The 57,671-nt window shown below is 34.4% G+C and carries 57 protein-coding genes, 1 tRNA gene and 3 pseudogenes (2 of these 61 cut by a window edge); 31 read left to right on the top strand and 30 right to left on the bottom strand.

Going from position 1 to position 57,671, the window contains the following annotated elements; genetic code table 11:
* Positions 1-79: the 3' end of a hypothetical protein gene (locus tag LC087_RS01770; protein WP_226538790.1), read on the top strand. 155 nt of this gene lie to the left of the window's left edge; 79 of the gene's 234 nt are visible here — the last part of the coding sequence; its start codon lies beyond the left edge, outside the window; it ends in the stop codon at positions 77-79.
* Between the two features lie 182 nt (positions 80-261).
* Positions 262-519, top strand: a complete 258-nt coding sequence (locus LC087_RS01775; RefSeq protein WP_226538791.1) for a sporulation-specific transcription regulator SpoVIF — start codon at positions 262-264, stop codon at positions 517-519.
* Positions 520-533: 14 nt separating this feature from the next.
* Here the strand turns inward: LC087_RS01775 and LC087_RS01780 are convergent, their stop codons facing one another.
* Positions 534-2,744, bottom strand: coding sequence for a UvrD-helicase domain-containing protein (locus tag LC087_RS01780; protein WP_226538792.1), 2,211 nt, complete (start codon positions 2,742-2,744; stop codon positions 534-536).
* A gap of 185 nt (positions 2,745-2,929) precedes the next feature.
* Here LC087_RS01780 and LC087_RS01785 point away from each other — a divergent pair, with 185 nt between their 5' ends.
* Positions 2,930-3,115 carry a hypothetical protein gene (locus LC087_RS01785; protein ID WP_226538793.1) on the top strand — a complete coding sequence of 62 codons (186 nt, stop codon included), beginning with the start codon at positions 2,930-2,932 and terminating at the stop codon, positions 3,113-3,115.
* 21 nt (positions 3,116-3,136) lie between these two features.
* Here the strand turns inward: LC087_RS01785 and LC087_RS01790 are convergent, their stop codons facing one another.
* The 4 genes from LC087_RS01790 to LC087_RS01805 form a co-directional block, all read right to left on the bottom strand.
* Positions 3,137-3,814, bottom strand: coding sequence for a DUF421 domain-containing protein (locus LC087_RS01790; protein WP_226538794.1), 678 nt, complete (start codon positions 3,812-3,814; stop codon positions 3,137-3,139).
* Between the two features lie 208 nt (positions 3,815-4,022).
* Positions 4,023-4,448, bottom strand: a complete 426-nt coding sequence (locus tag LC087_RS01795; RefSeq protein WP_226538795.1) for a GNAT family N-acetyltransferase — start codon at positions 4,446-4,448, stop codon at positions 4,023-4,025.
* Between the two features lie 4 nt (positions 4,449-4,452).
* A complete protein-coding gene (locus tag LC087_RS01800; protein ID WP_226538796.1) occupies positions 4,453-4,968 on the bottom strand; it encodes a YjcG family protein in 516 nt (171 codons plus the stop codon).
* An 81-nt stretch (positions 4,969-5,049) separates the two neighbouring features.
* A complete protein-coding gene (locus LC087_RS01805) occupies positions 5,050-5,775 on the bottom strand; it encodes an alpha/beta hydrolase (RefSeq protein ID WP_226538797.1) in 726 nt (241 codons plus the stop codon).
* Positions 5,776-6,626: 851 nt separating this feature from the next.
* On the opposite strand from LC087_RS01805, the gene LC087_RS01810 reads away from it, so the two are divergent.
* Together LC087_RS01810 and LC087_RS01815 are read left to right on the top strand one after the other, a co-directional pair.
* Positions 6,627-7,076, top strand: a complete 450-nt coding sequence (locus LC087_RS01810) for a universal stress protein (RefSeq protein WP_226538798.1) — start codon at positions 6,627-6,629, stop codon at positions 7,074-7,076.
* Between the two features lie 369 nt (positions 7,077-7,445).
* Positions 7,446-7,518 (top strand) — tRNA-Val (locus tag LC087_RS01815).
* Positions 7,519-7,568: 50 nt separating this feature from the next.
* On the opposite strand, the gene LC087_RS01820 is transcribed toward LC087_RS01815, so the two are convergent.
* Positions 7,569-8,261 carry a 5'-methylthioadenosine/adenosylhomocysteine nucleosidase gene (locus tag LC087_RS01820; protein WP_226538799.1) on the bottom strand — a complete coding sequence of 231 codons (693 nt, stop codon included), beginning with the start codon at positions 8,259-8,261 and terminating at the stop codon, positions 7,569-7,571.
* A 212-nt stretch (positions 8,262-8,473) separates the two neighbouring features.
* Here LC087_RS01820 and LC087_RS01825 point away from each other — a divergent pair, with 212 nt between their 5' ends.
* The 5 genes from LC087_RS01825 (at position 8,474) to LC087_RS01845 (ending at position 12,366) form a co-directional block, all read left to right on the top strand.
* Complete coding sequence (locus tag LC087_RS01825) at positions 8,474-9,262, top strand: SDR family NAD(P)-dependent oxidoreductase (protein ID WP_226538800.1); 789 nt, start codon at positions 8,474-8,476, stop codon at positions 9,260-9,262.
* Positions 9,263-9,390: 128 nt separating this feature from the next.
* Positions 9,391-10,872, top strand: a complete 1,482-nt coding sequence (locus LC087_RS01830) for an aminotransferase class V-fold PLP-dependent enzyme (RefSeq protein WP_371932642.1) — start codon at positions 9,391-9,393, stop codon at positions 10,870-10,872.
* An 82-nt stretch (positions 10,873-10,954) separates the two neighbouring features.
* Positions 10,955-11,332, top strand: a complete 378-nt coding sequence (locus LC087_RS01835; protein WP_226538802.1) for a MerR family transcriptional regulator — start codon at positions 10,955-10,957, stop codon at positions 11,330-11,332.
* A gap of 49 nt (positions 11,333-11,381) precedes the next feature.
* Positions 11,382-12,026, top strand: a complete 645-nt coding sequence (locus LC087_RS01840; protein ID WP_306019840.1) for an NAD(P)-dependent alcohol dehydrogenase — start codon at positions 11,382-11,384, stop codon at positions 12,024-12,026.
* Entirely contained in the window at positions 12,013-12,366 is a 354-nt protein-coding gene (locus tag LC087_RS01845) for a zinc-binding dehydrogenase (RefSeq protein ID WP_306019841.1), read from the top strand. Before LC087_RS01840 ends, LC087_RS01845 begins: the two co-directional genes overlap by 14 nt.
* Before the next feature lie 234 nt (positions 12,367-12,600).
* Here LC087_RS01845 and LC087_RS01850 read toward each other — a convergent pair whose 3' ends face one another.
* Positions 12,601-13,161 carry an AAA family ATPase gene (locus LC087_RS01850; protein ID WP_226538804.1) on the bottom strand — a complete coding sequence of 187 codons (561 nt, stop codon included), beginning with the start codon at positions 13,159-13,161 and terminating at the stop codon, positions 12,601-12,603.
* A 155-nt stretch (positions 13,162-13,316) separates the two neighbouring features.
* The gene (locus LC087_RS01855; protein ID WP_264189788.1) at positions 13,317-13,436 is read right to left on the bottom strand and encodes a YjcZ family sporulation protein; all 120 of its coding nucleotides are present in this window, start codon (positions 13,434-13,436) and stop codon (positions 13,317-13,319) included.
* 427 nt (positions 13,437-13,863) lie between these two features.
* Here LC087_RS01855 and LC087_RS01860 point away from each other — a divergent pair, with 427 nt between their 5' ends.
* Both LC087_RS01860 and LC087_RS01865 read left to right on the top strand, forming a co-directional pair.
* A complete protein-coding gene (locus tag LC087_RS01860) occupies positions 13,864-14,055 on the top strand; it encodes a hypothetical protein (protein WP_226538806.1) in 192 nt (63 codons plus the stop codon).
* A gap of 109 nt (positions 14,056-14,164) precedes the next feature.
* Positions 14,165-14,677: a hypothetical protein gene (locus LC087_RS01865; RefSeq protein ID WP_226538807.1), complete on the top strand. Its 513-nt coding sequence runs from the start codon at positions 14,165-14,167 to the stop codon at positions 14,675-14,677.
* A gap of 168 nt (positions 14,678-14,845) precedes the next feature.
* Here the strand turns inward: LC087_RS01865 and LC087_RS01870 are convergent, their stop codons facing one another.
* On the bottom strand, positions 14,846-15,913 hold the full coding sequence (locus LC087_RS01870) for a spore coat kinase CotI (RefSeq protein WP_226538808.1): 1,068 nt from the start codon (positions 15,911-15,913) through the stop codon (positions 14,846-14,848).
* 288 nt (positions 15,914-16,201) lie between these two features.
* Between LC087_RS01870 and LC087_RS01875 the strand changes: the two genes are divergently transcribed.
* Genes LC087_RS01875 through LC087_RS01885 form a run of 3 tightly spaced genes read left to right on the top strand, consistent with a single transcriptional unit; the run spans position 16,202 to position 18,875 of the window.
* Positions 16,202-17,332, top strand: coding sequence for a glycosyltransferase family 4 protein (locus LC087_RS01875; RefSeq protein ID WP_226538809.1), 1,131 nt, complete (start codon positions 16,202-16,204; stop codon positions 17,330-17,332).
* Positions 17,329-18,396 (top strand): CotS family spore coat protein, encoded by a 1,068-nt coding sequence (locus LC087_RS01880; protein WP_226538810.1) that lies wholly within the window; start codon positions 17,329-17,331, stop codon positions 18,394-18,396. Before LC087_RS01875 ends, LC087_RS01880 begins: the two co-directional genes overlap by 4 nt.
* Positions 18,393-18,875, top strand: a complete 483-nt coding sequence (locus tag LC087_RS01885; protein WP_306019842.1) for a hypothetical protein — start codon at positions 18,393-18,395, stop codon at positions 18,873-18,875. The genes LC087_RS01880 and LC087_RS01885 overlap by 4 nt, the downstream gene beginning before the upstream one ends.
* A 463-nt stretch (positions 18,876-19,338) precedes the next feature.
* Here LC087_RS01885 and LC087_RS01890 read toward each other — a convergent pair whose 3' ends face one another.
* Both LC087_RS01890 and LC087_RS01895 read right to left on the bottom strand, forming a co-directional pair.
* Positions 19,339-20,478, bottom strand: coding sequence for a glycosyltransferase family 4 protein (locus LC087_RS01890; protein WP_226538812.1), 1,140 nt, complete (start codon positions 20,476-20,478; stop codon positions 19,339-19,341).
* 6 nt (positions 20,479-20,484) lie between these two features.
* Positions 20,485-21,435, bottom strand: a complete 951-nt coding sequence (locus LC087_RS01895; protein WP_226538813.1) for an NAD-dependent epimerase/dehydratase family protein — start codon at positions 21,433-21,435, stop codon at positions 20,485-20,487.
* A gap of 348 nt (positions 21,436-21,783) precedes the next feature.
* Between LC087_RS01895 and LC087_RS01900 the strand changes: the two genes are divergently transcribed.
* Entirely contained in the window at positions 21,784-22,605 is an 822-nt protein-coding gene (locus tag LC087_RS01900; protein WP_226538814.1) for a DUF6612 family protein, read from the top strand.
* Positions 22,606-22,703: 98 nt separating this feature from the next.
* On the opposite strand, the gene LC087_RS01905 is transcribed toward LC087_RS01900, so the two are convergent.
* Entirely contained in the window at positions 22,704-23,888 is a 1,185-nt protein-coding gene (locus LC087_RS01905; protein ID WP_226538815.1) for a DUF5692 family protein, read from the bottom strand.
* A gap of 404 nt (positions 23,889-24,292) precedes the next feature.
* Between LC087_RS01905 and LC087_RS01910 the strand changes: the two genes are divergently transcribed.
* Positions 24,293-25,729 carry a M28 family peptidase gene (locus LC087_RS01910; protein WP_226538816.1) on the top strand — a complete coding sequence of 479 codons (1,437 nt, stop codon included), beginning with the start codon at positions 24,293-24,295 and terminating at the stop codon, positions 25,727-25,729.
* A 116-nt stretch (positions 25,730-25,845) separates the two neighbouring features.
* Here LC087_RS01910 and LC087_RS01915 read toward each other — a convergent pair whose 3' ends face one another.
* The 6 genes from LC087_RS01915 to LC087_RS01935 form a co-directional block, all read right to left on the bottom strand.
* A complete protein-coding gene (locus LC087_RS01915) occupies positions 25,846-27,954 on the bottom strand; it encodes a neutral/alkaline ceramidase (RefSeq protein WP_226538817.1) in 2,109 nt (702 codons plus the stop codon).
* A 331-nt stretch (positions 27,955-28,285) separates the two neighbouring features.
* Positions 28,286-28,369, bottom strand: coding sequence for a putative holin-like toxin (locus tag LC087_RS19535; RefSeq protein ID WP_226539057.1), 84 nt, complete (start codon positions 28,367-28,369; stop codon positions 28,286-28,288).
* Between the two features lie 227 nt (positions 28,370-28,596).
* The gene (locus LC087_RS01920; RefSeq protein ID WP_226538818.1) at positions 28,597-29,058 is read right to left on the bottom strand and encodes a hypothetical protein; all 462 of its coding nucleotides are present in this window, start codon (positions 29,056-29,058) and stop codon (positions 28,597-28,599) included.
* Positions 29,059-29,265: 207 nt separating this feature from the next.
* Positions 29,266-29,460, bottom strand: coding sequence for a hypothetical protein (locus LC087_RS01925; protein ID WP_226538819.1), 195 nt, complete (start codon positions 29,458-29,460; stop codon positions 29,266-29,268).
* A 198-nt stretch (positions 29,461-29,658) separates the two neighbouring features.
* Complete coding sequence (locus LC087_RS01930; RefSeq protein ID WP_226538820.1) at positions 29,659-31,035, bottom strand: cell wall-binding repeat-containing protein; 1,377 nt, start codon at positions 31,033-31,035, stop codon at positions 29,659-29,661.
* Between the two features lie 495 nt (positions 31,036-31,530).
* Positions 31,531-31,956 carry a CHRD domain-containing protein gene (locus LC087_RS01935; RefSeq protein ID WP_226538821.1) on the bottom strand — a complete coding sequence of 142 codons (426 nt, stop codon included), beginning with the start codon at positions 31,954-31,956 and terminating at the stop codon, positions 31,531-31,533.
* A gap of 232 nt (positions 31,957-32,188) precedes the next feature.
* Here LC087_RS01935 and LC087_RS01940 point away from each other — a divergent pair, with 232 nt between their 5' ends.
* On the top strand, positions 32,189-32,743 hold the full coding sequence (locus LC087_RS01940; protein ID WP_226538822.1) for a cysteine hydrolase family protein: 555 nt from the start codon (positions 32,189-32,191) through the stop codon (positions 32,741-32,743).
* Between the two features lie 82 nt (positions 32,744-32,825).
* Here LC087_RS01940 and LC087_RS01945 read toward each other — a convergent pair whose 3' ends face one another.
* Together LC087_RS01945 and LC087_RS01950 are read right to left on the bottom strand one after the other, a co-directional pair.
* Positions 32,826-33,086 carry a hypothetical protein gene (locus tag LC087_RS01945; RefSeq protein WP_226538823.1) on the bottom strand — a complete coding sequence of 87 codons (261 nt, stop codon included), beginning with the start codon at positions 33,084-33,086 and terminating at the stop codon, positions 32,826-32,828.
* Between the two features lie 138 nt (positions 33,087-33,224).
* A complete protein-coding gene (locus LC087_RS01950) occupies positions 33,225-34,874 on the bottom strand; it encodes an FAD-binding dehydrogenase (RefSeq protein ID WP_226538824.1) in 1,650 nt (549 codons plus the stop codon).
* Between the two features lie 129 nt (positions 34,875-35,003).
* On the opposite strand from LC087_RS01950, the gene LC087_RS01955 reads away from it, so the two are divergent.
* A complete protein-coding gene (locus LC087_RS01955) occupies positions 35,004-35,297 on the top strand; it encodes a hypothetical protein (protein WP_226538825.1) in 294 nt (97 codons plus the stop codon).
* Between the two features lie 168 nt (positions 35,298-35,465).
* On the opposite strand, the gene LC087_RS01960 is transcribed toward LC087_RS01955, so the two are convergent.
* The 4 genes and pseudogenes from LC087_RS01960 to LC087_RS01975 all read right to left on the bottom strand — a co-directional run bounded on the left by LC087_RS01960 (position 35,466) and on the right by LC087_RS01975 (position 37,595).
* Complete coding sequence (locus tag LC087_RS01960; protein WP_226538826.1) at positions 35,466-36,038, bottom strand: LOG family protein; 573 nt, start codon at positions 36,036-36,038, stop codon at positions 35,466-35,468.
* An 82-nt stretch (positions 36,039-36,120) separates the two neighbouring features.
* A complete protein-coding gene (locus LC087_RS01965; RefSeq protein WP_226538827.1) occupies positions 36,121-36,600 on the bottom strand; it encodes a DUF4937 domain-containing protein in 480 nt (159 codons plus the stop codon).
* 20 nt (positions 36,601-36,620) lie between these two features.
* A pseudogene (locus LC087_RS01970) lies at positions 36,621-36,902 on the bottom strand (VOC family protein); the annotation flags it as partial.
* Between the two features lie 9 nt (positions 36,903-36,911).
* Complete coding sequence (locus LC087_RS01975; RefSeq protein WP_226538829.1) at positions 36,912-37,595, bottom strand: VOC family protein; 684 nt, start codon at positions 37,593-37,595, stop codon at positions 36,912-36,914.
* Positions 37,596-38,054: 459 nt separating this feature from the next.
* On the opposite strand from LC087_RS01975, the gene queD reads away from it, so the two are divergent.
* The 7 genes and pseudogenes from queD to LC087_RS02010 all read left to right on the top strand — a co-directional run.
* Complete coding sequence (gene queD, locus LC087_RS01980; RefSeq protein WP_371932643.1) at positions 38,055-38,549, top strand: 6-carboxytetrahydropterin synthase QueD; 495 nt, start codon at positions 38,055-38,057, stop codon at positions 38,547-38,549.
* A gap of 174 nt (positions 38,550-38,723) precedes the next feature.
* Entirely contained in the window at positions 38,724-41,351 is a 2,628-nt protein-coding gene (locus LC087_RS01985; RefSeq protein ID WP_264189790.1) for a calcium-translocating P-type ATPase, PMCA-type, read from the top strand.
* A 324-nt stretch (positions 41,352-41,675) separates the two neighbouring features.
* Positions 41,676-41,903, top strand: coding sequence for a FeoA family protein (locus LC087_RS01990; RefSeq protein WP_306019845.1), 228 nt, complete (start codon positions 41,676-41,678; stop codon positions 41,901-41,903).
* Positions 41,903-43,869: pseudogene (gene feoB / locus LC087_RS01995) on the top strand (ferrous iron transport protein B). Before LC087_RS01990 ends, feoB begins: the two are co-directional and overlap by 1 nt.
* Positions 43,870-43,922: 53 nt before the next feature.
* Entirely contained in the window at positions 43,923-44,084 is a 162-nt protein-coding gene (locus LC087_RS02000; RefSeq protein WP_226538833.1) for a FeoB-associated Cys-rich membrane protein, read from the top strand.
* Positions 44,085-44,184: 100 nt separating this feature from the next.
* A complete protein-coding gene (locus LC087_RS02005; protein WP_226538834.1) occupies positions 44,185-45,285 on the top strand; it encodes a GerAB/ArcD/ProY family transporter in 1,101 nt (366 codons plus the stop codon).
* A 35-nt stretch (positions 45,286-45,320) separates the two neighbouring features.
* Positions 45,321-46,412: pseudogene (locus tag LC087_RS02010) on the top strand (Ger(x)C family spore germination protein); the annotation flags it as partial.
* 65 nt (positions 46,413-46,477) lie between these two features.
* Here the strand turns inward: LC087_RS02010 and LC087_RS02015 are convergent.
* Complete coding sequence (locus LC087_RS02015) at positions 46,478-47,326, bottom strand: Cof-type HAD-IIB family hydrolase (RefSeq protein WP_226538836.1); 849 nt, start codon at positions 47,324-47,326, stop codon at positions 46,478-46,480.
* 59 nt (positions 47,327-47,385) lie between these two features.
* Positions 47,386-47,820, bottom strand: a complete 435-nt coding sequence (locus LC087_RS02020; RefSeq protein WP_226538837.1) for a GNAT family N-acetyltransferase — start codon at positions 47,818-47,820, stop codon at positions 47,386-47,388.
* A gap of 179 nt (positions 47,821-47,999) precedes the next feature.
* Between LC087_RS02020 and LC087_RS02025 the strand changes: the two genes are divergently transcribed.
* Both LC087_RS02025 and LC087_RS02030 read left to right on the top strand, forming a co-directional pair.
* The gene (locus LC087_RS02025; protein ID WP_226538838.1) at positions 48,000-49,046 is read left to right on the top strand and encodes a M42 family metallopeptidase; all 1,047 of its coding nucleotides are present in this window, start codon (positions 48,000-48,002) and stop codon (positions 49,044-49,046) included.
* Positions 49,047-49,353: 307 nt separating this feature from the next.
* Positions 49,354-49,551: a hypothetical protein gene (locus tag LC087_RS02030; protein ID WP_226538839.1), complete on the top strand. Its 198-nt coding sequence runs from the start codon at positions 49,354-49,356 to the stop codon at positions 49,549-49,551.
* 140 nt (positions 49,552-49,691) lie between these two features.
* On the opposite strand, the gene kynA is transcribed toward LC087_RS02030, so the two are convergent.
* Both kynA and LC087_RS02040 read right to left on the bottom strand, forming a co-directional pair.
* The gene (gene kynA / locus LC087_RS02035; protein ID WP_226538840.1) at positions 49,692-50,525 is read right to left on the bottom strand and encodes a tryptophan 2,3-dioxygenase; all 834 of its coding nucleotides are present in this window, start codon (positions 50,523-50,525) and stop codon (positions 49,692-49,694) included.
* Positions 50,526-50,807: 282 nt separating this feature from the next.
* A complete protein-coding gene (locus LC087_RS02040) occupies positions 50,808-52,079 on the bottom strand; it encodes a purine/pyrimidine permease (RefSeq protein WP_306019851.1) in 1,272 nt (423 codons plus the stop codon).
* Positions 52,080-53,157: 1,078 nt separating this feature from the next.
* Between LC087_RS02040 and LC087_RS02045 the strand changes: the two genes are divergently transcribed.
* Positions 53,158-53,403: a CotD family spore coat protein gene (locus LC087_RS02045; protein WP_226538842.1), complete on the top strand. Its 246-nt coding sequence runs from the start codon at positions 53,158-53,160 to the stop codon at positions 53,401-53,403.
* Between the two features lie 88 nt (positions 53,404-53,491).
* Here the strand turns inward: LC087_RS02045 and map are convergent, their stop codons facing one another.
* A complete protein-coding gene (gene map, locus LC087_RS02050; protein WP_226538843.1) occupies positions 53,492-54,232 on the bottom strand; it encodes a type I methionyl aminopeptidase in 741 nt (246 codons plus the stop codon).
* A gap of 1,210 nt (positions 54,233-55,442) precedes the next feature.
* Between map and LC087_RS02055 the strand changes: the two genes are divergently transcribed.
* Positions 55,443-55,700: a hypothetical protein gene (locus tag LC087_RS02055; protein WP_226538844.1), complete on the top strand. Its 258-nt coding sequence runs from the start codon at positions 55,443-55,445 to the stop codon at positions 55,698-55,700.
* Between the two features lie 264 nt (positions 55,701-55,964).
* On the opposite strand, the gene LC087_RS02060 is transcribed toward LC087_RS02055, so the two are convergent.
* The gene (locus LC087_RS02060; protein WP_226538845.1) at positions 55,965-56,756 is read right to left on the bottom strand and encodes an N-acetylmuramoyl-L-alanine amidase; all 792 of its coding nucleotides are present in this window, start codon (positions 56,754-56,756) and stop codon (positions 55,965-55,967) included.
* Between the two features lie 173 nt (positions 56,757-56,929).
* Here LC087_RS02060 and kynU point away from each other — a divergent pair, with 173 nt between their 5' ends.
* Positions 56,930-57,671, top strand: partial view of a kynureninase gene (gene kynU / locus LC087_RS02065; RefSeq protein ID WP_226538846.1) — the 5' portion only. 515 nt of this gene lie beyond the right edge of the window; only the first 742 of its 1,257 coding nucleotides appear in the window; its start codon is at positions 56,930-56,932; its stop codon lies beyond the right edge, outside the window.

Raw genomic sequence — 57,671 nt, forward strand, 5'->3', positions numbered from 1 at the left:
GGAGGGTGCGACAGCTATTGAGTCTTGGCTAAAAGAAAATACGCTAAATCTTCCTCATTTGTTTTCATTTAAAGAGTAAAAACAAGTACCGCTTCTTTTTTCGCTTTTTTTAAACACATACTAAAAAGGAACAGTCAAAAACTAGGTCAAACGTCCAATCCGATTCCTTCATGATGCATAGTTTATAGTGTAGCACTTAAAGTGCACCAAATTTTCTCCTTTTCATACTATATAACATCATGTAAGGAGGTTTAGGACTGAATGGATAATAAGTTATTTAAAAATATTGAAAAGAAAACAGGCGTTAAAATGAATGATGTTTTTTCATTAGCAAGCTCTCTTCAAGGAGCTGATTTAAAAGATGAAAAGACCATTCGTAATTTAGTTAAGAGAGTTGCTGAACTTGCAAATAAACCTGTCCCTAAAGAGTTAGAAGATAAGATTGTTCAAACATTAATTAGTAACGATCAAAAGATCGATTTTTCTACAATATCAAAAATGCTAAATTCGAAGAAATAAGAAAGCTGGCTAGATTACCTAGCCAGTGTTTTTATGAAACGAGATATTTTGACAGATTTGGTCCTGCGATTATCTGGTACTGATAAATACAATTGGTCTTTTGCTCTTGTCATTGCGACATATAACAGACGTCTTTCTTCTTCAAGTGGCAGGGTTTCACCCTTTCGCCATGAGTCTAGAGCATAGTCATGAGGTATTGAGCCATCTACTACACCAATCACATAAACGGTCTTAAACTCTAATCCTTTTGAACGATGAATGGTTAATAGTTGGACGCTATCTTGATAAGAGAGACTTTTTTCTTGTGATTTTGCCGTCATATGGTCTACATGATCTAATAGTTCATGAATAGTAGAGAACTTCTTAGCGACAACTTTGAAATCTTGTAGCGCATCTGAACCTTTATCCATCTTATTTCCTTCTTGACCACGTTTTTTTATGAAATCTCCGAAACCAAGTTCTTTTTCAATCACTTCAATCGCTTGAATAGGTGTTTTTTTAGTTAAAGTAGGAATCACTTTAACGAGTGCCTTTAATTTTTTTCTTTGGAAAGGCAATAAATCTGGAAGCTTTGGCAGTGCTTCAATGTATGGGCAATCATGGAGGATGGTCAAGGCTTTCAGTTCGTTTATATGTGATTGTTTTATGAATAAAGCAGTAAATAAATCTTTTAGTGCGCTTGTATCATCTTGATTTAGGCTTATTTTAAAGAAAGAAAGTAAGCTTCTAATAACTCTTTTTTTATAAAAAGAGTCTTGTCCGTTTTCAAATTCAAAAGGAATGCTTGATTCGCAAAATCGTTCAAATATAGCTCTTCCGGCTGTGTGTGTTCGATATAAAATGGCAAAATCATTTGGCGATGCACCATTTTGGATTTTACCTTTTATATCTTCAACGATCATGGTAGCTTCCTCTTCCTCATCATATGGAAAAAATAAAAAAGGGTATTGTGTTGATGGTGAAACGGCTTGTATTTTCTTTTGAAATCGTTCTTTGTTAAATGAAATGACCTTATTGGCGCTGGTTACAATTGGATGACTAGAACGATAGTTATGACTTAATTGAACCATTTTGGCATTAGGATAATCTTTTTTAAAATTCAATATGAAAGAAGGTTCACTTCCTCTGAAACTATAAATAGATTGGTCGTCATCCCCCACTGCACAAATATTATTGGTTTGTTTAGATAATAGTTGCAAGAGCTTATACTGAACAGGATTGATGTCTTGAAATTCATCGACTAAGAAATAGTGAAATCTCTTTTGGTATTTTTTTAATAGTTTCTCGTTTTCTCCGAAAAGTTGTAAGCATTTCAACAACATATCATCAAAATCAAATTTTTGATCATACTCCTTTTGACGTTCATAATGCTCATAAAGGGCCTGAAATTGCTCTTCTAACTCCGTTTGAGGGGTTATTTCATCAGGTCTTTTCATTGTGTTTTTCCAAAGACTAATTTGCTGTAATGCTTGGTCAAAAGGGAAATCTTTTTCATCTATGTTCAGTCTTTTTAGCACAGGTTGAAAATAATAGCTTTTCTGCCAATCCCATTTAATTAATTGGTCGGTTTGTCTATATGTTGGAAGATGGTGTGCTAAAATCCTATAAAAAATACTATGAAATGTACCAATGATCGGTTGTGTTTGTAATTGACTCGTTATCCGATCTTTCATTTCTTTAGCTGCTTTTGTGCTAAAAGTCACGAGCATCATACTTTTAGGATCAATATTTTTCTCTAAGGCCATATATATACATCGAGCAGTTAGTACGCGCGTTTTTCCACTTCCCGCACCTGCAAGAACTAATAATGGTCCATCAATTGTATGTACAGCCTGTTGTTGTTTTGGATCAAGAGGAACAACAAAGGATTGTTCCGAATAATTAGGAGGTGACATAAAAGGCGTATTGTTCTTTATTGGCTTTGGTAATTTCCAATTAAACGTCACTTGTGATGGATTAATAGCTTTATTTTTAGGTAAAAGAATGCCGTTACTATTATGAGCGTCTCTTATTTGATGTTCTTCAATTTCTATGCCATTACATTTAGTATCATGTAGATGGTGAAAATAAGGTTGCTTTTCAATTCCTAAATATAGTTGAACGGGTTTTTTACAATGCTCACATGAAACAATCCCCTTTTTTGTAGCTTCATAAAGTTTTTGAAAAGATTCTCTAGAATAGGTTTGTAAATCGATTACTCGATCTTTCCATATTGCTTTTTTCAACAGGGAATGCCTCCAATTTAATGAGTAATTGATAGAATAATGTAGTTTACTACAAGCCTTATCATATCAAATTGATTAGATGCAGGAAAGGGGAGGCCAATTATCGAAGTATGTCAATAGGCATTGAAATTTCATTACGGATAAACGAAACGGTCTAATTCTTACATGAGAAAGGATGAGTAGTTATGGGATATATCGCACCGGTTAATATGGAAGCGAGAATTCAGTACAGAAATCTGATGTATCGTAAAAAAGTTGACTATGTTCCATTAGCAAAAATATCTTCAGTAAAGTTGAATATAGCTGATAAACAATTAGAGTCTAAAACGGAGCAAGTATATTATCGATCGACCATTGATTTGAAAATATAACTAGTGGTTCGTGTATATAGTTTAGTGTAACTTTTGTATATAAAGACCTTTCTCTTTTGTATATTCTGCGTAAAGTACTTCTTTAATATCATTTATTTTCTGTTTGTTTAACTGATGAAGCAAATATTGTTTGTTAAGGCCTGCGTTTTGTAAATTATCCAAAAGGACTTCCCCGTCAATAATAATCGTGATTGGAAGAGTAAAGGGATCGGACTTTAGGTTTAGATCTGAACGAACAGGGCTCTCAAAGTCTGTTTTTTTTGCTACGCTTATGGATCCATCTGTTTCAAGAATGGCATATTCTACTTCTTGAAGAGAAAATACGCCTTTTGATCTAATTAAATGTTGTAATTGATTTATATCTAGCTTTGATTTTCTTAAGCTTTCTCGGTCGATGTTCCCCTTTTTAATGACGATTGTTGGCTGTCCTTCAAGGAAAGATCTTGTTCGTTTCCATTTTTGTGTGACGATTTCAAGAACATATATAAGAATCCCCCAAACGATGATCGTAAACAATATTTCTTTTATACCTGAGTCTTTATCATAGACGGCATTCCCCACTAATTCTCCTAAAATTAACGCAGAAATGAAATCAAATGCTGAAATTTGGGTAATTTGCGTTTTTCCCAAAAATTTCGTCAAAAAAAATAACCCTATAAATCCTACTACTAGTTCTATAGCAATGACTTTTAAGTCCATATTATCACCTTTACGATCTATAATTATTTTATTGTAAAAAGTATGTAGTCAGCAAATTCTCATATGAATGATGTGAAAATATCTTTATCAATAGGTTGTGCTTAATTGTTAAAAAATATGATTAATAAAATGGAGGGGTGGTGTAGTTTGGGAAGGAGAACATATAAAATGTAAAAAGCGATTCGTATTTAGAATCGCTTTTAAATCCTTATACTTCTTTTGTCATTTCAATGTGAGGAATATTAGCATCATAGAAAATGTCAGAAGTGATTTTATATCCTAACTTTTCATAAAATGCTTTTGCTTGTGTTTGTGCATGAAGCTTAAACTTTTGAATCCCTTTTTCTTTCAAAATTTCCTCTAATTTAGTAATAATTCTTTTCCCATTACCACCTTTTCTATATTCTTTTAATACACAGACTCGTTCAATTTTTCCATATTGATTCATTATCCGACATCGCCCAGTACCTATTGGCTCGTGACTTTGATTATAGAGAAGAACATGATTTGCATGTTGATCATGTTCATCTTTTTCTAGTTCTTCAGGAACTTGTTGTTCATTCACAAAAACTTTCATACGAATTTCAATAGCTTGATCTAATTGTTCCTTTGAAGTAACTTGATGCACTTCCATCTCCTTAGCAGTCCTTTCCTAAACGATACGTTTCAAATACTGTCCATGAACCATTTTCTAATTGATAGAGAAGATGAAAGCGGTCTACTCTTTCTTGATGTGAAATATCAGATAGTTTGAGACTACTGAATACATCTGTATGCTCTGAATCCGATAATTTTTGTCCAATGGTGATGTGTGGTATAAATGCGTACTCTGGTTCAGCCGGTTTAATTTCTTTATGTAATGTTTCATTTAAGTATAGTAAAGCATCTGTTTGTTCGACTTTTAAGTAAACCACATTATTTACTGGTGAGAATGAACTGAATTTGTACACATTTAGTTCAAGTAAAGAAGTATTTTTAGAAATCTCAAGGAGCTTTGATGATATTTCATCCAATTCTCTTTCTTCAGCCTCAAAAGGACTGCGTAAAGTCAAGTGCGGTGGAATTAATGAATAATGTGGATCATATCTTTTTCGATAAGAATTCGCTAAATCTTGAAGCTTTTTAGATGGGAAGATAACAATTCCATATTTCATAAGAGTACCTCCTCGAATAATCGTAAATTAATTATAACAGAACGTTACCAATAACAACACTTGAAGCATGGCTACTGTTGGTTAATTCATCATGGTCTGTAAAACTTTTTTAAGAAGTGGTTGCCAATAAGTCCAACGATGGTCTCCTTCAAATTCCTCATAAATATGTTGAAAGCCCTTTTCATTAAAAACCTTGTTTAATTGTCTATTTGGTGTTAAAAAGTCAACATTCTCATCATCTGTTGTTTTGACAGAAGTTTCTTCGAGTCCAATTTGATGATAGATGGAAAGTAAATCAGGGTAGTTAAACTGCTTGACACTGTTGATTACTTTTTCGTTGACAAATGGAGACTGAAGCATCACTTTTCCAAATATATTTGGATACGAAATAGCTGTCATAAGGGAAATGGTTCCTCCAAGAGAATCGCCTATTAGAGCTCTTGCTTGTCCCATTTGATAGGTTGGATATTCTTTATCTAAAAAGGGGATGAGCTCATGGGCTAAAAATCTTGAATAAGCTTTACTTGTAGGACTATTTGGATGATATTTCGTTCGTCTATCGTCAACACTTTTATATGGAATGCCAACGATAATCATGTTTTCAATCTCATGATATTCTAGTAATTGCTCCGTAAAACGTGCAATTCTTCCTAGCTTAAAATAATCTTGCCCATCTTGTGCCACCAACAAGTTGTATTTGTATAGTGGAGAATAGGTCACTGGTAAGTATACGAGTAAAGACAATTCTTCATTAAGTTCGTTGCTGTAAAAATTTATTTCTTGCAATGGTCTTACTTTTACATTCATCGCTTTCAACCCCTACTACATCTTATTCTATTACTACTATGTATAATGCCTTTGTTGTTAACAAGATTCAAGTATTTTGATCCTCTAATAGAGGTTGTTCAAAAAGTCATGAAAAATTGCTGTCGAATAACTTTGTTGTCTCGCTATTCCAAGCTCCGACGCCAGGATTGGCTAGCACGAGCGTTGTCCCAATGATGGGGACGTCTTTAGCCCGTGATCCTTGACGTACACTGTGGTGCTTCGATGCCCAGGACGGGCAAGCGCAGGCGTTGTCACAGTATGTGACAGAACTTATCCTGCGTTCCTTTAAGCAGTCGCCTCGTTCTTGTCTAGCTCTATCGCCTAGCCAGGAGACGCCTACAGGAGGGAGGTGGATCTACGTTACCCACAGGAAGTGGGTGTACTTAGTAGATCTTCAGAAATAGCTACGATTTCATGAAAGGTAAAGAGCACCTTTCAAGGTAATCGCATCTTATGCTTGTCGTGGCTGATCAAGTCGATGACGCTTTTCTAATTCTCGGCCCTTTTTCCCCTTCTTTTTGAACACGCACTATTATAAGGAAAATTCTTCAAGTGGTTGTTTAAGTAAGGAAAAAACATCGAGAATGAACCTTGCACAGCCAATTTCTGTTGCATGGATGATGCTTTTTTAGTCAATCAGATGATCTACTAACTACGGTCACCACGAGTTAGCAATGTAGATTCAAACCTTCATGTGGAGCCGTGTTCATCGTAAGATTATTAGAAGCTTATCTATAATATTTGTAGTAAATCCCAGAGATATTATGGTATATTTAAAGTATAGAATTGTACAAAAAATGAGAAAAAGATTTACATTGGAGGGGATCATGATGAGCTTAACCTATAAAAGAATTGTCGTAGCAGTTGATGGGTCAGCAGAGGCTGAGGCAGCTTTTGAGCAAGCAATTGAAATTGTCAAACGCAACGAAGGGGCAGCTTTATTAATTACTCATGTGATTGACACAAGAATTGGGATTGCAGAAACATATGATACCGGCGTCATCAGTAGAATTGAAGAATCTGGACATGAATTACTCAAAAAATATGAAGATCAAGCAAAGAAGGCTGGTCTTGATAATGTCGCTACCGAGTTAAAACACGGTTCTCCTAAGGCTATCATTGCCAAAAAGATTGCACCTGATTTTAATGCTGATTTAATCATTTGTGGGGCAACAGGATTAAATCGTGTTGAACGATTTATTGTTGGTAGTGTAGCCGAACATACTACAAGATATGCAAAATGTGATGTTTTGATTGTTCGTGCAGATAAAAAAGAATAGACGCGTTAGAAAGGGGACAGGTGGATTTTTCATCTGTCTTTCTATTGGGAACGATATTCAAAGTAAGGTAATATAACACAAGTTTTTATCTAGTGTTAAAATTTAGATTTCTATAGTTCGAAAAATAATAGGCTGCAAGTTGTTACGTTTTAAAGAAAGTTAAACAAAACAACAATCTTAGAGCGTCCAAGCCTTAACTCTTGGGCGTTTATGTTTTAATCAATTTTCTAATCTATGTGAAAGTACCTTCGATATTAAAGCTATAAACAACTTTCAATGAACACGAATTATAAAGAATATACAAAAAATGATTGACTTCTTTTTTATTCAATAATATAATTACTTTTGTCACTAATGAATTGAATATTTGATTCCGTAGCTCAGCTGGGAGAGCGCTACCTTGACAGGGTAGAGGTCGCTGGTTCGAGACCAGTCGGAATCATATCGAAAACCTGTACCTACTTTACTATGGTAGCTACAGGTTTTTATTTTTTATGGCCATTTCATTTCACTTAACATTCCTAAAACTATTTGTGCGGATTGATTAGCAGCCATCTCTTCATACTTTTTATAATCGAGTGTTGTGTTCTCATCCGCATTGTCAGATATACTTCTAATAATGACGAAGGGGACTTTATTTATATGAGCCACTTGAGCAATTGCTGAACCTTCCATCTCTACGCAAGCAGGCGCATAGTTTTTAACAATCCTTGTTTTTTCTTCTATGTCTTCGATAAATGATTCTCCACTAACAATTCTTCCTAAATGATAAGTTGAGTTTAATTTCAAATAAGCACATGTTTGAAGGGCAAGTTCGATTAGTTGTTTATCTGCTTGAAAGGTTTCTTGAAAAGGAAAGAGGTTTTTCTTTTGTTCTACTCGAACGTCATGGTGAGTAACATCTGAAGAAATGACAACGTCATATATTTTAACTGCTTCGTCTAGACTTCCAGCTATCCCAGTATTAATAATCGAGTAAACTGAAAACTGATCAATTAAAAGTTGTGTGCATGCAGCGGCATTTACTTTCCCAACTCCGCTATTCGTAATAATGATTTCATTACTAAACAATTCTCCATGATAAAAAGGGAATCCTGCATAAGTGAATTTTGTTAGGTTTTGTACTTTATTGATGAGTAGGTCAATTTCTACTTGCATCGCTCCAATAATGCCAATTTTCTTCACATGTTGTCACTCCTAAATTATTGATTAAACATTCTTACCCTTCCATTCTATATTAATTATCAAGAAAGAAACAGAAGGCTAAATTATTTGCACATTATAACTTAGTACAGATTAAAAAGTGAGTTCAAGTTTTATTGGAAAAAGCAGAAGATTAAAGCTACCTTCATTGTCGTGTTATGATAAAGAAAATATTAATGGAAGGATGATGATCATTGACTGTCTTTGCAAAAGATGCCTTTAAAGGGAAGCATGCCTTAGTTACGGGGGCAACAGGTGGAATTGGTTCAGAAACAGCAAGAACGCTTGTGAGTATGGGTGCTAATGTCACAATCACAGGGAGAAATAATCAAAAGTTAGAACAACTATTAGGTGAACTTTCAGAGAATGAACGGTCCCTAGTCTTCGCATATCCCGCAGATATAACAATCGAAGAAGAACGAAAACAATTAGTAAAGGAAGCGGAAAACACAAACGGTCCAATATCTTTACTTGTTAATAATGCTGGAATAATGGGGGGTGGACTCTTAGAAAACCTTGAACAAGAAGAGATGGAACGAGTGATGGATTTAAATTACACCTCAACCGTTCTTCTAACTAAATTAATTTACCCATCAATGAAAAAGAATAGAGAAGGTTCAATTGTGAATGTAGCTTCTTTATCAGGTTTAAGAGGTACATATGGTGGAACAGCCTATTGTGCATCTAAGTTTGCCTTAATTGGTTTTACCCAGTCATTATCATTGGAAGCTCTTGAACATAATATAAGAGTAAATGCAGTATGTCCGGGTTATGTTGATACGGAAATGGGGAGGTCAGCCGCTCGAAATAAAGCAGAACGAGAAGGAATCCAAGTTTCAGAAGTGATTAAGAGTTCAATTCCATCAGGCCGGATGACAACCTCAAAAGAGGTCGCCAATACGATTGTATTCTTACTAACGGATGCTGCAGAAAATATAGTCGGTGAATCAGTTAAGATTTCAGGTGGAGCGGTATTAAGATAAAACAATCAAAAACAATCTGAATTTAACGATCTATAGTCCTAGCTTTTAGAAGTTAAGGTTATAGATCGTTTTCTTTTAGTTGGAAAAGGTACGATTTCAAATAGGATGAGTAAAATGTATTACTTAAGATGGATGAACGGATAATGCTTGAAGGAGGGGGAATTGTGCACTATTTTCGAAACATTCGTGAACAAATAGTTGGTATTAATCATTATGTTTCAACACCTTATGGATATAAAAAGCTTATTTATTTTGATTGGACGGCTAGTGGAAGGTTATTTTACCCCATAGAAGAAAAGATGCTTCATGTTGTTGGACCGATGATTGCGAATACTCATACAGAGTCTAACTCAACGGGCTCCTTTATGACTAACTTATACTTAGAGTCGTTACAAAAAATAAAAAAACATGTCAATGCGAATTCAGAAGATGTCATTATTACAGAGGGATCTGGCTGTACAACAGTGATAAATAAATTTCAAAGAATTTTAGGGCTAAAAGTTCCAGAACGGTTTCAGCATCTTGTAAAACTAGAAGGAAAAAAAAAGCCCGTTATTTTTTTATCGCATATGGAGCATCATTCTAATCAAACAAGCTGGATGGAAACGATAGCTGATGTAGTTATTGTTGAACCAACCTTAAGGGAGAATGTTAAACCAGAATATTTAAGGGAGTTGTTAAGTAAATATAATGACCGAGATTTAAAAATTGGTTCCTTTACTGCGTGTTCGAATGTCACTGGGGTGGTGCCACCATATCATGAATTAGCGAAGATTATGCATGAGCACGGAGGGTATTGTTTTGTTGATTTTGTTGCTTCAGCTCCTTATGTTCATATGAATATGCATCCAGAAGACCCAATGGAAAAATTAGACGCGATCTTCTTTTCTCCTCATAAGTTTCTAGGAGGACCTGGTTCTTGTGGTGTGCTCATTTTTGATTCGAAACTATATTCAAACACGATACCTGATCATCCAGGTGGCGGAACAGTAGTATGGACTAATCCATGGGGTGGGAAAAAATATTTTGACAGTATTGAAGCAAGGGAGGATGGGGGAACACCAAACTTTTTACAAACCGTCCGTGCAGCCTTAGCAGTTTCACTTAAAGATGAGATGTTGTTAAATGGGATGTATGAAAGAAAAAACGATTTACTCGATTATTTATGGAGCGAATTAACGAAAATAGAAGAAGTAGTGATCTTTGAAAGAAATGATAAAGATCGATTGTGTATTATTTCATTTTACATTGAAAACACTCATTACAATTTAGTCGTTAAGCTGTTAGATGAACGCTTTGGCATTCAAGTTAGGGGAGGATGTTCTTGCGCGGGAACATATGGGCATTATCTACTAAAGATTACTCCATCAAACTCTAAAAAGATTACGGACCAACTTGATTCAGGTAATATGGCTGAAAAACCTGGGTGGGTTCGTGTCTCATTGCATCCAACAAATACTACAGATGAAATAGACGTTTTTATTTTCGCTATAAACGAAATTATTGAAAATTATCAAGAATGGAAAAAGGATTATATTTTTGATCCGTCAACAAATGAATTTACTCATAAAGCTTATGTGGAGCCCTCTTTCATGAACTTTTTTGCTTAGAAAAATAATATGTTGATCGTTGACCCTGACATTAATGTCATCCTTTATAATGAAGTCAATATAGAGTAAGGGGGAATTTTTGATGCGAATTGGAGAATTATCAAAAGAAACAGGAGCTAGTATCAGATCGTTAAGGTATTACGAACAGAAACAATTGATCCAAGCTCAACGTTCACCAAATGGTTATCGAATCTTTGATGTAGATACTGTACAACGCGTTAAATTAATTCAACTTTATTTAGGGTTAGGGCTAAATACAGATCAAATTATTCAGCTTCTATCATGTAAAGACGATGATATTATTACTGCAATTGATGACCCCTCTAACGAACTTATTCACGCCTTCCAACAAAAACTAAATCAAGTAAACAATGAAATTACCACACTACTAGGAATAAAGGAAAGATTAGAAGGTGTAGTAGGAACTTTAAAGAGAAAAGGAGTGGAAAAGCGTTGTTAGTGAATATCAAGATAAGAAAATTGAAGAGTTGTTATAAGGAGAAATACTTATGAGAGGAGTTATTATTGAAAGGTATGGCAATGCAGATGTGTTAATGTACACATCTAATCTTGCTATTCCTAAAGTAGAAGAAAATCAAGTATTAATAAAAAATTTTGCTGTAAGTGTAAATCCACTTGATTGGAAAATTCGTAACGGAAATTTAAAATGGGTGACAGGAAAAAGGTTTCCTATAGTATTAGGACATGATTTGTCTGGTACAATTGTGAAAGTAGGCTCAAAAGTGACGAAGTTTCAGGAAGGTGACCAAGTCTTTTGTATGATGGATGCAAATCAAAAGTTTTCTAAAACAGGGTTTGCTAAAAGTGGTGCATACGCAGAATATAGCGTGACAAGAGAGGATACATTGTCTATAAAACCTGCCTCTCTTTCTCCTATTAATGCAGCTTCTGTCCCTTTAGCAGCTCTAACTGCCTATCAAGCGATTGTAAAAAAAGCAAACCTTCAAGAAGGACAAAGAATATTAATTAATGGTGCATCTGGTGGAGTTGGTATGTTTGCAATTCAACTTGCGAAGGTCAGAGGAGCTCATGTTACCTGTGTGTGTAGTGAGGAAAATTTCCCTTTAGTTTCAAAACTAGGTGCTGATGAATGCATTGACTATAAAAAAGGAAAATTTCATGCAAAGATCTAATCAATATGATGTGATCTTTGATGTCATTGCCAATACCTCCTATAATAAATGTAAAAGAAAATTGACGAGAAATGGAATATACATTTCAAACATCGCAACCGTTCGAACTATATTTGGTAGTCTGCTTCATCCAGTGAAAAAAATCATGGGCATAAGAAAAAAACAAACCTATAATTGGGTTAAACCAGAAGGAGAGAACTTGGAAAAAATAAGCAAATTGATTCAGAGAGGTTTTGTTAAACCTATTGTTGATAAAGTTTTCCCTCTTTCAGAAGTTCGCCAAGCTCAAGAATATTGTGAAACAGGGCAAAAAAGAGGAAAAGTTGTGCTGAAAATATGATTTAGTTTTGAAGAGAATCTAAAAGAGGTTATTCAAAAGGTCCTAAGATGGTCTGGTTGCCCAAGCATCATCGTTAGCCACAGGATGTGGCTGAACTTAAGTGATGTTCCTTAGAAGTATTTAGAATGATTATTCGTTCTCCTACTTTAAGAGTAGAATTATCAGAGATTTTAATTTTCAGGAACTTTTTCTCTTAGTTGTTAAGGATAACTCCATAAAAAAACCTTTTATAGTTTAAAGTGCAAATGTTTCTTTTATTATTTGTGCCACTTCTTCAGGTTGTAAATGGGTGTTGTTAATTTTTATGTAGTTTTTTTGCTGAATTTCCCCTTCGTACGAGTGAAGGCGAAATTGATCTAACGAATGAACGACTTCGTGGTCAGAAAACTCCACGTTTCTTTTGGTCGGTTTATGAGCTAGACGATGCGGTGTTTGATTACGTATTCTTCTCTCTTCCATTTCTGCTTCAAGCTCGACGAAAAATATCTCTGCCCCTGATTCTTCAAATATTTTACAAGTATTATTGATGAAATTCCAGTCTTCTTGTTGGTCGAAAGCCCATACATAAGTAAAAATGACTCCAGATAATTGACTTTGAGCCATTTCTTTAAACATTTCATTTCGAAATAAGTTTACTAGACGATTAAAGGATGGAGTTCCAAAATCAAAAAAAGGACAAATAAGCTCAATGGTCATATGATTATGGAAAAGTTTTAGTTCAGTTATTTCTTCTAAATGATGTCCGATTGTCATTTTTCCGACCGCTTGTGGTCCAAATAGTAGTACAAATTTCATGATTGATCCTCCTGAATGAGTCAATGTAATCGTTGATTTGTTTAAGCATACAATAACTACTTCTTCAAATCTACTGGTTTTAACTTTAGTGCCATTCCAAAATAAAAATAGATAATTAACCTGTCATCAGATCAATTATCTATTTTTCATTTTGATTAAGCCGCAAGAAAGGCTGCACCAATGATGACAAGGAGAATAAATAAAACGAGAATTAAAGCGAATCCTCCGCCACCTCCATAGTAGCCTCCGCCATAACAACAGCCACCATAACTCAAAAGAAACACCTCACTTTTTTCGAGTTTATTAAATATGAATATAAATGAGTGGTGGAAAATTGATACTCACTCATAGAGGGTAGTTGAGAAGAGTTTTCCAAATAATTTAGAATCTCTTCTTTACATAAATACTATGCAATGAAAGGTTGTCTCGAATGGACAATTGACTATAAATTTTATAGGCATGAGCGGATTTTTTGGGTTTTTATATTAAGGATAAAAACAGTTTCAACTTGATTATTAGATGTGGTCTGTCCCTCATGTGTGATTTCGTGTGTCGTTTACTAATTTTGTTGTCTTGCTTCTAAAAACAGTACATCTAACTGTGTCAAAGTTAAAATTCCGGAATAGAATAACGTAAGAAGTCATATGAAAATAAATTTAGTCTATTCAATTCATGGTACTTTTAATGGAAGGAGTTTAGTTCATGAAAAGTAGCTATACAAGAAAAGATGGCCGAGAAGTTGTGGTGATTAATGGAAGTTCATCCTCTTTTAAAAAACGAAAACAAACAAAGAAGGAGTTAAAGAAAGTTAAAGTAACCGATAGTATGGATGAATGGATGAGAAAAAGAACTTGTCAAGATTGTTACGGATGGTTATATGGAAAAAATAATTAATAAAAATAATGTATAAACCATTTAATGATAAAAAGGTATGTCATATACCTATACAAAAATATTTTCGATGAATAAAATACAGTAGTTTAGATGAAAGGAGGGAAGTTTTGTGAAGAAAAATAAACAGCGAATTGTTAGTGGTGGTTCACGTCATAGTGGAAAATATATAAAATCAGGTAGTTCGTATATGAAATGGAAAACAGAATATGATGAATATATTGATAGAAGGCATGAGAAACATTCAGACGAAAATGAAGAATGGGAACACGACACATGTAATGAATATAGAGAAGAACATGAAAACGATTCGGATGAAAGATGGGATGACGATTGGAAAAATGATTTCGATGACGAGTGGCAAGAAAAGAGAAAGAAAGAATACGATGAAGAATGGGAGCAAGAATGGAAAAAAAGAAAGAAGTACTGTATGAAATGGAAAAAAGAGTGGGAAGAGCGAGAAGAGTGCTGTAAAGAATGGAAAAAGAGATGGAGAGAAGATAAAAGTGATTGTAGCAAGTGTAAAAAAATAGAATGTAAATTATGTGAGAAGTGGAAACGAGATTGGGAAAAGAAAAAATGTTTATGTGAAAAATGGATTTGGGAATGGGAGCATAGACATTAAGGTGTTATTTGTTTATAAAGAAAATAATTAATTGGAACCTCATTACAACTTTGTGGGAATGAGGTTCTTTGTTTTACTGATATAGAATGAAGGTGGAGCTATGTTGACTACAGAGAGCGTCGATGGAAATAGGAGATACTAACATCAATTTTGCTGCTATAAGAGCTCTTACGCTTTTTTTATTAATGCATTCAGTGCTTTGGATTTCACTCGTTCAAATTCAATTGCTTCTGTTAACTCTTCGACGAGGAGTGGGGACTTTCGCACATATCTTTCGCGAATAATATCATATAGTTCATACGGGAAGAGCATATCAATATACATGACGTCTAGTTGATCGGTAGAGAAAGGAGAAACCGATTGATAGCTAGTAAGCATGAAGTGGAACATCTCTTCATTCCATGAATTTAAATCATCATCAAGAAGAGGAACAATCAATTTACGCAGATCTCTAATAGGTAAGTCAAAGGAAACGGTGTCGAGATCAATTATCCAAATATCCCCTTTTTCATCTAATAAGGTGTTCCCTGTTCCGTAATCTTGATGACATAAGTTCGGTGTTTGTTCTATTTGCTCTACCCAAGATAGGTAAATAGAAGCATTTAGTCGTTCTAAAGTGTTTCTTGCTTCATCTAGAATTGAATCAATCTCGGATAAATAAATAGTGGAAAAAGGGTCATTCTCATAAGTTTGTGCAATTAATTTCCATGTGCTCATTTGTTGAAATCGTTTTACATAATGGTGAGTCCACCTCCCCAGTTTTTTAAAAATGGGTACTCCATTGGGTGGGGTATACCCAACTGATGCTTCATGAAAGTCAGCTAGTCCTTTCATTACAAACTGCAAATCTTCCTTATTTGTTAAGTCAAAAGGTCTGCCTTCAATCCATTCGTATAAGACAAACAGGAATGATCCGTTTTTTGTGTATAGCTGTTGATCTTTAGTTGGAATTATAGCTGGTACCCGAAATTCTTTCTTTGCTAAATAATCTTGAGCATGAATAGAAAATAGTGCTTTTTTCTTTGGACGATGGATCCGTTTCAAACAAAATGGGCCTTGATTAGTATGGATTTTCCATACTAATGCTAACTGTCCTCCTTGAATGACTTCAATAGAAGTTACAGTAAATGGCCAATGAACCATCATCGTTTCTGCAAATCGAGTTAATCTTTCTATTTCTTGAGGAGTTAAGAGGAATTCCTCCTCTGTTAAGAAAGTATTTTGTTGTTCAATCATTTTTATCACCTATCCTTTTTATACTATATGTGGATTTGAGTGGTCATGCATAGACGCACGTCCTAGAAAAGGATAAAAAAATAGATTTTTTTGTGTCATTAACCATTCTAGTAACGAGTATTTTCTTTTCTAAATGTAATAAATAGGCTTTTATAATCGCACATTTGTCTAATTTAATACGTAACATACAAGGAAGAGACTTAGTTTAAGAGATAGTATCATTGATACTCATGGGGATTATATTCAGGATAAAGTTATATACCAACTTTATAAATAAAGGAGGTTACTATGAGAATTGCATTTATAGCGACTGAAAAACTTCCAGTTCCTGCAGTAAGAGGGGGAGCTATTCAAATTTATATTGATGGGGTCACAAAGATCATTTCAAAAAATCATGACGTCACTGTTTTTTCAATTACAGATGAACAACTCCCAAATAAAGAAACAAAAAACAGAGTATCGTATATTCGTTATCCAGAAGATCAATATTTACAAGGAATACAAAAAGGTCTTAAAGAGAGGAACTTTGACGTTGTCCACTTATGTAATCGACCGAAATGGATTAATGAAATGAAGGAAGTAGCTCCAAATACAAAATTTGTGTTAAGCGTTCATAATGAAATGTTTACAGAAGAAAAGATTAGTGAAGAAGAGGGATCTATTTGTATAGATAGTGTAGAAAAAATAGTGACTGTTAGTGATTATATTGGTAGCACGATTTCATTAAGATTCCCAAAAGCAAAAGGGAAAATAAGTACGGTGTATTCAGGCGTTGATTTAGCTAACTACTATTCTATTTGGAGTCCTACAGGTAATAAAAGAAGACAAGAAGTGAGAAAAGAGTTAGGAATAGTGGGGAGGGACGTTGTTTTATTTGTAGGGCGATTGAGTAAGGTAAAAGGTCCACATCTTTTATTACAAGCTCTGCCTTCAATTATTGAAAAACACCCTAAAGTGATGTTAGTATTCATTGGTTCAAAATGGTTTGGTGAGAATCAAATCAATAATTATGTAAAACATCTATACACTCTTGGTGCACTACACCAAGAAAATGTAACGTTTATTAAATTTGTTGAGCCATCAAGGATTCCGATTCTATATAATATGGCTGACATTTTCGTTTGTTCGTCACAATGGCAGGAACCGCTTGCAAGAGTTCATTACGAAGCAATGGCCTCAGGACTACCCATTATTACCAGTAATCGTGGAGGAAATCCAGAAGTCATTGACCAAGGAAAGAATGGCTATATCATTGATGATTTTGAAAACCCTGAAGAATATGCTAAGCATATAAATTCTTTGTTAGAAAAACCTGCAACTAGAGAGAGAATAGGTAAAAACGGAAGGCTTTTTGCAGAAAAGCAATTCGGATGGAGTAGAGTAGCTTCGGATTTACTCAATGTGTACCAAACAATATGAAAAATGAAAGAGGTGAAAACATGAAACTTGATAAAGTGTTAGACTTGTATCCATTAGAAATTGATAAGGTCGAGCTTTTATCGAATCGAAGTGGTCGGACAATTTGGGAAGTAGAGACTGAGGACGGAAACAAGGTTTTAAAGCAAGCGTTTATGAATCCGAGACGTATGGTTTTTATAACAGGCGCTCACCATCACCTTTATAATCAAGGGTTACCTATAACAAAAATCCAACCAACTAAAAAAGGTGGGCTTTGTATCGGATCAGGTGATAGTGCGTTTGTCTTATACGACAAAGTTATGGGTAAAGAAATGAGTTATTATAATCAAGAACATTTGAAAAAAATGATGGAATTTGCAGGGCGTTTTCATCATGCCTCTAAAGGATATAAGGAAAGAGAAGAAAGTAAAAAGAGAAGTAGATTGGGGAAATGGGAAAAACTTTATAGGTGGAAGATTCAAGAGCTTGAAGGGCATAAACTAATTGCACAATCCTATACAGATGACCAATTTTCACAATATTTTTTAGAGCATGTGGATGAAATGATTTCTAGAGGAAAAAGGGCTTTAAAGAATTTAATTGAACAATCGTATTATGATCAATGGACGAAACAAACATTACAATCGAGAAGCTTTTGTCAACAGGACTTTACATTAGCTCGAATTGTTTTAGTTGAAGATGAGCCGTTTATGAGAGAGCTTCATTCAGTATCGTATGATTTACCCTCCAGAGATTTACGCATTATATTAAATAAGGTTATGAAGAAAATGTCCATTTGGGACGAAAAATTGGCGCTTCATATTTTGGCTAGTTATGATGCAATCCATCCTTTAAATAAAGATCAATATCGAGTATTATGGACTGATTTATTGTTCCCTCATCTATTTTGTGCAACGATTCATAAATATTACCTGCAGCAAAAGTCTGCATGGTCAGATGAAAAATATATGTGGATGCTACAAAATATTATTCAAGTTGAAAATTCAAAAGCATCGTTCTTAAATCAATTTGACTCGCACTTTAATCATATTAAAGAGCAAAGCAAGGAGAGATCTTTTACATGAGCCATAATGGAAACAAAAAAATACCCATTTTAGATTTAGAAAAGTTTCAGTTTTCTCCACCAGGTCCTATGGGATGGAATTACTCAAAATATGATCCAGCGATGAAGTCAGAAACAGAAAATCTTGAATCAAGTGTAACAAGTTCTTTACCTGAAGAAAAAAGTCAAGAGGATATTCAATTAGTCGAATTACCTTTGGAAATGCTCTCATATCCTTCCACCATGACTGAAACGGTGATAGAAGTTACAGACCATGTGGAAGAAGAAAAAGAGGAGATTAATCAACAAGAAGAACTTGGCGAACAAGTCGAACAAGAGGATCACGATCATAGTGGTGAAACACCGATAGAAGAGGATTTTCAATTAGAACAAGTATTATTATTAGAAGAAATTGAAGAAGAGATTCCAAAAACGAAAGTAACTTATATAAAACTCAATCTTCTTCAGCACCTCCTTGGTTTTCTTCCAATAAAACGATAATGAAGCCCATATTTATCAATCCTTGAAAAAGGGTTGATGTTTTTTATTATCCACATGACTGGTAGAAAGGGACTGTCCAGAGAGACCATGATCATAGTAAATAAGGACAAATTGAAAACCCAAAAATGTCGATATAACAGCATTTTTGGGTTTTCCTTTTCAGACAGCCGTTTTTCTTTATAAAGTAAGAGAGTATAAAAATCTGTCCTTATTTGGATGGTGCTTTTATTTTTGTCTAGCTCCAGCGCCTAGCCAGGAGACGCCTCCAGGAGGGAGGTGGATCTACGTTGCCACAGGACGTGGCTGTTTTTAGTAGATCCTTCGCTTTCGGACTTTTCGTGTTTCCTTTATCTCATACGGCGATGAACAGGATGTTCTAGCGTCAACGTTTGTCACAGGATGTGACTGCTCTTAGTTGACGTTCACTTTTTTATGCGTTGCTAAACGGGCGCTTGCGCTTTTCTTATAGTTTGTGCACATATTCATATACATGTAGTAATCTTTCTGAGACATGAGAAAATTGAAAGCGTTCTTCAATCATTTTTCTGCCGTTATTTGCTATATGGTATCCGAACTGAGGTTGATCTAATATCCAATTAATCACCCTAGCGAATTCAAGAGGATTTTTATAATCTTTAATTAAAAGTCCATTTACTTCATTTTCAATCACTTCTCCATTACCGCCACGATCTGTAGTGATAATGGGAACACCCGCTGCCAATGCTTCATAGTGTACCCTGGCTAAAGGTTCGTTCCATTGAGAGCTACATACAAAAACATCTCCCATTAAAAAAATATTAGGTATTTTATTTGGAGGTATGAATTTGACAAATCTCACATAGTCATCTAATGAACTAGCACATTCATATAAAAAATGTACATAGTTGTTTGGTCGGTTATCACTAAACCATTTTCCTCCCACAATGACTAATACAGCATCAGGGTGTTCGTCAATGATATGAGGGATAGCTTCGATAAGCTTGTGGGGTCCTTTCGTTTTACTTAATCGTCCTATAAATAAAATGACTTTTTTGTTAACTAAATCAAATTTTTCACGACACACTTTTCTGATCTTTTTTCCGATTGGAGACCAAATAGGGGGGTACTGATTTATATCTACTCCTGAGTATACGACATGAAGTTGTTTTACTGCACTCGGAAACCTTTTTAAAACGGTGTTTTTTATAAAATGACTGACGGTTGTGATAGCATGTGTAGAGTTTAAACAAGTGAGTGCTTCCTCATCTGTTAGTTTTTCTTCAGCAAACATTTCATTGTGAAGACTTAGGACAATACGACTATTTGGGGAGGCTGCTTTATATAGTTTTACTTGTTTAGGTCTGTTAAACACATGAATGATATCAAAATGGTGTTTTCCTATTTCCTGTGATACATCTTGTATATACGTAGATCGTGGAAAACGAATATACTTCACAAGTCCGTCATCTTCTCTTTTAGGGAGAGAGGAATCTGTTATAGAAAAAATAGTTAGTGGATAAAGAGAGCTTATAAAGGGGGTGACACCGTCTATCATCATTTGTATAGCTCCTCCTTTAACAGCGGGAGAAGGCAATTTTTCAGTACATATGAAAGCAATATCCAAAAATGATCACCTCCAGTAAACCTTTTTTAAATAATGATATTGTTTTGATAGGCCATTATATAAATTTGTTGAAGGTTTATATTTTAACAGTTTTTCAGCCTTAGAAATGTCAGCCCAAGTATGTTTAGGCTCACCGATAGGCTGAGGTAAGAACTCCTTGTTTACTGTTTTATTTGTAATTGATTCTAGTAAGGAAATAGTGTCTAACACAGATGCCCTTTCCAAGCCACCAATATTAATGGTTTCTCCAATAAGTTGTTGATGTTGATTTAAAACATTCATTGTTCCATTTATACAGTCATCTATATACGTAAAGTCTCTTGTTTGTAACCCATCTCCATAAATAGTGATTGGTTCATCTAGTAAGATTCGCTTAATTAATCGATGAAAAAACATATCTGGTCTTTGCCGAGGACCATAGACGGTGAAGAAACGAAGAATAACGACAGGTAGATCATGGTTTTGCTGATATACATGGCATAAATATTCACCTGTTAATTTTGTTACGCCATATGGCGATAACGGGGAAAGGCAAGCATTTTCTGAAACTTTATTCGATGCATGACCATACACTGAGGAGGTGGATGCATAAATAAAAGCTTTTACATCTGCTTGTTTACATGCTTCCAGTAAGCGTTGTGTAACGAGAATATTATTTTCTACATACGGGTCAAAATCTTTTCCCCAACTTTTTCTAACACCTGGTATAGCTGCTAGGTGGTAAACAATATCAATATCGTTTAATAATGTAGATAAGTCATAAGTCAATAAATTATCAACCACCAATTCAAATCTGGGATGGTTTATATAATTGTTAATGTAAACGCTTTTCAATGGTAATGAAGTGGGGCCAATGAAGGCGTCAATCCCTCTTATATAGACTGAAGGAATGCGGAGTAATGCTTCGCAAAGATGAGATCCAATAAATCCGCAAGATCCTGTTACTAAAATTTTCATGATGTCAACTCCGTTGCATTATATTACTTTACCTAAGTCTGGGTTCAAAAAGTCAGGTGTAAAGACTGATGTATTGAAATGTGAAACTGTCGTATAATAAAATCCTGTTCATTACAAGACTTTTGAACTTTTCCTATAGAAAATTGTACAAACAGTGTGTTCATTCATATATTAAAAGCTGTTCCTCTTATATTATATGGAGAAGAAGGGGGTAAACGTGTTGGGTAACGGCCCAAGATAAAAAACTACTTAAGGAAAGCTCAAGATAATAGTTGAAAAAAATAGAAAAATATTCTAGTATTATTTCAAGGAAAATAAACTAAGTGGTCTTTATAAAGGGGATGCAATATGAAAAAAGTTGCGGTAGCATGGATATTATTAATTTTATCTTTTACTCTCATCTCATGTGATGATGCAAAAGAGGAAATCAAGCCTCGAAATTCAGTTAAAACGACAGCAAAAGTTGAGGAAAAACCGCAAGAGATTACGGTTGAAGAGGTTATGAAAAATATAGAAGTAGAATCTAAAAGCATTGAAACTTTTTCGGTTGATTCCATTTTTCTTAATAAGTTAAAGTTTGGTAATGAGTCAGAGAAAGTGAAGTTAAAAACAACGACAAAACTACATAGAAGCCCACTTTCCTTTCAACAACAAGGAACATATCAGCGAAATGAAGATGAACAAGAAGAATTTGAGATGTATTATAACGATCAAAAATTTCGAATTAGATCTAATGATGATTGGTCCGAGTTACCTAAAGATCAATTAGAGGTTTTTATGGAAACATATAATATAACTGAGAATCCAATCAATCAACTAGACCTTTTAAATGAAAATCTAAATGATGTTAAACTAAACCAGTCTGATCAAGAGTACACCTTATCTCTTACCTTAGCTAATCCAAGGGTAAAGGGATACATTGAAGAAAAAGTAAAAGACTATGTAACTCCTTCAGAGGAGGAAGGGATTGAAATTGACAGTATGCAAGTGAAAGAGTTTGTAGTTGAAATGACAATTGATCAAGAAAGTTATTTTCCTAAAAAAGTGAAGCATTATATTAGTGTTTCTTTAGGAATCGATGGAGAAAAGATACATATGATTCAAAACAATGAAAATGTATATGAGGATTATAATGAAGTGGAAGAAATGGAAACGATGATTAACAGTTAATATGGAAAGAAAAAGAGCTGTCGCAATTAGATCAGCTCTTTCGTCTGAAAGACGATATTCATGTTACGTCGTTAAACGTGCGCTTCCGCTTTTCTTCATTACCGATAGGCAACCGTTTCTTGTTTGACGACTTGAGGTTGAATTCTCATTCTTCTTAAATACACGATTGCATAAGCTACGTTTGCTGCTAAACTAATAACGGCAACAGATAACATTAAAAAGTCATTACGTGGTACAAGTATTTCCATTGTTTCTGTGAAGCGCGGGAATGTAAAGTAATACATAAACCAAGCAGCGAGAGTAAAGGCACGTGCTTGTAGCCAAGTTCCTTTTTTAATGAAAACAGCTGGTATAGTACAAGATAGCAGTACCATGAATTGTGCAGAAGCTGAACCTGGGAAGTTTAAGTAAACAAATACCCAATTCCAAATGTCATAGGCAATAATCCATAAAAGTGGCATTTTTGCCCAAACTAAATCACGCTCTTTTGTATCCTCAATCGTCATTTGTTTAAATCCATAGAACAAAGTAGCGATGGATAATATACCGGCAATACCGTTTAAAATGTTAGGTAAATAACCCATAGAAAAATCTTGTGTAACGGCTTCAGCAATATTCAAAGCTAAAAATAGGGCAGCGACTAATTTAGCAGACGTAAGCTTTCCTAGTTTTGAGAAGCGCATTAAAATATACCAAACACTGGCCCCTACAACGGAATACACTTTCACCCATTTAAACCAATAGGATACATCATGACTAGTCCAGATTGGTAGTAGCGCGATTGGTAATACGAAATAAAAGATGACACCTGCCCATTTAGATTTTCTAAATAGCTCATTTAGACCCATTAATACCACGAGGATCAATACCCAGTGAATCCAAGCAAAAGGACTATTATGCTCTTGTAAGGTTCCAAAATAAAAACCGTTTGAATAATGTAGTCCATCTTCTTCAATCGTTAGAGGATTGTCATCAAACTCAGTTATCTTTGCATTTTCTCCGCTTGTAATAATTAAGTTGTTATCTGAAATCTCCCAATTCTTTTCTTCGACAATATTGTCTCCACCTAGTTGCTTAGTAACAGTTACTAGATTGTTTTCTTGAAAGTCAAAGCGGTAAAAGAAAGCGCCTTCTCCTGACTCTCCATCTACAATCATTTGCCATTCACCTGTTGGTTCTATCGGATCTGCAGAAACGACCTGTACAGGTACTAGATTGGAAAAGGAAAACAAAGTGGTGAGAGCAAAAATGAATAGTAGTTTATAAGACCATTTACTTCTCATCTAAATTCACTCCTTTATTATTTTAAAAAAGTTATTGAAGTATAGAGTTTTGGATTGATTCTTTATTAGTAGTGCTTATATTACCTTTTTACTAAAAAATTCTAGGTAAAGATGTGATATTTTTAACAAATAGGACATTTTATTAAAATATTTATTCAATCTTTACTTTTCTGTGAACATTTCAAGTATTGAAAGGTTGCTACAGTAATAGCAACCTGTTCTTTCTTATTTGATCGCTATTTAAATAGTAAAACGACTCATTAAAAATAGTACAAATATCCTAAAATAAACTGTATTTTCAAATATTTTAAAAAATTCTAAAATTAGATCGAATTTCTCTTCTAAATCTAGTAAAGTTTTGCTATAGTATCATAGAGTTCTATATTTTGGGAGGGATAGATGATATGAAAAAGAAAGTTTCTTCACTTGTTTTAACTGGAGTGCTGTTGATAGGTGGATTTGGTAGTTTATCTGCGGAAGCGTCTCCTGTTTCACTACAGCAAAGATTAGATTTTAAGACAGATGTTGTGGAACACATCAATGTCGATCGAATTTATGATCATATTGCACATTTGTCACAAACACCACGTGTAGCAGGATCAGAGGAAGAGCATCAAGCAGCAGAATACATTGCAGAGCAATATGAATCATATGGTTATGAAGCAAACTTAGAGCCTTTTCAATTTTCAGCTTATGAATCCCCAGAATCTCTTTCCTTAACGGTTAATGGTAAAGAATACGAACCGTCTATTTTCACCTATAGTCCCTCTGGACAAATAAATGGTGAAGTTGTTTTTGCAGGGCTTGGTAAAAAAGAAGAAACGGAAGGGTTAGATTTAACTGGAAAGATCGCCCTTATTCAACGTGGTGAGCTTTACTTTTCAGATAAAGTGAAAAATGCAGCGGAGGCAGGAGCAATTGGGGTTATTATCTTTAATAATGTCGATGGAGGAATAAGCGGGACATTAGGCTCTCCAAGTGATGATTTTGTCCCTGCAGTGTCATTGACAAAACAGGCAGGAGAAGAAATCCTACAATTATTAGATCAAGAAACCGTAATCGCGGATTTGTCCATTATCGGAGGTGGAGTGAAAGAAAAAACGTCCTATAATGTTGAAGCTGTTAAATCAGTTACAAATCCCACTTTGGATACAGGTGAAACAGTCATAGTGGGTTCCCATTACGATTCGGTTGAAGGAGCACCAGGTGCAAACGATGATGCTTCAGGAACAGCGGCAACTTTAGAGTTAGCCAAGCTTTTTTCAACGTTACCAACAGATACAGAACTACGTTTTGTCACGTTTGGTGCGGAGGAGTTAGGTTTAATAGGCTCCTATGAATACGTGGACAACATGACGGAAGAGGAGATTGATCAAACAGTCGCTATGTTTCAAATGGACATGATTGGTAGTAGAGATGCGGGAGATTTAGTCATGAATACAGCTGATGGTTTACCAAGTGTTGTGACAGACTTAGGATCAACTGCAAGTGCTTTACTTTCTAATTTTGAGAATATTGTCCCGTTTGCTCAGTCGGGACGTAGTGATCATGTTCCGTTTTCTGAAGTAGGAATTGCGTCTGCTAATTTTATTCATAGTCCTTTAGAGCCATGGTATCATTCTCCAGATGATACGTTAGATAAAATTAGTAAGGCAAAACTAAAAGAGGTTTCAAATATTGTTGGGGCATCTGTTTATCAGTTCGCTAGATTAGATACCTCTGCATTTGAATTGAAAGAGCAACCGAATAGCAGCTTTGCAGCAAAAACATTTGTTCCAAGCCCATTCAGCAAAAAAGTAACCGTTAAAGAACATAGTCATGAAGATCAACATTTAAAGTAAAGTAAGGTAGGGGAAGGAAGTTTGAAACCGGCATGTGGGCAATTTTTGGGCAAAACTTTCAAACTCCTTCCCCTCTATTTATTTTTTCCATAATTTTGTTGTTCTATTCTAATAACTTAGTTCACGTTAACTTGAAAAGTGGAAGAAACACCTTTATAAGAACTGATTTTGCCGCTTATATTTTTATGAGCTCCGTAATGAACAATTCGATATTGTCCTTCTTCAACATCTTTGGGAATGTTCCACTTAATCGTCGTAAAAGAGGTAGCAAGAATAGTTGAATGTCTTTTCCAATAAAACTTTGTATTCCAATCGTTATCATCCGCAATAACTACCCATTGGTCGCCTTCTTTTTTCTGTACCTCCAAATACGTTTTTTGGGTTTTAAAGTCATTATTAGGATGACCTGCCCAAAAACTGACCTTTACTGTTTCTTCAGGCTCGTATTGAGAATCAACATCCGACCTTTTGCTACCGAATTCTTTACCGATTGGTGTACCATCAAATAATACTTTCGGTTTTAAATAAACTTGTTCGTCACTTAAATCTTTAGGTGTGGGATCGGACTGAACCGATCCGTCGTTTATAAGAGCGTCAGTCAATGAAGTGAATGCTTGCAAGTAAGCACTCAATGTCCACTTGCCAAATTGTGTAGATGCTCCTTCATAATGTTGTTTATCATATTCCTCAGGAGTTGCTACATAACTACTATAAGAATTTGATAATCCTGAAATAATGACAGTATTATCTTTTCCTGTTTTTTCATCTATCTGTTCTTTTATATGTGTTGTGAGTCGTCTTCCAGCCATAGTTGTAAATTCACCTGGTACAGAGAGTAAGTAAAGGTCACCTAGTTGTATCATTTGAATTGGAATTGTTTGAGGAGTCCATGCATCAGGAGTTACTTTAGAAGGAGCAAATAATACGGGCTTTGGAAAGTGTTGCTCCCATAGATCTGGATATTGGTTACCACTCATTTCACCAATTTGGGGTACAATAGAGAGCAAGGTTTGAACTTCATCGTAAAAGTGGTCATGATCATTTATAGAATACTCTGGTTGTGTCATTCCTTCATAAAAACTGGGGAGGATAGATGTTTCAGGTCTTCCATCTTCAGTACCAGCTGCAAATGAGTACCCTAATGTAGAGGGGAATGTGGATTGGACTATTCCGTTTGTATATTCTCCATTAATTTCAAGATTGGAAAAATCTCTGAAAATATGAATGGAACTCAAGGCTCCATCTAAACGTTTTGTTGCTTGCTCACTTAAATTTTCAGCCGCTTCATATTGAATTTCACCTGCTTTTTTAGTGTGTTCAAAGTCGTTTTCTCCGTAACCGATTCCATCACCAAAAATATTAGGTGTTACATCTCCTTCATTGGATTGTGCAAAGGCGGCGACAAATGTTTGAGAAGAATCATAATCTGTACTATAATCTTCTTCAAATAAATAAGATGCATACCCTTTATTATCACCGGAAATAAGAGAGTTTTCTTGTCCCATTGACACTGGATGAACAGGAAACCAGTTCAAAACACCAAGCAATTGACCGTCGTCGTTTCGAAAATTGAGTAAGGTCATCGTTTTGTCAAAACTATCCTCATATTGGTCCTTTTCTGATTGAGGGTTGTTATTATAGGCTTCTATAGAACGGTTTTTACTTGTTCCTTCAACTGTTCCTTGATTAAGTTCTAAATATCCAGGTTCGAGGTTGTCATGGGCTTGTATGATTGACTGGACAATACCATCTACTATCACGTCATAATTTTCTTCATAAAAACCAAATGTAGTAATATTATAAAGACCTTCATGAGAATATCCACCAGGTCCACTATGTGTGTGAGTGGCAGAGAGTAAAATATTATCATAACTGTATAGGTCGCCATAGCCTTTTTGTTTTAGTTTGTTTACCACTCCTTGTGTGACTGAATGAAAGATCATCCCTAAATCTGCACTTACAATGGCAACTCTTTGGTCCATACTCGAATCAGCAATAACAAAAGCTCTGGAACGTAACCGGAAGTGTATTCCTTCTGTCAATTGCTCTGTGTTTGCATAGCCCATCATAGCTAATTCAGCTGGAGGTCCAGTAATATCATAAATTCCTGTACCTACGAAATAGTTGCCTGTTTCAGATGAGGCATGGGCTTTAACGTTGAAAGCGTTTTCAAAAAAAGAAGATACGATAATTAAAGATAAAAAAACATAAATGAATGGTTTCATGTTATTCTCCTTCACTTTTGATTTTAATAAGTGTACTCAAAACAAACATACCACCTTTAAAAATATTTGTAAATTGTGAAAATTAAAAAAAATATTACCTTATAATCTTTAAATTTCAAGTATTATTGATCAATTTGAGTGAAGGTATTATAAACAAAGGAAAAGAAAAAACACTTGATTATGTCAATAAACAAGGTATCAAGTAATATACTATCATTAGAAAGAGAAATATACTCAATAAAAAAGACCAACAGGTGTTGGGGCACCTTTGGTCTCATACAATAGCCTGTAAAGGGGTTAATAAGTCAAACGTCATACCACTTTTGGGTGGCTATTTTTTTTGTTCAAAAGACAGTATCGACAATACCAGGCTTGCAAATGAGATCATCAAGACAAGGCTCTCAAAAACTGTCATTAAACACCAACCTCTCACTAAAGGATGATCCCTTTACAGTAGGTAAAAATTGCTGATATAGGTAAGAAAATTGTAAAAAAGGACTAAGGATAAGTTTGAAAAAAAGTGGTGGTAGTTGCTATGGAGTTAAATTCTTGGATTGTTTATGTCTTGTTGGTAGCTATTGTATAGGGCTATATTATAGCATGGGGAAAAGCTTAACTCAAAATCTCCAGGGAAATAATTTTTTATTCATTAACTGATCTACTTTCTTCAATAAATGTTTGGAAAAAATACATAAGCATAGCCTTCAGTAAAAATAATCGTAGAAGCTCAATTTGTCTTAAACGGTTTAAGGTGATAATTCCCAGTTTGTTAAATATCGCGTACAAAGGATAGATAAATAAATAGTCAAAAAATAAATTATAGAAAAAGTATTGAAATATGTTTCCGTAAGATTTTTTTAAAATGAAGAGTGAACCAGTTAAAAAAGGACCTAAAATAAAAGGGGTTTCGGCAATCAAATGAGGGAACAATTTCTCATGAATGGTCCACCAGTTTTTTTTCTTTGCAAATGTACTTTCCATACTAATAATAAATGAAATAAAAATAGTAGAAGGTAAAAACCGGCGAATCGTTTTTATTCCCAATGAAGGAAGTAAAGATAAAGAAGAAATTAGCATAATAATTAAAATGGTTGACTTTTTCAATGATAAACACCCTTTGTAAGATTACATATTCCTCACTTTTGATAGGGTGTGTAGTTGAGGATTTGTTTATTCATCAAAATTAACCTTAAATATTGCGGGAGCGGTAATGTAACTTGTAATCACTTTTAAAAAAATACTAAATAGGAGTGAGTTAAAGCTGTGTATCATACTGGCGCTATAAAAAGCTTTATGCGCCAGTGAGTTTTTTTACATTTGATCTTCATTTTGATTAATAATTAAAAATTCTAATGCCTTTAAATTTTCTTTAATATTTCTATTGGTAACATTGACTTCCTGGATGTTAAATACGCTTTTATGTTTGGCCATCATAGTCAGCTTATTGACATCCTTTTCAATTGATAGCATCAAGCTTTTTAAACTTTTGTTTAAACGATAAGACATTCACTCAACTCCTACATAGTAAAAATGGACTACAAAAATAGTCTCGGTAAATATATCGGTATAGGTAGTGTTTATGTTAAATTTAAATATATTTACTTTGAGTAAATAAAAAGAAAAACCTCTCTAGGGATGATTCGTTCCTTTTGATTACATTACAAAGCCTTCTCAAACTATTATTTGAGAAGGCCTATTAAGAAACTAATTTAATAGCTGCACCGTTCTATCTGAAAGGGCATTTTCTCCACCTAAGATGAAAAGTTTAGAAATGTCATTATAATGAGTGTTAATCACCATTTCTGTACTCTCGTCTGGAGTAGAAGCAGAAATTAATAAAGGATTTGAATTTAATGCCGCTAGCGCTGAACCAGTTAATGCATCCGGAAAGTTGGCTCCAGTAGCTGCATAAACAGAGGTGAAATCCAATTGGTCTTTAAACGTTGAAATGACGTTGTAGTTCGTTTCATATCTATTCATTCCATATATTCGATGAGGTTCTGGAATGTCAGCAAATACTTGATCTGATATAGCCAATGGCCCCCCGATAACGTAAGACTTTGTTATATTATTGGTGTCAAGATAATCATTAACTTCTTCTGGTATCTTGTTAGGTTCCGTTAAAAGAATCGGCATACCTTGTTTAGCCGCGATAGGAGCAATGGAAAGAGCATCTGCAAAGTTTTGTCCCGTTGCAACAGCAATTTTATTGCTAGGACCCATTGTTTTTGCAATTTCTAAAGCTGTCTCATAACGATTATCACCATAAATACGTTCAAATTTAATATCTGCCTTTTCTAGCTGATCTTCGATATTGGTGGATATAACAGAAGTTCCACCAATAATATGTACTTTACTTACTCCAAGACTATTTAATTGCTTCATCACATTGTCTGGAATTTTATTCTTATCGACGAGCAATAACGGTGCATCATTTTTTTTCGCTAGAGGAGTTGCTGCTAATGCATCTGGGAAATTTCTTCCAGTCGCAATAACAGCATAATGAGCTGATTCCCACCCGAATTTTGAAATTTCTACAGCAGTATCAAATCGATCTTCCCCCATGATGCGTTCAGTTGGAAGCGCAGTATCAAAAGCAACATGATAATTAATCTCTTTTACTGTCGACTTTGAATCTGCAGAAATACATAAGTAGTAATCACCCACCTGTAGTTGTGAAAGGTTCATCTCTTCAAGAGAAACGCCTTCTATCATTTCTACATCTTCACTAGTTTTTAAATATTGTTTTTCTGCATCATATAAGGTAATTTTAATCCACTGGCTTATATCCATTCCATTTCCATTGAAGGCTCCAGCAAGGGCGAAATCAACTCCTTTTTTAGGGATGGTGATTTTTATATAGTCCCTATCACCGTTAGATACATTTAGTTGTCCACTAAATTGCTTGTTTGATGTTAAATCGTCAGCAAGGTCAAATGAATTATTGGGTTCCTGTTCAACTATTGTTTCATTGCTATCCGTAGATTGGAATTCGAGTGAATTCATTGTTGCTTGCGCCTTTAAAGGGGTTGCCCAAATCATAATAGATAAAATAAGTACGCTATAGACTATTTTTTGCATCGATACTCTCCTAACTAGTACTAACTAATTATTACCATTTTTTAACTCTAGCTAGTTACTACTATAGGTTGACTAGAAAATAGAGTCAAGGTTTGGAAGAAAAATTGAATCTTTTGGTGTAGTACTAATTTTGCTATTAGGCAAATAGTCTATTTTAAATGGTAAAAAATCCATGAATTATCTGAATCATTTGATCTATCTTCAAGGAAAACTACATGACGATTTTTTCCTAATCTACGTCATTTTTTAAATCAAAGTGAATAAAAATTAGGTCATCCCTCACTATTTATTTCAACATTTTGAATTTGTGGTGTATGTTCAATGGTGTTCTCATTAAAATAAAGAGGTAGAAAGAAGCATTGATTAATAAACTCAATATAGAATTTTCTTAATTCACTTCTTTGATCTTCAAGGTGTGTATGTGAAAATATGTTAGTAGAAAGTGTTAACTGAAAGAAGCTAAAAAGAAGAGGAAAGCTTATCCCCTCTTGTTAATTATCTTTTTTCCATTGAGCATGTTCTAATTTGTCCGCGGATTTCTCCTGATAAATTTTGTTGTGAATGGACGTTGACATATGCTTGACCTGTCCGCATTAACTCAAGTAAAGCTGATAAAGGCTGTCCTTCTAATGGTCCAACAAGGCTTTCAGCAGTTAATGTACCTTGAACTGTCCCTTCTTTGACACTAATCGTCGGGCTAACAGTATTTAATAAAAATGCGACAACGGGTCCGTTTTCTTCAAGGCCTCCCTGATGAATATGAGCAAAAATTAGATTGTTGAAGTCGTTTACTTTTAAAATATAGCTAAGGGCAGTCTCATTTCTGTTAACAGCAAATCTAGTACAACCAAACGCATCTGTGAAAACAGGTGGAATTTCACTTAATCCAGTTAATTTAGCAACAAAAGATAGTTCGTGCATTTTTCTCCTCCTAAAATCGTAGTTTACATTACATTTTATTCAGGGGAGAAAAAAGTGCTTGTACGCTTTCATCAATTTTTAACCAAATTCTTTTCTCCTTGAAAAAATAAAGTAGCAACCTTTTAATAATTGTTTTTATAAGGTTTATTACTAACAAAAGCGTATTTTTTGTATGGGATAATGATTATAGAGTAGATAGAATAAAGCATAAAGAAAAAAGGAGGAATGTGAAATGGAAAAAACAATCCCTTTAATGGTGATTGACATGCAAAAAGCGTTTGATGATTCTTCTTGGGGCGTAAGGAATAATCCCAATTTGGAAAAGGAAATGGAAAAGGTAATAAGATTTTGGAGAGAAAAAGACCAACCTATTTTTTTTGTAAAACATGTCTCGGATAAGGAGGATTCATTATTTCAAGGAAAAGGAAAAGAGTTTATGGATTTTATTAGCCCACAGCAAAAAGAGTACGTAATTGAAAAAAAAGTGAACAGCGCATTTATAGAGACTAATTTAGAAGAGCATCTTAAAGAACAAGGATGGAATGAAATCATAATAACGGGATTAACGACAAACCATTGTGTAGAAACTACGACAAGAATGGCAAGTAATTTAGGGTTTAGTCCAATTGTGGTATCAGACTTAACCGCTACTTTCAATCGTAAAAGTATAAATGGAGAAGAGTACTCAGCTGAACTGGTACATGAGATGTCCCTAGCAAACCTGAAAGATGAGTTTGCAAAGGTTATTCATTCAAACGAACTTTTAAAAATAGTAAAGGATGTCTAGTGAATATACAATAGACATCCATCATAGGCTTCTCGTTTGTTATACTAACTTGATTTTTTACATATTCCCCCTTTTGTTCCTGTTATTGCTTATCTGAACTTTGTTTTTTAAAATCTGAGTCAGCCAACTCTTTTGAAAACTCTGTAATAGCGGATAGATTGGGTGTTCTTAAACCAGTTTTGTTATGGTCAGTATCCATCATATATCTTCTCATACCAATGGCGACTGCACTGATAGCCATTCCAATTAAAGAACCTAACATCCATTCCTTATCCGATTTTTTTCTACTAAACATTCCGTTACGCTTTCTGCCGAAGTTCAAGATTGATTTCATTCTGTTCATTATTTTCCCCCATTTCTCCAGTAAATAGGAAGGCAATTATTCACTCCCCATCATTTATTTTTTCTTAAATGTATGGTGCTATTCTTAAAAAACATGGTAAAAATTAAGGTTTTTTATGGGGGAATGATTGTTATCAAATCATTGCTTACTTAAAAAGCGTCCTACTTCTTTTCCTGTAAATAAACAACCTCCTAGAAAAGTACCTTCAAGAGCTCTATAACCATGAAGTCCACCGCCACCAAAACCAGCAGCTTCTCCAATAGCATAAAGACCTTTAAAAGGCTCGTTTGAAGAATCGATAACGTTTCCTGTTAAGTCAGTTTGTAATCCACCTAACGTTTTTCTACTTAAAATGTGGAGGCGAACAGCAATCAAAGGACCATTTTTTGGATCTAATAATTTATGTAGGGGAGCAACTCGTATTAGTTTATCTCCAAAATACTTTCTAGCTCCTCGAATGGCCGTTATTTGTAAATCTTTTGAATACTTATTATCCAATTGAAGATCTCGAGCGATAATTTGTTGTTCTATTTCTTTTAACGAAAGGAGATTGTTTCCAGCTAATTGATTCATCTGTTTAACAAGATCTTGGAGTGAATTTGTGACGATAAAATCTTCTCCTTTATCCATAAATGCTTGAACGGGAGCAGGTGGTCCGGGAAGAATACGAGATAACAATTTCTTTATGCTTTTATCTGTTAAATCTGGGTTTTGTTCTGAGCCAGATAAAGCAAACTCTTTTTCAATTATTTTTTTTGTTAAAATAAACCAAGAATAGTCGTAGCCAGTATCTAAAATGGCTTTGGTGGTTCCTAGTGTATCAAAACCTGGTAAGTAAGGGACGGGAAAGCGCTTACCTTTTGCGTCGAGCCAAATAGAGGAGGGGCCAGGAAGAATACGAATACCATGTTTTGGCCAAATAGAATTCCAGTTTGTAATTCCTTCTGCGTAATGCCACATCCGGTCTTTATTAACGATTTTGCCACCCGCTTTTTCTGAAATTGTTAGCATTCGACCGTCGACGTGATCTGGGACGCCCGACAACATTTTTTGAGGAGGAGGGCCTAGTCTTTGTGGCCAATTTTTACGAATCAATTCATGATTCGCCCCAATACCACCGCTAGCAACGATAGTGGCATCTGAATAATATTCAAACTCACCACTTTTTTCACGAGAACTCTTTTCTCCCCGAAGGACGTTACTAGGGGATAAAACCGTTCCTTTAACCCCTTTAACTACTTGATTTTCCACGATAAGATCGTCTACTCGATGGCGAGATCGATAGTGAACATTTCCGTTTTTAATAGCCTCACGAACCTTTTCTTCAAATGGTTTAACAAGGCCAGGTCCTGTCCCCCATGTGATATGGAAGCGTGGAACCGAATTTCCATGTCCTTCTGAAAGGTAGCCACCTCTTTCTGCCCAGCCGACAACAGGGAAGAATTTAATCCCTTTAGAAACGAGCCAAGGTCGTTTCTCAGTTGATGCGAAGTTAACATATGCTTCTGCCCATTTTTTCGCCCAATAATCTTGATCGATTTCTCGGTCAAATTGAGCACTACCTAACCAATCACTCCATGCTAGTTCGTGTGAATCCTTTATCCCCATTCTTCTCTGTTCAGGAGTATCAACTAAAAATACACCACCAAATGACCACCAAGCTTGTCCTCCTAATGATGATTCGGGTTCTTGATCAAGGAGTAAAACTTTTTTGTTACTACTTGCAAGTTCTGCAGTGGCTACTAAGCCTGCTAAACCTGCTCCAACTACGATGACATTATATTTCAAACAGACCCCTCCTTTAATCTCTGTAATAATTGATATTTTTTCGATGAAAGCAATAGAACTTCCTGCTTGATTTTTCTGAAAAATGAATTAATAATTGATGTATGGACTTTTAATATAATAGAGGAAAGATTGCAGTTCTTATTGGAAGAGATCCAAAAAGCAATGTTTCAAAAAGAATTTGAACGTTTAAGAAAAAATACTTCAACGGTAAGAACATTTGAAGAGTTTAAAGAAGTTCTTCAAACGAATCCAGGGTTTATTGAGGCTATGTGGTGTGGAAATGAGCAGTGTGAAACATCGGTTAAAGAGGAGACGGGGGCAACATCTCGATGTATTCCTTTTGAACAAAAAATAGTTACGAATGAGTGTATTTACTGTAAAGGTGAAGCGTCGAAAATAGTTGTTTGGGCAAAAGCATATTAAGTATAGAAACGTGTATTTGTTACACACAAATTAAACATGAAAGTCTTCTTTTCTTAGACGGATTTCCTTGCATTTTACTTTCATAGATAAGAGAAATCGGCGGTATTGTTGCTTAAATGTGAATGTGAGATTTGGATATGGGTTAGCCTCAAAAGAGGCTAACCCACCCTATTCTCTCCACTTCTTTTCCATAGCTGGCCATTCATATGCAAGCATAGAAGTAATCAGTTCTTGAGGGCTTTCAGAAGTAGTGATTAATTTTAAATGAATCGGACTTGCAAAACCACTTGAAATGCTATTATCAATAAGATCAATAAAAGGATCAAAATAGCCATCTATATTTAATAGTCCAATTGGTTTAGTGTGTATACCGATTTTTGACCAGCTTAAGACTTCAAATAATTCTTCAAATGTACCGAAGCCACCAGGCAAAGCGATAAAACCATCTGCTAATTCATTCATTTTTGCTTTTCTTTCATGCATGTCATTAACCTCGACTAGAGAAGTAATTTCTCTATGGACTACTTCGCCATTTAACAAGCCAGATGGCATAATTCCGATAACTTCTCCACCATTTGAAACCATCTCATTGGCGAGTTCACCCATTAAGCCAATTTTAGAGCCGCCATAAATTAATTTATAATGATGGCTTGCTAAATAGGCACCTAGTTCTCTTGCGATTTTTTCATATTGAGGAGAATTACCTTTGTTAGAGCCTGCAAAAATACAAATTGATTTCATAAACAAAGTCTCCAATCTTGCTTACTTTTCTTTCATCTTACAACAGAATAAAGAAGATGTATATGACAACTCTATATAATATCTAAATGGTCCATTCAGGCTTAATCATAATAGTGGTCGAAGAATGAATAGCAAGCCTATCATCATTACAAATAAATAGTTCAAGTTGATTATTCGCATTAGAAATCAACATTTTAATTTCTTTGTACGTTTCTCGAATATTATCTACTACATGTAATAATTGTTTGTCTATTTTATTGAGAAAAATCCTATATTCCGAATCACTTTTGACTCCATTAAAAATCTCGACATTAATACTATGAAGCAAATCTCGCTGGTGATTATAAATAAAGTCATGACGATTATTCATAAACTGATTATAAAATTTTTTATCCTTCCAAAATGAAAGAATTACTGCTTCGGTCTGAGAATTTTTATTCCAACCGCCAATTTGACCGATAAAACCTGGATCACTTTTAATGGATGACCATTTCTCTTGTTCATGTGAAAAAAGCTCTTTATTTTTTTGTAAGACTTCACATTTGATAAACTTTATGATCATAATAAATCACCACTATCTAATTATATACCTGTCCAATTCATTAAGGTGACAGGATAGCCATCTGGGTCTAAGAAAGTAACTCCACCTCTTTTCCAATAAGGGTTTTCAGGCTCTGCTAGTTGATAACCTAATTGTTTTAATTCACTCACTTTTTGATCCCGTGCAAATCGATCAGGATAGTAAAAGACTAATAAATGTTCCATAGTGGGACTAGGAAGTGTCTGGGTGTATTCCTTTTGTGTGAATTCTAAATGATACTTTTCATCTGGAAGTCCAATCATAATTCCTGAATAACCTTGGTGACCCGTAAATTAACCAATTAAGTTAAGGTTTAGACCATCAATATAAAATTTCTGTAATTCAGCTAAGTTGTTCGTAGGACGGACAAACCTCATTTGACTTATAGGTAATTGATCATCCCATATAGGTACTGATTTGATTTCAATTGGATTATTAGGGTGTTTCCAATAGAAGGGCTGGTTACTTGAAATCGAAACTTTAATAGGATGAATCGTAGCAGGTTTATTGGTTGGATACCACGGCCTTCCCTCTTTTACTAAAACAAACACTCCTTCATCATCCCCATAAAAAGCAAAGGAATCATCCTTATTTTTAAACGTATTGTTAATGTTTTCTGGTAATAAATCTATAAATTCATTAACGGAACGAGAGGGAAAGCCGATTTCCCCAATATCAAACCAATGATTTGGCTCTGTTCCTTTATGGGAGAAAGGTCTTTCTAACATTTCAAGAATATTTCCATCAGGGTCTGTGAAATAAGCTTGCTTCCCTTTCCAAAAGAGAGATGTTTGACCTTTTTCATTTGATAGTAAGACATCTTCATGGTGTAATTTTTTGTGCATTATTTCAAAGAAATCAAGGTTTGTTCGGAAGCAAAGATGATAATTCGGCTTGTTAAATGTCTTTTCAAATGTGATTCTAGTCGTACCTGCCATGATTGTAAAAAAATCCTTATTGCTATTAAGTAATTCCATATTTAACACCGTTGAATAAAAATGTTGCATTTTCTCTATTTGATAGGTTTTTAAAGTTAAATGGTAAAATTGTATTTTCCTCACCTCAAGAATAAGTTTAGCGTGAGGAAAGAGAAAAATAATCATCTACAAGAAGGAAAAAAAGTAAGACAAAAGATGTAGATATGAAAAAAGCTCAATGAAGGACTCTTATAGAGGTTGTTCAAAAAGTCCTAAAAAGATGTCGGTTGAATAACTTTGTTGGTTTGCTTTTCCGCTCCTCATGTACCAAGAACGTACACTGTGAGTGCTCAAAGCTACACCGTCTCGTTCTTCAGCGTCCTTTTTCCCTACTTTTTGAACACGCACTTATATGTTATAATTTGAGTGGCTAGGGTAGGGGAGTTTTTATCATAAAAGGTGTTTAAAAGGTCCTACATTTCTGTTCGTCCTTTTAAACAACCTTTATAAAACTCTCATATGGAAAGGGAATCTATCATGCATGATCTGCAGAAAAGTCAATTATCTCATCAAAAGGATAAAACGATAAGAAAAGAGCAATTGAAGTATCATCATAAAAGGGTGTTAGTGAGTAAGGAATTTACATTTGATGCTGCTCATCACTTGCATTGTTATGAGGGAAAGTGTAAAGAATTACACGGACATACTTACAAGGCCATATTAGGTATAAGTGGTTATGTAAATGAAATTGGTCTTGTGATCGATTTTGGCGATATTAAAAAGCTTTGGAAGTGTTATGTAGAACCATATTTAGATCATTGTTTTCTAAATGAAACACTACCAGCAATGAACACAACTGCTGAAAACATGGTTGTTTGGATATATGAAAAGATGTGTACAGCTTTAAAAAGTTGGTCAGGTGATCAAACTACTCGTATTGAGTTTATTCGACTATATGAAACACCTACGAGCTATGCTGAAATAAATCGTAACTGGTATGAAAGTCAGACTTAAGAAAGTCTGGCTTTTTTTGTGTTTTAATTTTATTTATGTGTTTCATTAAGGTATACATTTTTAAAAAAATATCAAAACAAAAAGGTTTTTGTAGAATAATTGCGTATTATAAGTAATAAGCGATCAAAATGGTAATTGATTGGCTAATGTAATAAAAAAGAAAGAAGGATTTATATGTGGCATGTAAAGTCAAGTGAATCTGTGTTAGAAGAATTAAATACTTCTATTGAGAACGGCCTGACAGATGATGAAGCGAAAAGAAGAATTGACCAGTATGGGTATAATGAATTTGAAGAAGAAGAACAAACACCGTTATGGAGGCTTATCTTTGAGCAGATCAATAGTCCACTTATTTATATATTATTAGCAGCAACGGTGATCTCTTTTTTTATTGGGGAGATTGGCGATGGGATTATAATTCTTCTCGTTATCGTATTGAATGCTGTTATAGGGGTTATACAGGAATCAAAAGCAGAGAAGGCCCTCTCTGAATTGAAAAAAATGTCCTCTCCAAAAGCGCTAGTTAAAAGAGACGGTGTGTTAAAAGAGATTGAGTCAAAAGATGTCGTACCAGGTGATATTGTCACCATTGATACGGGTCGATCCATACCTGCTGATATTCGATTTTTTAATACCGTTAATTTGCGTGTGGAAGAATCTGCTTTAACTGGAGAATCAGTACCTGTGGAAAAAGATGCAAATGCTAATATTGAAAAAGACACCGCTCTTGCTGATCAAGCAAATATGGGCTTTATGTCAACCTTATCTACTTATGGACGAGGAGAAGGAGTCGTTGTCAGAACAGGGATGGATACAGAGATTGGACAGATTGCCACGTTATTAAAGAAACAAGAAAAATCAAAGACGCCCTTGCAAGAAAAATTAGCACAACTAGGTAAAATATTAGGGATTGGAGCAATCGTTGTTTCTATTCTTGTATTTGTGATCGGTTATTTTCAAGGGCGTGGGGTGACTGATCTTTTTCTTCTTGCTGTAAGTTTATCTGTTGCAGCCATTCCTGAAGGTTTACCAGCTATTGTGACGATTGTGTTAGCATTAGGTGTTCAACGAATGATTAAACGCAATGCGATTGTAAGAAAACTTCCAGCTGTTGAAACGCTAGGATCAGTGAGTATTATTTGTTCTGATAAGACAGGAACTTTAACACAAAATAAAATGACAGTGACGAAAACTTATGTGAATAATACAATAACATCCATTGATAAATTACCATCTTCTGAAAGCAAGCTATTTTTACAAACGATGGTACTATGTAATGATGCCACTATGGAAGATGATGACGCTACAGGAGATCCGACTGAAGTAGCACTTTTAGAAGTAGGTAAGCGTTTCGATTTTGAAAAACAAACCTTAAAAAAACAATATAAGCGTGCATATGAAGTTCCATTTGATTCTGAAAGAAAGATGATGACAACCGTAAATAAAGATGTTAATGGTAAGAATTTTGCTTTCTCAAAAGGGGCACTAGAAAGTATTCTGCCTGTATCCACAAAGATGTTAAAAAATGGTCAAATAATTGAATTAACGAAAGAAGCACGAAATGAAATAACGAATGCAGCTTTATCTATGTCGGAGGAAGCTTTGCGAGTATTAGCAATGGCTTATAAACCTCTTGATGGAGAAAAACCTGATGAGGTTATGGAAGACGAGTTTATCTTTCTCGGTTTAGTAGGAATGATTGATCCACCCCGTGGGGATGTAAAGGAATCGATTCAACTAAGTCATCAAGCAGGTATTACACCTGTTATGATAACAGGTGATAATCCTAAAACGGCTTTTGCGATCGCACAAAGCTTAGAGATTGCGGACAAGCCTGAGCAAACGATGACGGGACAAGAGATAGATGAATTATCACAACAGCAATTGAAAAAGCGTGTCGAAACGGTCAGAGTCTTCGCCAGAGTGTCTCCGGAACACAAGGTAAAGATTGTTGATGCCTTTAAACAAAAAGGTAACATTGTTTCCATGACTGGTGACGGAGTCAATGATGCCCCTTCCTTAAAGAAAGCAGATGTAGGGGTAGCAATGGGGATAACAGGAACGGACGTAGCGAAAGGAACAGCAGATATCATTTTAACTGACGATCGCTTTTCAACAATAGTTGCAGCTGTTGAGGAAGGAAGAAATATTTACTTAAATATTAAAAAATCTATCCTTTATTTATTGTCATGTAACTTAGGAGAAATCGTTGCCTTATTATTAGCGATTTTATTAAAATGGCCTGCTCCTTTAACCGCCATACACATACTTTGGGTAAATTTAATTACCGATACACTGCCAGCTATCGCCTTAGGATTTGAACGTGGAGAAAAGGAGATAATGAAAGAAAAACCTAGAGATCCTGAGGAGAGGGTTATAACTGGTCAAGATGGTAAGTTCATACTTGGTAATGGATTTTTAATTGGACTGAGCACTTTAATTGCCTTTATGATTGGACTGCAAGGAGATTTTAGTCAATATTTGACCAATAGCAGCTCTGACAAGCTTACTCAAGCGCAAACAATGGCCTTTTTAACATTAAGCTTTTCCCAGTTATTCCATTCCTTTAACTTAAAGCAGCGAAAAGGAACGGTTTTGACAAAAAATCTTTTTGACAATAAATATTTGATCGGAGCTTTTATTTTAGGTATATTTATTCAACTATCGTTAGTGTTTATACCATTCTTTAATGATTTGTTAAACGTAAGACCGTTAGATGCAAACCAGTGGATAGTCGTTATTGGATTTAGTATTTTACCAATCATGGTGAATGAAGTCATCAAGAAAATAAAAAAAGCATAAAGAATATTGAAAAGAGGATGTCTCAAAAGTAACTTTTTAGACAAAACCATGATAAAAGTAAAGCCCAAAAATGCTGTTATATCGACATTTTTGGGTTTTTAATATGTCTATCTACTATGAATATGTACTTTCCTGACAACTCTTTATTTTTTTGAATTTAATAAAAAACGGGCAGTATTATTGTTGTTGTCGATAGAAAGGAGTTTATACTTTTGTGAGGATCTTTTTTGAACCATTTGTGACATATGTCACACTATTATTTCATAAAGTTATGGTATGTTTCTTTTGAGAACTATTATCATTTTCAATTGAGGTGAAATTAGTATGTATTTAAATCAAGTTAAAAGAGGTGAAAGTGTCTTTATAGATGACATGTCTGAGCTAAAGCCTGTGATTGAAAAAAGGCTACGTCAATTAGGAATTACCATTGAGAAAGAAGTCAAAGTGATCAAGGCATTATTATTTCGTGGGCCAATCACAATCCAAGTAAACGATTTTCAATTGGCGATTCGTTATAAAGATGTTGCAAGAATAGGAGTGAAGAAAAAGTAATGGAGTGGGCTTTAGTAGGAAACCCGAATACAGGTAAAACGACGTTGTTTAACCAACTCACAAGTCGAAATGAATACGTTGGAAACTGGAGCGGTGTAACAGTTGAAAAAAAGGTTGGCATATTAAAGAATAAACTAGGCACAATAACGGATTTACCTGGTTCTTATTCGTTACAACCTTTATCAAGAGATGAAGAAGTGATTTCAGAATATTTAGTAGAAGACCAGGCGAAAGCAATATTAAATATAGTTGATTCCACGCAACTTAGGAGGCAATTGCATTTAACATTGCAAATGCTTGAATATGGAAAGCCAATGATAGTGGCTCTAAATATGATGGATGTTGCTGAGCAAAGAGGATTAAATATTAATCAAGAAAAATTATCAGATGTATTAGGTTGTCCAGTAAAAACAATTGTTGCGAGAAACGCAAAGAATATTTCCTCATTGCAATCTACTATGACTCAATCAAAAAAAGATACTCAAAAGCCTTTTCATTTGAACTATGGTAAGGAAATTGAGTCCTTTATCGAAGGTATGACCCCACTACTTCCCGAGCAAACCATTGATAAGCGATGGTTATTACTTCAATATTTAGAGGGAAATAAAGTGGTCATGAAATATATACATACGTTAATTGGCCAAGAAAAGATACAACCATACTTAACAAATATTTCAAATGGAGAGCAACAAATTTTTAACGTTCGAGAACAGTTTATTGACTCCGTCATTTGCGAGACTATGACAAAAGATCGTAGTGATAAAGGTAACTTAACAGAAAAAATTGATCAAATATTGATGCATCGCTTTTTAGGCTTCCCTATTTTTCTTGCATTTATGTATGTTATTTTTATGGTTACATTTGATTGGGCTGGTGCACCTCTTTCAGATCTTGTAGATTCATTTATTTCTGGATGGCTTACGAATACGATAGCCAGTATCTTAACCTTTTTAGGAGCGACTTCTTTCATTGAGTCTTTAATATTAAATGGGATCGTAGCTGGTGTTGGTGGAGTTTTAGTGTTTGTCCCACAAATTTTTATGCTATTTTTATGCATTTCTTTTTTAGAAGACTCTGGTTATATGTCAAGAATTGCATTATCGTTAGACCGTCTTATGGAAACAGTCGGATTGAACGGAAAGTCAGTTATTCCATTAATTATTGGGTTTGGCTGTAATGTGCCTGGAATTATGGCTGCAAGAACGATTGAACAACCGAAGGAACGATTAGTTACAACGTTAATCTCCCCATTTATGTCATGTTCGGCAAGACTGCCTGTATATGCCTTATTTGTTGGTGTTTTTTTCACTGAATATCAGGGGTTAATTGTGTTTTCTCTTTATTTTATGGGAATATTGCTGGCGTTTTTGATTGCTTTACTTTTCAATAAAATGTTTAGTAAAAATGAACAATCTGTATTTGTAGTGGAATTACCTCCCTATCGTGTTCCTAGTTTATCTATTCTACTTAAAAACACATGGCAAAAAGGAAAAGGATTTCTTAAAAAAGCAGGTACGTTTATCTTTGCAGGAGCGGTGTTAATCTGGTTGTTAGGTTATTCTGGACCTAGTGGAGTTGATGTCGAGATGGGTGAAAGCTTCTTACTCTGATTGGTGGTTGGATTGCTCCATTATTAGCTCCTCTTGGATTTGGAACATGGGAAGCAGGAGCTTCATTGCTAACAGGATTTTTAGCAAAAGAAGTGGTTGTTGCATCGATGAGTATTATTTATCAAGCACCAGAAGGAGCAGCGTTATCATCTATGGTTCATAGTCAATTTTCTGCGTTATCAGCATATAGTTTCATGGTATTTATATTATTCTATGCGCCTTGCTTAGCAACGGTTGCGACAATAAAAAAAGAGTTAAATTCTGCGAAGTGGACTTGGTTTTCAGTGATATATTCTACGGTAATCGCTTATGTGTTAGCGCTCGTTATATATCAAGTTGGTCGATTGTTTATATAGACTTAGTTGAACGTGCCTTGTAACATCAAAAAGATAAGAAGGGGAGAATGCACATGTTTGTGAGTTTCTTAATTGGTGGGCTCATTTTTGGTTATGCAGGATTTTCTCTGTATAAACATATTAAAAAATCAAAACAAGGTCAATGTGCAGCTTGTCCTATTAATGAGAATTGTGCAGGAGGCTGTCATACAAGTACTGTAGTAAAGAAAGACTAAGAGTTAATGACTCTTAGTCTTTTTCACATTTTATAAATATTTCTATACCCTAGTGGAAACAATGGAAGGGAGATGAAAAAATGATTGAGTAGGCGGTTTTATGATAAGTCATTTGAAAGTAGATGAAGCGGACAAAGTACAAGCTTTTTTACTCCCCTTTATATTAATAGGAGCACAGGTAGGATTTGGTGTCACTTCTTTTCAACGGATTATTTTTGATTCAAGTAAACGAGATGCTTGGATCTCAGTTTTGTTTTCGGCGATTGCTATTCATTTCATTGTATTTATTATACTTAAACTACTTTCTAGTTATAAAAATCAAGATGTTTATGGAATTAACCATTTGTTATTTGGAAAGATGGTTGGCTCCTTTTTTAACATTCTTTTTATAGGATACTTTTTATTTTCTTTCTTTATTAGTTTAATTAATTATATTTTGATTGTGAAAGTCTGGGTATTTCCAAATGTTCCAGTCTGGCTCTTTGCGTTGTTGCTCCTTTTATTAGTTGTGTATGGAATAATGGGAGGGATAAGAATAGTAATAGGGATGACTTTTCTATCAATTTTAGTGGTGGGAATTATTTTTATCGGTTTATATCAACCTTTTAAGTACATGGATTTTCGGAATTTTTTTCCTATGTTTAAGGCCGCTCCTTTTGAATGGTTCCAAGGGACATTCAGAATGATGGTCACCGTTTCTGGGTTTGAATTACTTCTTATTCTATATCCATATTTATCGAATAAAAAGGTAGTAGGTAGATACTCTCAAATTGGGGTTTTTTTCACAAGCTTATTCTTTTTAATAATGATGATGATGTCCATCGGTTATTTCAGTTCAGGGCAATTAGAAAGGACAATATGGCCTACATTAACGATGTTTAAAATTAACCAATTTCCTTTCTTAGAACGTTTTGAAATTATCATTGTATCGTTTTGGATGATTGTCATGATACCAAAGCTTTTGTTGTATTACTGGTCTGCTGCTGAAGGATTAAAGAGAAATTTTAAGATAAGTCTAAAAAAAACACTCATTATTTTTATGCCGGTGTTTTTTATCCTATCTATATTTGTTCAAACCGAGGATACAGTTATGTTAGTGACGGACTCCTTAAGATACATGGCGTTTAGTTTTTCGGTGATATTTCCAGTTTTTTTATACCTTGTTACATTGGTGAAGAGGAGGTTCCAGCAGCATGAATAAAAGGAAACAAGGAATCATGATTTGTATTTTTTTTCCTTCTATCAAGTTGTTCTCGTCCTTATTATATAGAGCAAGTAGGAATATCAACAGTAAATGGTTATGACTTATCGGACGAGGAAGAAGGTTTACTTAAGGGGACACATTTGCTTCTTCAATTTGATCCTAATATGAGTAATACTACACAGGTTTTATCAGCTGAGTCTCATACGATCAAAGGATTGAGAGAAAAAGTAAACGCCGAAAGCAGTGATAAAGTCGTTTCAGGTCAATTAAGAATAGCACTTTATGGTAGAGCTGTTGCAGAGAAGATGGGGATATTTCCGATTGCTGATGGACTTGCAAGAGATCCAGATATAGGAACCATGATTTATTTGTCTACCAGTGATACAACGGCAGAAGAAATCATAACCAATCAAATGACATCCCCTAATGTGGGAACTTATTTATATGAATTAATTAAACAAAATACAAATAATGAGCACATTTCTTCGTCTACTTTACATGAGTTTTTACAGTCTTTTTATACGGTAGGCGAAGATCCTACATTACCTATGCTTTCAATTGTTGACGATAAGATTAATTTGTCAGGTATGTCTATTTTTAAAGATGATAAATTAGTGGGACAAGTAGATAATGAAGAAAGTTTTTATTTGAAGTTGTTAAAAGAGGAATTTGATTCGGGAACGGTAGAGCTAAAACTGAATAGAGAGCACCTAGAAGACATTTTAACAGATCGGTATGAAGATAGAAAAAATGTGTACGTTACAATAGATGATATAGATAGTAATTCAATTATTAAAGTAGTGGATCAAAACAAACCTAAATTTGATATTATGATTGATATGAAAGCAAGGTTGCTGGAAATTTCCCAAGAATTGAAAGCGGATAGCAAAATAATAAAAGAAGTTATTGAAAAAAACATTGTAAAACTAATGGAAAATGAGTTAGTAGAGCTTATAGCTAAATTAAAGGAAATGGATAGTGATCCTATTGGTTTTGGGGTTAGTTATCTCAACTTTAAAAAAGATGATACTTTAACGAGGGAAAAATGGCATAAATTATATGAAGAAGCTGAGTTTAATGTACATATCAATTTAAATATTATTAGTACAGGTGTTATGGAGTAGTGACAATTTGTTAGGGTAACATCTGCACATGATAAATGAGTATCGTGTACAGATGTTCATAACATTTAAGTCAAAATAAATTTTTCAATAGCGAACGCTACACCATCCTTGTCGTTTGTTAATGTATGGTAGTGGCATCGCTTTTTTATTTCTGGATCGCCATTTGCCATAGCGATCGATGTACCCGCCTTTTCTAACATAGGAAGGTCGTTGAAATTATCCCCTATTGCCACAGTGTTTTCTAATGGAATATTATAGTATTCTGCGACTGCTTTCAAACCTCGATATTTATTTCCGTTAATATCCATTACTTCAACATTAAATGGGCCTGAAGTTGTGATCGCAATTTTTTCAACAGAATCTAATTGCTGGATAAGGTGTTTTTTCGTCTGTTCATGGAAAGTTAAAATAAAAAATTTTTGCACCGTTAATCTTGATAAGTCTGTTCGGGAATCAATTTCTTTTTCAATAACAGATTCTTTTGGTTGTTCAGTCATTAGTTTTATTTGCTCATCTGAGAATTGATCCAATACATTTTCATCAATACTTATCAATTTTAATACACGTTTCTGCCATGTTTTCGGTATATAAATCCCATCATTTGTATAAATTTTGAATGGGAAGTTAAGCTCTTCTAAAAGATTATATGTTTTTTCAAGAGACACAAGATTCATTGAGGTTGAATGTATACATTTTTGATTTACATAGACAACAGACCCATTACTACCTGCAATTGGACAGTCTAAATCGTATTTTTCCACTATTTCTTTAATGTCCTCAGGAGCTCTCCCAGAACAAATCATGACAATGTGTCCTTTTCGTTGTAATAATTTTATTGCTTCAATGTTTTGCTTAGAAATCGTCATGCGAGATGATAGCAAGGTTCCGTCTAAATCAATGGCAATTAATTTCAATAGTGTAAACCCCTTCTGTATTTTTAAGTATGTAATGTCACTTTTTAAAATGTAAAAGATTAAATCATTTTATACATCAGTACTTGCAATCCTTTTGAAGGAGACTGAATGAGTCTTTCTACCTTTTTAAAGCCTAAATGGTGATAGTAGTCAATATTTTTTAGTTTCGTTGTACACCATATCAATTCTACCCCTTTTTGACGTAAAATATTTTCAGCAAATAACAGTAGAGTCTGTCCTCTTAGTTGGTTTCTATGTTTTGGATCTATAGCTAATCCTTTTAAACGGTACATGTTTCTATTTTTGAGTTCCTTGTTTGTTTCATGATAGAAAGAGGCAACACCTATAATCTGCTCGTCCTTTGTTGCTCCAATATGAACAGTTTGTTCCAATAAATCTCCTTTATATTGACACTCATCAATTGTAGGGTAATTAAGTACATCTTTTCGAAGTTCATATGTATCATTTGCGTTAATCGTTTTAATTTCAAACATGGAATGGTAATCCCTCACTTTATTGTAAATTGAAATAGACAGTAAAAGCGATCGTTTGTTTTCATAATAGCTGATTTTTCTTCCCTTGCCTAGTTTCAGATTTGTTACAATTGAGGTTGGGTATAATTAAATGTTGAAAATAAAATTTGTATTAAGTGAATTAGAAAGGGGTTATGCTTATGTCATATCCAAATGTAAATAAAACCATTGATCTTATTAAGGAATTAGTTAGTATTCCAAGTCCTTCCGGAAATACTGATAAGATCATCAGCTATGTTGAAGAGTATTTTGTAAAGATAGGGGTCGAAACAAAAAGAAATAACAAAGGTGGTTTACTTGTTTCTTTGAAAGGAGAAAATGAGGAGAAACAAAGAGTGATCACAGCTCATGTAGATACATTGGGAGGTATGGTTAAAGAGGTTAAGAAAAATGGAAGATTAACCATAGATCTCATTGGCGGTTTTACATATAACTCAATTGAAGGTGAATACTGTTCTATTGAAACTTCTCAGGGAAAGATTTACACGGGTACAATCTTGATGCATCAAAGTTCTGTCCATGTATATAAAAATGCTGCAAAAGAAGAGAGAAATCAACAAAATATTGAAGTAAGATTAGATGAAATAGTGAAAAATGATCAAGATGTCAGAGGTTTAGGTATAGAGGTAGGAGACTTTGTTTCTTTTGATTCCCGAGTGCAACTAACAGATAGTGGCTTTATTAAGTCTAGACATTTAGATGATAAAGCAAGTGTCGCCATTATCATGGAATTAATAAAGCATGTAAAAGAAAAGGAAATCGTTCTTCCGCATACAACCCACTTTTTAATTTCAAACAATGAAGAGATTGGTTATGGAGGTAACTCAAACATATCGAAAGAAACGATTGAATATTTAGCTGTTGATATGGGAGCAATAGGGGATGGACAATCAACTGACGAGTATACCGTATCGATTTGCGCAAAAGATTCGAGTGGACCCTACCATTACGGGTTAAGAAATACTCTCGTTCAGATAGCAAAAGATCATGAAATCCAATATAAACTTGATATTTATCCTTATTATGGATCCGATGCTTCGGCTGCTATTCGTTCAGGACATGATATAAGACATGGGTTAGTTGGACCTGGAATTGATGCATCTCATGCTTTAGAGAGAACACATCTATCTTCCATAAACGAAACAATGAAATTACTTTATCATTATTTACAAACAAAAATAGTATAAATATGCATGTTATCTAACTTGTGCAAAGAATTTTATTGTATTTATCGTAGTAAATAAGCAGGTGGATTCTTTTCGATGATCTTATTTAAATATTTTCTGAAATCGTTTGTATCCAGCTTTGTCATCCTCATTAAGAAAAATCTCAAACTCTTAATGGTGTTTACAGGAAATAAAATAGTCAAAAAGACTCATTATGAAATGAATCTTTTTACTTATTTTTATACATATAACTAAATATAATGTCTTATTTAGTCGATAGTGTAATAGGAAAATATACTCGTATATATTTAACGGAAAGGTGTAACATATGACGATAACTGTATATTTAGTTAAAAAGAAAGAGTTATATTTACATATTGATCCATATACCTGCTACTGGGGAACGCGAGAACAAGCGACTAAATTTGATTCATTACTCATTTTAGAAAAAAGTTGTCAAGATTTTTTTGTTAATGATTTTAAAATTATTTGTGAAAAAGTAGAGCTTCTACCATTTAATAAGTAGAGTGGTAGACAAATTAGTTCTTAAACTTTGGTAAAAAGAAGGTTAATGGAGGGGAACTAAGCTACCTTCCATTAACTCTAAACATTGTTTATAACTAGGTGTCACTTATTGAGTTTCTTTGAATGATAAAGCTACACCCCTTAAAGTATAGTTCGAATAGAGTGCAGTTCAGGAAAATAGCGCTGATCAATTACTTTTTTCAAATAAGACACTCCTGAAGATCCCCCAGTTCCTGTTTTAAAACCGATGATTCTTTCTACCGTTTTCATATGGCGGAATTTCCACTGCTGTATGCAGTCCTCTAAATCAACTAACTTTTCACCTAGTTCATATAAATCCCAATATTTATTTGTCTCTTTATACACCTGAAGCCAAGCGGATTCTACACTTTCATTTTTCTCATAAGTATTGGAATAATCACGAGAGAGAATATGTTTATCGATTGGAAAATCATAGCTGTTTAACAGTTGAATCGTAACATCATATATACTAGGGCTGTTAAAAGCTTGACTTAGTATACTGAAAATTGACTGATCATCCTTATAAATGTCTAATATGTGAGAAGGTTTGTATCCTAAAGTAAATTCAATCATTCGATATTGATATGATTGAAATCCAGAAGCATTGCCCAGCTTATCTCGGAATTGAGTATATTCAGAAGGTGTTAGTGTTGTAAGGACATCCCAAGATTCAATGATTTGAGATTGAATCTTTGAAACTCTCGATAATATTTTCAAAGAGGTCGCAAAATTCTTTTGTTGCAGTGCCAAAATACTAGCTTGTAACTCATGTAATATTAGCTTCATCCATAGCTCACTAACTTGATGAATAATGATAAATAACATTTCATCATGATGGTTGGAGAGTCGTGTTTGACTAGATAAAAGTCGATCTAATTGCAAATAGTCTGAATAAGTCATCTTTTCAGTAAAATCTGTTTGGATGTTTTCCCCTAGCTCATTGGATTTCGTCAAAATAAAACCTCCTAAACGTATTAAACCTGAAATAAATAATCCTCCGAAAGGTGCGGAGGATTCCTTTGAAAAATTCTATTAAAAAGTACCTAATACGATAACAAATAAAGAACCGCCTAAAACAGTTGCGATAAACATCCCTAAACTCATTTTCTTATCCACGATTTCATCCTCTTTCATTATATTTGTGGCTTTTTTTAAATTTTAACATAAGCAAAAGGAGGTTTTTGTCAAAAAAACAACCTTACTAATATTTTTTCCAAAAAGTTCTCGTTTATCCAATCATGGTATTATTTTTTTTATTGTACATTCTAATACGATCGCAATGAGTGTACCTAAAACAAGACCGTTACTAAGAAGAGAGGTCATTATCGGGCTTGTCTTTTCAAAAGCAGTTGCTGGCGTAAACATCAAACCAACACCAATAAACAGGGAAATACCAATTATAAAATGAGACCTTTTTTCCTCTTCTATTTTTGCAAATTGATCAAAAGCTAGGCTAATCATGCTAGAAAAGATGACGAAGATGGCAGCATAACCAACGGGTGCTGGTAAACTTGCAAAAACAGTCATAAGAATTGGAGAAAAACTAGTAAGTAGCACGATTATACTACCAATTATAAACGGTAGTCGATTTTTTATATTTGTTGTTTTAATAAAACCAGCTGCGCCAGAAATCGGTACACTTCCAATAGCAGAGAAAACACCTGCAATTATATGATTAATTCCAGCCACAAAGCCTGATTGTTTGTAGCGTCCTTCGTTTTGTGAACGATCCGTTACTTGCTGAACGAGTTGTATACTAGCAATTAAGTTTGTTAGTAAAAGAATGGTTATGAGAAAAGATGTAATGAAAATTCCTGTATCCCATTTAGGTTGTCCGAACGCAAACAGTGTTGGAAAGGAAAACAAATCGTTTGGCACGGATACATGTTTTGATTGACCAAAAACGATAAAAATCATCCAGCCGAAAAGTAAACTAAAAAGAATTGAATATTGACGGAAGAAATCATTTCCTAAACGGAAAATTAACATGGATATTACCACGATTGTCAGGCAAAGTATGGCTACAATCATGTTGACATGTTGAGTGCCTTTATAACCAATGCCAAGCATTCCCTTTAAGAAGGATCCACTTAATTGAAAAACGAGTAAAAGTAAATAAACGCCAGTTACCAATGGCGTAAAAAAGTATGCAAGCTTATTAATGAGTCTGAATAGACTCAGGATGATAAATATTAAGCCACTCGATAACATACCCATCCCTAGTGCTTGAAAGGTTTCATTCGTTGATCCATATAAGGAGGGGCCAATACTAGCATATATTATAAAGATTCCCCACCATAAGCCTGCAGGTCCTTCGTTTATAGGAAGTTTATGTCCGAACAGTACTTGTAATAGGCTTGCTAAACCTAAAACAAAAATCGTTCTTTGTAGCAAACCAGCTGTTTCCATTGAATTTAGGTCGAATGAGTCAGCAATTGCAATAGGTGCAACTATGGTTCCTACGATCATAAAAATTGCCCATTGAATTGCTGATAAAATTGTTCGCATGAAACCATCCCTTAATTGTGAATTGTGCTTTTATTTTACCATAATTTAATAGTTTGTCGTTACTCATACCTAACTGTTCCCCATTATACTCTTTTAAATCTCGAATAAATGGGTTTCCCGTTCATTCTTGCTTCTATTTTGTCAATTTTAAAGGTACGGTGGGACTAACTAGAAATTACAGGGAAGAAACTCATATAAAGTGTATTTACAGAAGCAAAAGAAGCACCCTCGGGGAAGGGTGCTTCGGCTAGAAGTAGGGGGGATTTCTAAGTTTTGAAAAATGGCTAACACTTATGACACACATATAATATAACATAGGATGCTAAGTAGTCATGTGATATGTCTCACAAACTATTGAAATAAAATAAAAACCTTTTAAGTGGAATTAAAATAGTCCCTGGGTATTAACCAATTTCACACAGTTGTAGAAGATAAATCAAAGAAGCACCCTCGGGGAAGGGTGCTTCGGCTAGAAGTAGGGGGGATTTCTAAGTTTTGAAAAATGGCTAACACTTATGACACACATATAATATAGCATAGGATTCTATGTAATCATGTGATATGTCTCACAAACTATAGTAATAAAATGAAAACCTGAAAGTGGAATTAAAATAGTCCCTGTATATTAACCAATTTCACACAGTATTAGAAGATAAATCAAAGAAGCACCCTCGGGGAAGAGTGCTTCGGCTAGAAGTAGGGGGATTTCTAAGTTTTGAAAAATGGCTGACACTTATGACACCCATATAATATAGCATAGAATTCTATATAGTCATGTGATATGTCTCACAAATCTTTATCGTAGAATAAAAATGATATTGAGTGGTAACAAGAAAGGAGAATTTTATCATATCGCTATTCGTGCGCTTCCGCTTATCTATTGTCTAGTCTCTGCGCCAGCAACTCAGTCGCACAGGAAGTGGCTGAAGTAAGTCAGCGTAGCGTTCTTTACTACTTGTCGCTACCTGTGTGCTTCCGCTTTTCTTAAAATATGGGTATTTGTCTTAGTACATGTACCTGAGTTGTGACATATGCTGATACTGTAAAATAAATAAGAGGGAGAAAGGAGATGTAATTCATGAACTGCAGACCCAAAGTTTGTAAGCCAATCGTTTATCCGACTCAATGCTGCGAAAATCATAACTTTCAAAAAACAATTGTTCCCCATATACACCCATCACACACAACAAATGTAAATCATGAAATGTATGAGCATATTCATTATTATCCTCATTCAGAAAGCGCAGTAAATGAGGTAAACTATCAAAACTTTAATGCAACAGGACCTGTGCCATACCCATATGGACCTACTAATAATTATTAATATCGATAACTTTTCCGTGGGCACTTATTATTACCCACGGATTTTTAATTTTCGAAAGTTAAATCTTAGGGAAAGGAGAAATGTTTTTTTACGTTAAAATCTCAGGACCTTCCTTCGTAATTAAAATGGTATGTTCTTTTTGAACAACAAAGCTATTATCTTCCGTAATGAAAGTCCATCCATCTCCTTTTTCTACAATGTATTCAGCTTTTGTAGATAAGAATGGTTCGAAGGCAATAACCATTCCTTCTTGAAACAAACGATTGTCCCATGGGTCAAAATAATTTAATATGTGGTCTGGGTACTCATGAAGCGATGTTCCAATACCATGTCCAGTTAAATTACGAATAACCTTAAATCCATGTTGCTTTGCTGTGCGTTGAACGGCTTTGCTCAAACCATTTATCTTCCCACCTACTTTAATCTTTTTAAGTCCAGCTTCATATGTTTCCTCCATTGCTATACACAGATTTTTTTGTACTTCACCACTTTTCCCAACGATAAAAGACTTACCGGTATCTGCAAAAAATCCGTTTTTACAACCTGATACATCAATATTTACGAGGTCTCCATCTTTAATAATTCGATCACCTGGTATACCATGAGCCACTTCTTCATTGATGCTAATACATGTGTAGCCAGGAAAATTATATTCAGATATTGGTGCAGAGGTAGCATTATATTTTTCGAATAAAGACTTTCCATAGGTATCTAGTTCTTTAGTTGTCATTCCTGCCTTTGTTTGTAAAATCATTTCATCTCTAATAGCACCAACAATCTTTCCAATTTCTTTAAGCCTTCGTACTTCTTCTTCATTTGTTGCAATCATCAAATCTTTCCTTTCGAGTTGTTCTATTTATTATAAGCATTTTATAAAGTATTGTGAGTAATTGATTAACTTACTTATTTCACTTCAACTATAGCATATGGATACATGGACAATAAAAGGAAATGTTTAAACTCGAGTAAAAATCAATAGGAAATGACCCCATTATTTTTTTCGACACTTTGTATTATTTGTTTACTCTCCGTTTAACAAATTTTTAACAAATACATATAAAATCATGATAAATAATTAATGTTTTTACTGTAGATTAAACATTGTATAGAATCTAGTATTTTCTAGGAGGATGCTAACATGTTGAAATCTCTTACTAAACTTGTCAGTCAAAAGTTTTCACCTTTAAGAAGCCTTCAGATCCTCGTCAAAAAAAGAGTCTGATTGCTTCTTTTTAATTATTCGACTTATGCTTAAACGACTGATTTTACTAAAAAGCAAAAAAGTCGTTTAAGGGATCGTTTCATCTTTATAAAATTGACTATGTAAGGGACCCCGAGACTCCTGCGGAAAAACGGGCTAGGCAAGACCCCGCAATGTGAGGGACGAACGAGGAGGCTTGACAGGTCGTCCGCGGAAAGCGAGGGGAATCCCTTACCATTACATAAAAAACAACGAGTATGGGGAAATAGCTTTGAAAAATATTGGAGAACTTTTGACTCTCCAGTACTAAATTAGTAGCGGTTTTATTCACTCTAGTATTATTTTTTATTGGGGAGTATTCTAAATATTGGAGTGAATGCTGAAACTACTTCACAACCGCTCACTCTGAATAAATTAGGGCAGTTTAAAACGACTGGTGAAATGGAAGGTGAGGGGAGTAGCAGAAATTGTATCTTTCGATTGAGGAAGATTCTAAAACAGCATATATTTGTCTTCAAGAAAACAATAACCTCTTATAATATTGTTTATAAGGGTAAAGAGGAGAAAGTTGATGAACCTGAAGAAAAAAGGCTCTTCGCCATTTAGAATGATCATATAGTATTTTCAAAGGCGGACAAGGGAATGAGTTCAATTGATCGCTCAGTATTCTCCACCTGTTACAAGTTGAAAAAACCAGCTCTGTAAGGAAGAATACACCTTTTTATTAATTGAGTTGATTTCAGATGTTTAGATTTAAGCACTTACTTTACACTGTAAGTAGCGAAGAAGCAGAAAAAATAAGGAAGAAGATAATATTCCAAAAGAGGATGAATCAGAAGTGGAAGATGGCACAAGTGAGTCGCAAAACAAAAATAGTGAACAAGACTTAAAACATGAAACGACCGATAAAAATAAGCATCAGGTCAATAATCCCTCAAACAGTGTTTCAAAAAAGGAACAATCATCTACGTCAAACATACTTCCAGAAACAGCTAATCATTATTATCACTATATTATATTTGGTGCTCTAATATTCTCGGTGGGAAGTGTATTAATACGTTTAAATCTTTTTAGATCAAATAATAATAATCGATGAAATATTTCATTAAAAAATATTAAAAAACTGATTTTAAATAGCCTTTTTGATCACAACTTTCATGAATGATGAAAGTTGTGATCATATAATAAAAATAATTGGGTGTTCAGATGCTAACTTGAAAGAAATTTATATTCGACATTTTATGACACGATTCCGTTTGCCCTCTTGTTATACTTTCTGTGGAAGATAATATCGTGTTCAAGTAGATTTTTGATTTCATATCTCTATTTAAGATTAACGGTTCACTCGTTAATCTTTTTTTTACTGTTTAAACGTAGTGATAAAGGAATTAAATCCCTTCTTCTTTAATTGTTCTACTCTTTCCTCTGCATTCTTTTTATTTCTGAAGCTGCCACTGATCACTCGATAATACGTCTTTGAAGATTGTTTATAAGTGCTAAGAAACGATTCGAAACCCGCTTTTTTTAGTAAGGCTTGTTGCGAAAGAGCATTTTTTCTAATTAAAAAACTACCAGTTACGACACGGTAATAAATAGTAGCCTCTTTTCTCTTCCAACCATGTGCTGATGCTAAACCTTCTGCATGAGAAATGCCAATAGCTTTTAAATTGCTATCACTCTTTAAATAGTTAGCATTTGATGAGTTGTCTATAAATAGGTTTTCAGTGAGCACTGCAGGCATGGAAGTTTCTCTTAAAACGAAAAAATTGGCTTGTTTTTTTCCACGATCTCTGAAGTTCAAACGACTAATAATTTTGTTATGAAGGACATTCCTTAACGCGTCAGTGCGAGGTTTGGAGGAAAACGCGCCACTATAAATATATGATTCAAAACCATTCCCGCCACCAGCATTTATATGAATACTACAATAGTAGTCTGCTTTCTGATTGTTTGCATAGTTCGTTCTTTCTCTTAGTGATAAAGTTTTATCGGTTGAGCGAGTCATTAAAACTTGTACATTTTCAAAGTTTTGATTGATATGATCGCTACAAAATTTAGCAATCTTTAAATTTAAATCTTTTTCTCTTAAGCCATTACCAACTGCTCCAGGATCATTCCCGCCATGTCCGGGGTCTAGAACGAGCTTAAACAAGCATGTTCCTCCTTTCTATATAGGATCATTTTATACTATTCTAGCCTTTTAAATGTTGTGCAGGAACCGTGATAGTCGTGTATAGTCCAAATTTTTGGAGAGATTTAGAAGGATTATTAATATAAAGGAGGAACCTTGATAATGGATAGATCTTATAAGGAGGAGGTAAAAAAATGGATTATTTATCATATGCTTTAAAGCAGGATGATCTAGATCGTTTAAAAGAATTCAAAAAACAATTTCATTGTCCAGACGGTAGTCGCTACTTTGTTGGCAATTCGTTAGGACTTTTAAGTGAAAGTGCTGAACAAAGTTTAGAAGAAGTGTTAATAGAGTGGAAAGATCATGGGATTGGGGGGTGGTTAAGTGATAACCCTTGGTATTACTTTTCGGAAAAGCTAAGTGAGAAATTTGCTCCATTCCTGGGGGCTGACAAGTCTGAGATTATATTAACAGGCTCGATTACTTCTAATCTTCATCAAGCAATTGCTACTTTTTATCAACCCACATCAAAGCGGTTTAAAATTGTAACCGACGAATTGAGCTTTCCAACAGATATGTATGTTCTTCAAAGTCAAATGCAACATCATAATGTAGATCTTGAAAAAGGTTTAAAGAAAATAAAAAGTCATGATGGTTTTCTATTAACGGAAGAAGATATATTTAAATCAATAAAAGATGATGTTGCAATCCTTTTTCTCCCCTCGGTTATTTACACGAGTGGACAGTTATTAAACATAAAGAAAATCGTGGAATATGCTCATGCTAAAGGAGTCACAGTTGGTTTTGATTTAGCGCATTCTGTAGGAGTAATTCCCCATCAATTACATGAATGGGGAGTAGACTTTGCTGTTTGGTGTAACTATAAATATATCAATGGAGGTCCAGGGGCGGTAGGTGGATTGTTTATTCATG

Source organism: Bacillus carboniphilus (assembly GCF_020524035.2).
In the GTDB taxonomy this organism is placed as follows: Bacteria; Bacillota; Bacilli; order Bacillales; family JAIVKR01; genus Bacillus_CC.

What these genes read in the sequence shown, in the direction of transcription:
- LC087_RS01775 (WP_226538791.1), top strand. Translation starts at nt 262, where the DNA reads ATGGATAATAAGTTATTTAAAAATATTGAAAAGAAAACAGGCGTTAAA.
- LC087_RS01785 (WP_226538793.1), top strand. Translation starts at nt 2,930, where the DNA reads ATGGGATATATCGCACCGGTTAATATGGAAGCGAGAATTCAGTACAGA.
- LC087_RS01790 (WP_226538794.1), bottom strand. Translation starts at nt 3,814, where the DNA reads ATGGACTTAAAAGTCATTGCTATAGAACTAGTAGTAGGATTTATAGGG.
- LC087_RS01795 (WP_226538795.1), bottom strand. Translation starts at nt 4,448, where the DNA reads ATGGAAGTGCATCAAGTTACTTCAAAGGAACAATTAGATCAAGCTATT.
- LC087_RS01800 (WP_226538796.1), bottom strand. Translation starts at nt 4,968, where the DNA reads ATGAAATATGGAATTGTTATCTTCCCATCTAAAAAGCTTCAAGATTTA.
- LC087_RS01805 (WP_226538797.1), bottom strand. Translation starts at nt 5,775, where the DNA reads ATGAATGTAAAAGTAAGACCATTGCAAGAAATAAATTTTTACAGCAAC.
- LC087_RS01810 (WP_226538798.1), top strand. Translation starts at nt 6,627, where the DNA reads ATGAGCTTAACCTATAAAAGAATTGTCGTAGCAGTTGATGGGTCAGCA.
- LC087_RS01830 (WP_371932642.1), top strand. Translation starts at nt 9,391, where the DNA reads ATGGATGAACGGATAATGCTTGAAGGAGGGGGAATTGTGCACTATTTT.
- LC087_RS01835 (WP_226538802.1), top strand. Translation starts at nt 10,955, where the DNA reads ATGCGAATTGGAGAATTATCAAAAGAAACAGGAGCTAGTATCAGATCG.
- LC087_RS01840 (WP_306019840.1), top strand. Translation starts at nt 11,382, where the DNA reads ATGAGAGGAGTTATTATTGAAAGGTATGGCAATGCAGATGTGTTAATG.
- LC087_RS01845 (WP_306019841.1), top strand. Translation starts at nt 12,013, where the DNA reads ATGCAAAGATCTAATCAATATGATGTGATCTTTGATGTCATTGCCAAT.
- LC087_RS01850 (WP_226538804.1), bottom strand. Translation starts at nt 13,161, where the DNA reads ATGAAATTTGTACTACTATTTGGACCACAAGCGGTCGGAAAAATGACA.
- LC087_RS01860 (WP_226538806.1), top strand. Translation starts at nt 13,864, where the DNA reads ATGAAAAGTAGCTATACAAGAAAAGATGGCCGAGAAGTTGTGGTGATT.
- LC087_RS01870 (WP_226538808.1), bottom strand. Translation starts at nt 15,913, where the DNA reads ATGATTGAACAACAAAATACTTTCTTAACAGAGGAGGAATTCCTCTTA.
- LC087_RS01875 (WP_226538809.1), top strand. Translation starts at nt 16,202, where the DNA reads ATGAGAATTGCATTTATAGCGACTGAAAAACTTCCAGTTCCTGCAGTA.
- LC087_RS01880 (WP_226538810.1), top strand. Translation starts at nt 17,329, where the DNA reads ATGAAAAATGAAAGAGGTGAAAACATGAAACTTGATAAAGTGTTAGAC.
- LC087_RS01885 (WP_306019842.1), top strand. Translation starts at nt 18,393, where the DNA reads ATGAGCCATAATGGAAACAAAAAAATACCCATTTTAGATTTAGAAAAG.
- LC087_RS01895 (WP_226538813.1), bottom strand. Translation starts at nt 21,435, where the DNA reads ATGAAAATTTTAGTAACAGGATCTTGCGGATTTATTGGATCTCATCTT.
- LC087_RS01900 (WP_226538814.1), top strand. Translation starts at nt 21,784, where the DNA reads ATGAAAAAAGTTGCGGTAGCATGGATATTATTAATTTTATCTTTTACT.
- LC087_RS01905 (WP_226538815.1), bottom strand. Translation starts at nt 23,888, where the DNA reads ATGAGAAGTAAATGGTCTTATAAACTACTATTCATTTTTGCTCTCACC.
- LC087_RS01910 (WP_226538816.1), top strand. Translation starts at nt 24,293, where the DNA reads ATGAAAAAGAAAGTTTCTTCACTTGTTTTAACTGGAGTGCTGTTGATA.
- LC087_RS01915 (WP_226538817.1), bottom strand. Translation starts at nt 27,954, where the DNA reads ATGAAACCATTCATTTATGTTTTTTTATCTTTAATTATCGTATCTTCT.
- LC087_RS19535 (WP_226539057.1), bottom strand. Translation starts at nt 28,369, where the DNA reads ATGACAGTTTTTGAGAGCCTTGTCTTGATGATCTCATTTGCAAGCCTG.
- LC087_RS01925 (WP_226538819.1), bottom strand. Translation starts at nt 29,460, where the DNA reads ATGTCTTATCGTTTAAACAAAAGTTTAAAAAGCTTGATGCTATCAATT.
- LC087_RS01930 (WP_226538820.1), bottom strand. Translation starts at nt 31,035, where the DNA reads ATGCAAAAAATAGTCTATAGCGTACTTATTTTATCTATTATGATTTGG.
- LC087_RS01935 (WP_226538821.1), bottom strand. Translation starts at nt 31,956, where the DNA reads ATGCACGAACTATCTTTTGTTGCTAAATTAACTGGATTAAGTGAAATT.
- LC087_RS01940 (WP_226538822.1), top strand. Translation starts at nt 32,189, where the DNA reads ATGGAAAAAACAATCCCTTTAATGGTGATTGACATGCAAAAAGCGTTT.
- LC087_RS01945 (WP_226538823.1), bottom strand. Translation starts at nt 33,086, where the DNA reads ATGAACAGAATGAAATCAATCTTGAACTTCGGCAGAAAGCGTAACGGA.
- LC087_RS01960 (WP_226538826.1), bottom strand. Translation starts at nt 36,038, where the DNA reads ATGAAATCAATTTGTATTTTTGCAGGCTCTAACAAAGGTAATTCTCCT.
- LC087_RS01965 (WP_226538827.1), bottom strand. Translation starts at nt 36,600, where the DNA reads ATGATCATAAAGTTTATCAAATGTGAAGTCTTACAAAAAAATAAAGAG.
- LC087_RS01975 (WP_226538829.1), bottom strand. Translation starts at nt 37,595, where the DNA reads ATGGAATTACTTAATAGCAATAAGGATTTTTTTACAATCATGGCAGGT.
- queD (WP_371932643.1), top strand. Translation starts at nt 38,055, where the DNA reads ATGGAAAGGGAATCTATCATGCATGATCTGCAGAAAAGTCAATTATCT.
- LC087_RS01985 (WP_264189790.1), top strand. Translation starts at nt 38,724, where the DNA reads ATGTGGCATGTAAAGTCAAGTGAATCTGTGTTAGAAGAATTAAATACT.
- LC087_RS01990 (WP_306019845.1), top strand. Translation starts at nt 41,676, where the DNA reads ATGTATTTAAATCAAGTTAAAAGAGGTGAAAGTGTCTTTATAGATGAC.
- LC087_RS02000 (WP_226538833.1), top strand. Translation starts at nt 43,923, where the DNA reads ATGTTTGTGAGTTTCTTAATTGGTGGGCTCATTTTTGGTTATGCAGGA.
- LC087_RS02005 (WP_226538834.1), top strand. Translation starts at nt 44,185, where the DNA reads ATGATAAGTCATTTGAAAGTAGATGAAGCGGACAAAGTACAAGCTTTT.
- LC087_RS02020 (WP_226538837.1), bottom strand. Translation starts at nt 47,820, where the DNA reads ATGTTTGAAATTAAAACGATTAACGCAAATGATACATATGAACTTCGA.
- LC087_RS02025 (WP_226538838.1), top strand. Translation starts at nt 48,000, where the DNA reads ATGTCATATCCAAATGTAAATAAAACCATTGATCTTATTAAGGAATTA.
- LC087_RS02030 (WP_226538839.1), top strand. Translation starts at nt 49,354, where the DNA reads ATGACGATAACTGTATATTTAGTTAAAAAGAAAGAGTTATATTTACAT.
- LC087_RS02040 (WP_306019851.1), bottom strand. Translation starts at nt 52,079, where the DNA reads ATGCGAACAATTTTATCAGCAATTCAATGGGCAATTTTTATGATCGTA.
- LC087_RS02045 (WP_226538842.1), top strand. Translation starts at nt 53,158, where the DNA reads ATGAACTGCAGACCCAAAGTTTGTAAGCCAATCGTTTATCCGACTCAA.
- map (WP_226538843.1), bottom strand. Translation starts at nt 54,232, where the DNA reads ATGATTGCAACAAATGAAGAAGAAGTACGAAGGCTTAAAGAAATTGGA.